Annotated in this window: 54 protein-coding genes, 1 pseudogene and 1 riboswitch (1 of these 56 only partly in view); of the genes and pseudogenes, 18 read left to right on the top strand and 37 right to left on the bottom strand. The window is 64.7% G+C overall.

Going from position 1 to position 54624, the window contains the following annotated elements:
- Positions 1-1206: the 5' portion of a pyoverdine-tailoring dipeptidase-like protein PvdM gene (gene pvdM, locus ACNFG0_RS13725; RefSeq protein ID WP_416765226.1), read on the bottom strand. It extends 144 nt beyond the left edge of the window; the window shows 1206 of its 1350 coding nt (coding positions 1-1206); it begins with the start codon at positions 1204-1206; the stop codon falls past the left edge of the window.
- Positions 1207-1387: 181 nt separating this feature from the next.
- On the opposite strand from pvdM, the gene ACNFG0_RS13720 reads away from it, so the two are divergent.
- Entirely contained in the window at positions 1388-1813 is a 426-nt protein-coding gene (locus ACNFG0_RS13720) for a hypothetical protein (RefSeq protein ID WP_196146477.1), read from the top strand.
- 467 nt (positions 1814-2280) lie between these two features.
- Here ACNFG0_RS13720 and pbpG read toward each other — a convergent pair whose 3' ends face one another.
- Positions 2281-3207, bottom strand: a complete 927-nt coding sequence (pbpG, locus tag ACNFG0_RS13715) for a D-alanyl-D-alanine endopeptidase (RefSeq protein WP_416765224.1) — start codon at positions 3205-3207, stop codon at positions 2281-2283.
- A gap of 282 nt (positions 3208-3489) precedes the next feature.
- Positions 3490-3672: a hypothetical protein gene (locus ACNFG0_RS13710; RefSeq protein ID WP_416765223.1), complete on the bottom strand. Its 183-nt coding sequence runs from the start codon at positions 3670-3672 to the stop codon at positions 3490-3492.
- A gap of 174 nt (positions 3673-3846) precedes the next feature.
- Here ACNFG0_RS13710 and ACNFG0_RS13705 point away from each other — a divergent pair, with 174 nt between their 5' ends.
- Complete coding sequence (locus ACNFG0_RS13705) at positions 3847-4668, top strand: shikimate 5-dehydrogenase (RefSeq protein WP_196156048.1); 822 nt, start codon at positions 3847-3849, stop codon at positions 4666-4668.
- A gap of 206 nt (positions 4669-4874) precedes the next feature.
- Here the strand turns inward: ACNFG0_RS13705 and ACNFG0_RS13700 are convergent, their stop codons facing one another.
- The 3 genes from ACNFG0_RS13700 to ACNFG0_RS13690 form a co-directional block, all read right to left on the bottom strand.
- Positions 4875-5123: a hypothetical protein gene (locus tag ACNFG0_RS13700; RefSeq protein ID WP_196146473.1), complete on the bottom strand. Its 249-nt coding sequence runs from the start codon at positions 5121-5123 to the stop codon at positions 4875-4877.
- A 97-nt stretch (positions 5124-5220) separates the two neighbouring features.
- On the bottom strand, positions 5221-5742 hold the full coding sequence (gene gloA, locus ACNFG0_RS13695; protein ID WP_196146472.1) for a lactoylglutathione lyase: 522 nt from the start codon (positions 5740-5742) through the stop codon (positions 5221-5223).
- Positions 5743-5966: 224 nt separating this feature from the next.
- Positions 5967-6329 (bottom strand): histone-like nucleoid-structuring protein, MvaT/MvaU family, encoded by a 363-nt coding sequence (locus ACNFG0_RS13690; protein WP_196146487.1) that lies wholly within the window; start codon positions 6327-6329, stop codon positions 5967-5969.
- A gap of 358 nt (positions 6330-6687) precedes the next feature.
- Here ACNFG0_RS13690 and ACNFG0_RS13685 point away from each other — a divergent pair, with 358 nt between their 5' ends.
- The gene (locus ACNFG0_RS13685; RefSeq protein WP_416765220.1) at positions 6688-7977 is read left to right on the top strand and encodes an OprD family porin; all 1290 of its coding nucleotides are present in this window, start codon (positions 6688-6690) and stop codon (positions 7975-7977) included.
- A 63-nt stretch (positions 7978-8040) separates the two neighbouring features.
- Complete coding sequence (cobF, locus tag ACNFG0_RS13680; protein ID WP_416765219.1) at positions 8041-8790, top strand: precorrin-6A synthase (deacetylating); 750 nt, start codon at positions 8041-8043, stop codon at positions 8788-8790.
- Between the two features lie 203 nt (positions 8791-8993).
- Here cobF and ACNFG0_RS13675 read toward each other — a convergent pair whose 3' ends face one another.
- From ACNFG0_RS13675 to lpxO, 4 genes are all read right to left on the bottom strand, one after another.
- The gene (locus ACNFG0_RS13675; protein ID WP_416765217.1) at positions 8994-11120 is read right to left on the bottom strand and encodes a TonB-dependent receptor; all 2127 of its coding nucleotides are present in this window, start codon (positions 11118-11120) and stop codon (positions 8994-8996) included.
- Positions 11121-11230: 110 nt separating this feature from the next.
- Positions 11231-11438, bottom strand: a riboswitch (cobalamin riboswitch).
- A gap of 42 nt (positions 11439-11480) precedes the next feature.
- On the bottom strand, positions 11481-12050 hold the full coding sequence (locus ACNFG0_RS13670; RefSeq protein WP_416765216.1) for a GNAT family N-acetyltransferase: 570 nt from the start codon (positions 12048-12050) through the stop codon (positions 11481-11483).
- A 74-nt stretch (positions 12051-12124) separates the two neighbouring features.
- A complete protein-coding gene (locus ACNFG0_RS13665; RefSeq protein WP_416765215.1) occupies positions 12125-12469 on the bottom strand; it encodes a carboxymuconolactone decarboxylase family protein in 345 nt (114 codons plus the stop codon).
- Positions 12470-12701: 232 nt separating this feature from the next.
- The gene (lpxO, locus tag ACNFG0_RS13660) at positions 12702-13601 is read right to left on the bottom strand and encodes a lipid A hydroxylase LpxO (RefSeq protein ID WP_196146466.1); all 900 of its coding nucleotides are present in this window, start codon (positions 13599-13601) and stop codon (positions 12702-12704) included.
- A 195-nt stretch (positions 13602-13796) separates the two neighbouring features.
- On the opposite strand from lpxO, the gene thpR reads away from it, so the two are divergent.
- Positions 13797-14342: an RNA 2',3'-cyclic phosphodiesterase gene (gene thpR, locus ACNFG0_RS13655; protein WP_196167126.1), complete on the top strand. Its 546-nt coding sequence runs from the start codon at positions 13797-13799 to the stop codon at positions 14340-14342.
- 3 nt (positions 14343-14345) lie between these two features.
- Here the strand turns inward: thpR and ACNFG0_RS13650 are convergent, their stop codons facing one another.
- Positions 14346-14948, bottom strand: coding sequence for an NAD(P)H-dependent oxidoreductase (locus ACNFG0_RS13650; protein ID WP_196146464.1), 603 nt, complete (start codon positions 14946-14948; stop codon positions 14346-14348).
- Positions 14949-15040: 92 nt separating this feature from the next.
- Here ACNFG0_RS13650 and ACNFG0_RS13645 point away from each other — a divergent pair, with 92 nt between their 5' ends.
- Positions 15041-15637 carry a TetR/AcrR family transcriptional regulator gene (locus ACNFG0_RS13645; protein WP_196146463.1) on the top strand — a complete coding sequence of 199 codons (597 nt, stop codon included), beginning with the start codon at positions 15041-15043 and terminating at the stop codon, positions 15635-15637.
- Positions 15638-15785: 148 nt separating this feature from the next.
- Entirely contained in the window at positions 15786-16994 is a 1209-nt protein-coding gene (locus ACNFG0_RS13640) for a sugar transporter (protein WP_196156041.1), read from the top strand.
- A gap of 17 nt (positions 16995-17011) precedes the next feature.
- Here the strand turns inward: ACNFG0_RS13640 and ACNFG0_RS13635 are convergent, their stop codons facing one another.
- Positions 17012-17911, bottom strand: coding sequence for a LysR family transcriptional regulator (locus ACNFG0_RS13635; RefSeq protein ID WP_196156040.1), 900 nt, complete (start codon positions 17909-17911; stop codon positions 17012-17014).
- Between the two features lie 102 nt (positions 17912-18013).
- Between ACNFG0_RS13635 and nfsB the strand changes: the two genes are divergently transcribed.
- On the top strand, positions 18014-18664 hold the full coding sequence (gene nfsB, locus ACNFG0_RS13630) for an oxygen-insensitive NAD(P)H nitroreductase (protein WP_196146460.1): 651 nt from the start codon (positions 18014-18016) through the stop codon (positions 18662-18664).
- A 54-nt stretch (positions 18665-18718) separates the two neighbouring features.
- Here nfsB and ACNFG0_RS13625 read toward each other — a convergent pair whose 3' ends face one another.
- The 3 genes from ACNFG0_RS13625 to ACNFG0_RS13615 all read right to left on the bottom strand — a co-directional run bounded on the left by ACNFG0_RS13625 (position 18719) and on the right by ACNFG0_RS13615 (position 22600).
- Positions 18719-20167 (bottom strand): MFS transporter, encoded by a 1449-nt coding sequence (locus ACNFG0_RS13625; protein WP_416765211.1) that lies wholly within the window; start codon positions 20165-20167, stop codon positions 18719-18721.
- Positions 20168-20332: 165 nt separating this feature from the next.
- Complete coding sequence (locus ACNFG0_RS13620) at positions 20333-21487, bottom strand: aminotransferase class V-fold PLP-dependent enzyme (RefSeq protein WP_416765210.1); 1155 nt, start codon at positions 21485-21487, stop codon at positions 20333-20335.
- Positions 21488-21673: 186 nt separating this feature from the next.
- Complete coding sequence (locus ACNFG0_RS13615) at positions 21674-22600, bottom strand: LysR family transcriptional regulator (RefSeq protein ID WP_196146457.1); 927 nt, start codon at positions 22598-22600, stop codon at positions 21674-21676.
- A gap of 139 nt (positions 22601-22739) precedes the next feature.
- Between ACNFG0_RS13615 and ACNFG0_RS13610 the strand changes: the two genes are divergently transcribed.
- Positions 22740-23969 (top strand): acyl-CoA dehydrogenase, encoded by a 1230-nt coding sequence (locus tag ACNFG0_RS13610; RefSeq protein WP_196167129.1) that lies wholly within the window; start codon positions 22740-22742, stop codon positions 23967-23969.
- Between the two features lie 257 nt (positions 23970-24226).
- On the opposite strand, the gene ACNFG0_RS13605 is transcribed toward ACNFG0_RS13610, so the two are convergent.
- The 4 genes from ACNFG0_RS13605 to ACNFG0_RS13590 all read right to left on the bottom strand — a co-directional run bounded on the left by ACNFG0_RS13605 (position 24227) and on the right by ACNFG0_RS13590 (position 29538).
- Positions 24227-25300 carry a TerC family protein gene (locus ACNFG0_RS13605; RefSeq protein ID WP_416765207.1) on the bottom strand — a complete coding sequence of 358 codons (1074 nt, stop codon included), beginning with the start codon at positions 25298-25300 and terminating at the stop codon, positions 24227-24229.
- A gap of 163 nt (positions 25301-25463) precedes the next feature.
- Entirely contained in the window at positions 25464-26771 is a 1308-nt protein-coding gene (locus ACNFG0_RS13600; RefSeq protein WP_416765206.1) for a substrate-binding domain-containing protein, read from the bottom strand.
- 168 nt (positions 26772-26939) lie between these two features.
- Positions 26940-27545, bottom strand: a complete 606-nt coding sequence (locus ACNFG0_RS13595; protein WP_196146454.1) for a cupin domain-containing protein — start codon at positions 27543-27545, stop codon at positions 26940-26942.
- A gap of 40 nt (positions 27546-27585) precedes the next feature.
- Positions 27586-29538 (bottom strand): FAD-dependent oxidoreductase, encoded by a 1953-nt coding sequence (locus ACNFG0_RS13590; protein ID WP_196156036.1) that lies wholly within the window; start codon positions 29536-29538, stop codon positions 27586-27588.
- A 183-nt stretch (positions 29539-29721) separates the two neighbouring features.
- Here ACNFG0_RS13590 and ACNFG0_RS13585 point away from each other — a divergent pair, with 183 nt between their 5' ends.
- Positions 29722-30765 (top strand): ABC transporter substrate-binding protein, encoded by a 1044-nt coding sequence (locus ACNFG0_RS13585; RefSeq protein WP_196146452.1) that lies wholly within the window; start codon positions 29722-29724, stop codon positions 30763-30765.
- Positions 30766-30836: 71 nt separating this feature from the next.
- Complete coding sequence (locus ACNFG0_RS13580) at positions 30837-31598, top strand: class II aldolase/adducin family protein (protein WP_268867022.1); 762 nt, start codon at positions 30837-30839, stop codon at positions 31596-31598.
- A 371-nt stretch (positions 31599-31969) separates the two neighbouring features.
- On the opposite strand, the gene ACNFG0_RS13575 is transcribed toward ACNFG0_RS13580, so the two are convergent.
- The gene (locus tag ACNFG0_RS13575) at positions 31970-33367 is read right to left on the bottom strand and encodes a purine-cytosine permease family protein (protein ID WP_416765204.1); all 1398 of its coding nucleotides are present in this window, start codon (positions 33365-33367) and stop codon (positions 31970-31972) included.
- 260 nt (positions 33368-33627) lie between these two features.
- Between ACNFG0_RS13575 and ACNFG0_RS13570 the strand changes: the two genes are divergently transcribed.
- Both ACNFG0_RS13570 and ACNFG0_RS13565 read left to right on the top strand, forming a co-directional pair.
- The gene (locus ACNFG0_RS13570; protein ID WP_416765203.1) at positions 33628-34515 is read left to right on the top strand and encodes an EamA family transporter; all 888 of its coding nucleotides are present in this window, start codon (positions 33628-33630) and stop codon (positions 34513-34515) included.
- A 165-nt stretch (positions 34516-34680) separates the two neighbouring features.
- A complete protein-coding gene (locus ACNFG0_RS13565; RefSeq protein WP_416765202.1) occupies positions 34681-35553 on the top strand; it encodes a pirin family protein in 873 nt (290 codons plus the stop codon).
- 67 nt (positions 35554-35620) lie between these two features.
- Here ACNFG0_RS13565 and ACNFG0_RS13560 read toward each other — a convergent pair whose 3' ends face one another.
- Positions 35621-35848, bottom strand: coding sequence for a DUF6555 family protein (locus ACNFG0_RS13560; protein WP_084857528.1), 228 nt, complete (start codon positions 35846-35848; stop codon positions 35621-35623).
- Between the two features lie 336 nt (positions 35849-36184).
- On the opposite strand from ACNFG0_RS13560, the gene ACNFG0_RS13555 reads away from it, so the two are divergent.
- Complete coding sequence (locus ACNFG0_RS13555; RefSeq protein ID WP_196145300.1) at positions 36185-36448, top strand: DUF1652 domain-containing protein; 264 nt, start codon at positions 36185-36187, stop codon at positions 36446-36448.
- A 17-nt stretch (positions 36449-36465) separates the two neighbouring features.
- On the opposite strand, the gene ACNFG0_RS13550 is transcribed toward ACNFG0_RS13555, so the two are convergent.
- The 5 genes from ACNFG0_RS13550 to ACNFG0_RS13530 form a co-directional block, all read right to left on the bottom strand.
- Entirely contained in the window at positions 36466-37080 is a 615-nt protein-coding gene (locus ACNFG0_RS13550; RefSeq protein ID WP_416765200.1) for a Yip1 family protein, read from the bottom strand.
- Between the two features lie 88 nt (positions 37081-37168).
- The gene (locus tag ACNFG0_RS13545; RefSeq protein WP_084857532.1) at positions 37169-37456 is read right to left on the bottom strand and encodes a hypothetical protein; all 288 of its coding nucleotides are present in this window, start codon (positions 37454-37456) and stop codon (positions 37169-37171) included.
- Positions 37457-38241: 785 nt separating this feature from the next.
- Positions 38242-38841 (bottom strand): START domain-containing protein, encoded by a 600-nt coding sequence (locus tag ACNFG0_RS13540; RefSeq protein WP_416765242.1) that lies wholly within the window; start codon positions 38839-38841, stop codon positions 38242-38244.
- A 100-nt stretch (positions 38842-38941) separates the two neighbouring features.
- Complete coding sequence (locus ACNFG0_RS13535) at positions 38942-39778, bottom strand: bifunctional allantoicase/(S)-ureidoglycine aminohydrolase (protein WP_084857535.1); 837 nt, start codon at positions 39776-39778, stop codon at positions 38942-38944.
- 390 nt (positions 39779-40168) lie between these two features.
- Complete coding sequence (locus ACNFG0_RS13530; RefSeq protein ID WP_416765198.1) at positions 40169-40834, bottom strand: class I SAM-dependent methyltransferase; 666 nt, start codon at positions 40832-40834, stop codon at positions 40169-40171.
- Positions 40835-40948: 114 nt separating this feature from the next.
- Here ACNFG0_RS13530 and ACNFG0_RS13525 point away from each other — a divergent pair, with 114 nt between their 5' ends.
- Both ACNFG0_RS13525 and ACNFG0_RS13520 read left to right on the top strand, forming a co-directional pair.
- Entirely contained in the window at positions 40949-41869 is a 921-nt protein-coding gene (locus ACNFG0_RS13525) for a LysR family transcriptional regulator (RefSeq protein ID WP_416765197.1), read from the top strand.
- 109 nt (positions 41870-41978) lie between these two features.
- Positions 41979-43193, top strand: coding sequence for a YeeE/YedE family protein (locus ACNFG0_RS13520; protein ID WP_196145932.1), 1215 nt, complete (start codon positions 41979-41981; stop codon positions 43191-43193).
- Between the two features lie 95 nt (positions 43194-43288).
- On the opposite strand, the gene ACNFG0_RS13515 is transcribed toward ACNFG0_RS13520, so the two are convergent.
- The 8 genes from ACNFG0_RS13515 to ACNFG0_RS13480 all read right to left on the bottom strand — a co-directional run bounded on the left by ACNFG0_RS13515 (position 43289) and on the right by ACNFG0_RS13480 (position 50345).
- Positions 43289-43618: a hypothetical protein gene (locus ACNFG0_RS13515; protein ID WP_196145931.1), complete on the bottom strand. Its 330-nt coding sequence runs from the start codon at positions 43616-43618 to the stop codon at positions 43289-43291.
- A gap of 227 nt (positions 43619-43845) precedes the next feature.
- Complete coding sequence (locus ACNFG0_RS13510; protein ID WP_196145930.1) at positions 43846-44655, bottom strand: gamma-glutamyl-gamma-aminobutyrate hydrolase family protein; 810 nt, start codon at positions 44653-44655, stop codon at positions 43846-43848.
- A gap of 380 nt (positions 44656-45035) precedes the next feature.
- Positions 45036-45821 (bottom strand): amino acid ABC transporter ATP-binding protein, encoded by a 786-nt coding sequence (locus ACNFG0_RS13505; RefSeq protein ID WP_196155111.1) that lies wholly within the window; start codon positions 45819-45821, stop codon positions 45036-45038.
- A 21-nt stretch (positions 45822-45842) separates the two neighbouring features.
- Entirely contained in the window at positions 45843-47087 is a 1245-nt protein-coding gene (locus ACNFG0_RS13500; RefSeq protein WP_416765195.1) for an NAD(P)/FAD-dependent oxidoreductase, read from the bottom strand.
- A 16-nt stretch (positions 47088-47103) separates the two neighbouring features.
- On the bottom strand, positions 47104-47814 hold the full coding sequence (locus ACNFG0_RS13495; RefSeq protein ID WP_196145927.1) for an ABC transporter permease: 711 nt from the start codon (positions 47812-47814) through the stop codon (positions 47104-47106).
- Complete coding sequence (locus ACNFG0_RS13490) at positions 47811-48530, bottom strand: ABC transporter permease (protein ID WP_196145926.1); 720 nt, start codon at positions 48528-48530, stop codon at positions 47811-47813. Before ACNFG0_RS13490 ends, ACNFG0_RS13495 begins: the two co-directional genes overlap by 4 nt.
- A gap of 163 nt (positions 48531-48693) precedes the next feature.
- A complete protein-coding gene (locus ACNFG0_RS13485) occupies positions 48694-49446 on the bottom strand; it encodes a transporter substrate-binding domain-containing protein (RefSeq protein ID WP_416765193.1) in 753 nt (250 codons plus the stop codon).
- A gap of 26 nt (positions 49447-49472) precedes the next feature.
- A complete protein-coding gene (locus tag ACNFG0_RS13480) occupies positions 49473-50345 on the bottom strand; it encodes a MurR/RpiR family transcriptional regulator (protein ID WP_196145924.1) in 873 nt (290 codons plus the stop codon).
- Between the two features lie 145 nt (positions 50346-50490).
- Between ACNFG0_RS13480 and ACNFG0_RS13475 the strand changes: the two genes are divergently transcribed.
- Positions 50491-51516, top strand: coding sequence for an Ldh family oxidoreductase (locus ACNFG0_RS13475; protein ID WP_196145923.1), 1026 nt, complete (start codon positions 50491-50493; stop codon positions 51514-51516).
- Between the two features lie 207 nt (positions 51517-51723).
- Positions 51724-52923 carry an aromatic amino acid transaminase gene (locus ACNFG0_RS13470; RefSeq protein WP_196145922.1) on the top strand — a complete coding sequence of 400 codons (1200 nt, stop codon included), beginning with the start codon at positions 51724-51726 and terminating at the stop codon, positions 52921-52923.
- A 75-nt stretch (positions 52924-52998) separates the two neighbouring features.
- Here the strand turns inward: ACNFG0_RS13470 and ACNFG0_RS13465 are convergent, their stop codons facing one another.
- From ACNFG0_RS13465 to ACNFG0_RS13455, 3 genes and pseudogenes are all read right to left on the bottom strand, one after another.
- Positions 52999-53727 carry a DUF899 domain-containing protein gene (locus ACNFG0_RS13465; protein WP_196155116.1) on the bottom strand — a complete coding sequence of 243 codons (729 nt, stop codon included), beginning with the start codon at positions 53725-53727 and terminating at the stop codon, positions 52999-53001.
- Positions 53728-53887: 160 nt separating this feature from the next.
- Positions 53888-54172 carry a helix-turn-helix domain-containing protein gene (locus ACNFG0_RS13460; RefSeq protein ID WP_416765192.1) on the bottom strand — a complete coding sequence of 95 codons (285 nt, stop codon included), beginning with the start codon at positions 54170-54172 and terminating at the stop codon, positions 53888-53890.
- Positions 54169-54624 (bottom strand): annotated as a pseudogene (locus ACNFG0_RS13455) (hypothetical protein); the annotation flags it as partial. The pseudogene ACNFG0_RS13455 and the gene ACNFG0_RS13460, both read right to left, overlap by 4 nt.

Here is a 54624-nt window from a genome sequence, read left to right as displayed (position 1 = left end):
ATCCTTCCAGCCGTCCAGGCCGCCGCCTTCGTTGAAGTCCGAACTGATGCCGACGTGGTCGATACCGACTTTCTTCACCGTGTAGTCGATGGCGTCCACATAGGCCTTGAGGCTGGCCTTGGGTTCTTGCTCGAGGATGCCGTAGAGCCCGCTGGCGTATTCGCCGAAGCGTTTCTCCGGCCAGATGGTGATCGCCGGGTCACCCGGCATCAGGGCGTAGTTCAGGTCCTTGAGCGGGCCAAGGTCGAAGCGCGCGCGCAAGGCGTCGAGCTTGTCCAGGGTCGATTGGCTCGGGGGTTGCAGATAACCTGAGAAACCGACCACCTGGACCAGGCCACCGGTGCCTTTGATCAGTTGCAGTTCCTTGTCGCTGAGGTTGCGGCGGATGTCCACCAGCGCACGGGGCGCCGAGTGCGAAGCGACCAGCGGCGCACGGGTCAGGCGCGCGACGTCCGCCAGGGCCTGGCTGGACATCTGCGACACGTCGATGATCACGCCCAAGTCGTTCAAGCGCCCGACCGCCTGCTCGCCTGTCGGCGACAGGCCGTCCAGTGCATCGGCGGTGTCGTTGAAGAACGGCATCGGCCGGGAGGAATCGGCCCAGCTGTTATTGCCGATGTAGCTGAAGCCGAACATGCGCACGCCGCGCTTGGCCCAGAGGTCGAGTTGCGAGAGGTCGTCGCCGAACGGGTAGGCATTGAGCATGCTGATGAACACGGCGAACTTGCCTTCGCCGTTGAGCCGGCGGAAATCGTCCGGGGTATAGGCGATGCCGACCTGCTCGGGATGGTCGCGGACCATGTTGTGGATCACTTGGTAGCGCACCTGCTGCTGGTGGCGGGCTTCGTCGACGAAGCCGGGCGTGGGCTTGTGCGGGGCATTGGGGCCGTTCCACATTTCCGGCCAGGCCAGGATGGTCAGTGCTGCGCCCGATAGCCGCCCTTTGCCGGCCTTGACCAGGTCGAAGGGGTGCGGGCCGTCCTTGTCCACTTCCTGGCCGTGGCTGCCGAAGGTCAGCGGCACGGTGATGTGGCCGTCGAACGAGAGCATGTGTTCGTGCATGTCCTTGGCCTGTTCGACGATCTTGCGTGGGTAGCCGGCGTTGGCCTTCCAATAGAAGTAGCCGGCGGCCGCGCCTCCCATGGCGAGTGCCAGGGCCAGGGGCAGGCCGATGTAAAGGGCTTTGCGGGAACGGGTCTTGGTCATTGCCATCTCGTTGCAGGGCTGATCGGGCGGCCTGGTGGCGCTGCGCTGCGCCGAGCCAGGCGTGGGTATCAGGTGGACGAGTGGCGGTGTGGCAAATTTATTGGCCGCGCGCGATTCAAGAAGTGCGCCCGGTCGCCGATAGCGAGGTCAACGCGAAGACTTATTGCAAGGAAGGTATGACATGGTCGCAATCACCGCCGCCACCCTCAATATTCACGCCGCAGCTAGCGCTGCCGCGAAGGTCCCCGAAGATGAGGGCACGGAAAAGCACGACTCGACCGTACAGGTCGATCTCTCTGGTTTGAAAGCCAACGACCAGGCGAAGTCGACCCAAAGCAGCCAGGAGAGTAACGAACCGCCACATATCAAGCAGTTGCGCGAGATGATCCGGCAGTTGCAGAAGCAACTGGCCGAGGAGCAAAAGCAATTGGCCGAACTGATGCAGCGCGACATGGACGAAACCTTGAAACTGGCTGCCGTGACGGGGAAGCAGGCCAGTATCGCGACCCTTTCCGGTGAGATCCAGGCGGCCATGGCCTTGTTGCTCGAGGCCCTGAGCAAGAGCGGCGGCAGCAGCGCAGGAGGAATGGTCAGCGCCAAGGCCTGACTAAAAGGCGGCTTGGCTGTCCTGTGGGAGATTACCCAGCCCTTCGGCTGCATTGTCACGCAGAGAACAAGCGGCTAGCGCCGCCCCGCCTGTGGGAGATTCTATGGTTGTGGGCAAGCCGGCTCCCACTGGTGCAGCGCCAACCACACCCTGTGGGAGCCGGCTTGCCGGCGATGAAGACAACCCTTTACCCAAAGCCAGATCGCATCCCGGTGTGGGTAATCACCATGCACTCAACCAGCCCTGCTCGCTCAGGATTCATGATGCTGTTGCCCGTTCTGGCCAATCGCCGGCAAGCCGGCTCCCACCGGTACTTCGCCAACCACACCCTGTGGGAGCGGGCTTGCCCCGCGATCAGGGGCGAAGCCCTTGCCTGGCGACGGTGATATCCGGCCCGGCCCAATCGCGGGGCAAGCTCGCTCCTACAGGATCGTGCGATAGCTAAAGGTTCTGTAGGAGCGGTGCACTCAGTCCGACGCCAGACGAGCGCGGTTCTGGCGTTCGGCCTTGTACTGCATGGCCACTGCCGGTGCCGGCTTGGCTGTGCCGGTTTCCAGCCATTGGCGCATGCGGCTGGCGTCGGCGAAGTGGGTGTACTTGCCGAAGGCATCCAGGATCACCATGGCCACCGGGCGGTTGTCCATCTTCGTCAGCAGCACCAGACAATGGCCGGCCTCGTTGGTGAAGCCGGTCTTGGTCAGCTTGATGTCCCAGTTGCTCTTGTTCACCAAGTGGTCGGTGTTGCGAAAGCCCAAGGTGTAGTTGGGCTTGCGGAACGCCACGGTCTTCTCGCGAGTGGTGGAAAGGTCGCTGAGCATCGGGTATTTGCGCGATGCCAACAGCAACTTGGCCAGGTCTCGGGCAGTGGACACGTTCTGGGTCGACAGGCCTGTGGGTTCGACATAGCGGGTATGTGCCATGCCCAGGCTGCGGGCTTTGGCGTTCATGGCCTTGATGAAGGCGCTGTAGCCGCCAGGGTAGTGGTTGGCCAACGAGTTGGCGGCGCGGTTTTCCGAGGACATCAAGGTGATCAGCAGGGTCTCGTGCCGGTTCAGCTGGCTGCCGAGCCGTACCCGGGAATAGACGCCTTTCATTTCCGGATTGTTGGCGATGGTCATGGTGAGCATTTCGTCCATGGGCAGCTTGGCGTCAAGCACCACCATCGCGGTCATCAACTTGGTCACCGAGGCGATCGGCACCACGCGGTCGGCGTGGCTGGCATACAGCTCCCGGTTGGTGTTCAGGTCGACCAGCAGGGCGCTGCCGGAGGCCAGGTGCAGCTTGGCGGGATCGCGTTGGGCCTGGGCCGGGGGTTGTGCAGCAGCGGTCGACGGAAGGGTCGCGGTTCCTGTGAGCAACAGCAGCAGGCTGAGGATGGACAGGGAAGTTTTCACGTTGAGGCTCACTAAAAGTTGGTATGTCGTTGGCTGTGCAAGGGTTTCCCCCAAAAAACCGTTGCATTGTGGAGTATGGCCGAAGTGCTGTCGAATGCTCGTTGATGGCGGGCCGGGAAATGAAAAAAGCTTCATGCTGGAACGGTTCCGCGGCCACCATTTGTCGGTTGGCGCGCGGGGCGGACACGCTCCGCACACGATGAGGCGGCTGGAATAAAAAAAGCCCGCCTGAAAAGGCGGGCAAGGAGAGCGTCAAGGGAGCAAACGCACAACGAAATTCGGTCAGGCGAGCAGGCTGCCGGCCTGCAGGCGGTCGGCCAGGGCTTGTGCCGTGGCACGGGAGGTCAGCGGCCCGCTGACGGTCTCGCCATTGCGGGTCAGGTACCAACAGGCCAACAGCCCTTGTTCGCGCAGAGTGGCGGGTACGGCGCTGCCGATGACGGACATGATCTCAATAGTGGCCATGGGTGCCTCCTGTGTGACATGGCGCTACCTTAATCGGCACGCCATGGCTAGGTGAAATCAACTGCTTCGATAGTGGTCATTAGCTTTATCAACTTTCATGTGCGGGCCCTGGTGATCCCTGGAGGTTGCGTCTGCTACGCTGCGCAATCGATTCAGCCCAATGAGGAGCAGGCAATGGCGATTCCACCGAGCAGAGATACCGTGCTGTGCATGTCCCTGGCCGGGCGGCCCGGTACGTTCGGGGTGCGCTTTCACAACCACCTGTATGGGCAGTTGGGCCTGGACTACTACTACAAGGCCATGACCACCCAGGACCTGCCGGCGGCAGTGGCGGGTATCCGTGCGTTGGGCATCCGTGGTTGCGGTGTCTCCATGCCCTACAAGGAGGCCTGCATGGCCTTGGTCGATGAAGTCGATCCGTCCGCAGCGGCCATCGACTCGGTCAATACACTGGTCAATACCGACGGCCATCTGAAGGCCTACAACACCGATTACCTGGCGGTGCGCCAGTTGCTGGAGCGGCACCAGGTGGACCCGAAGACGGCATTCGCCTTGCGTGGCAGCGGTGGCATGGCCAAGGCGGTGGCCAGCGCCTTGCGCGATGCGGGGCTGCGTGAAGGGATCATCGTGGCCCGTAACGAGCAGGCGGGTCGGCAACTGGCCGATATGTGCGGGTACCGTTGGCAGGCCGAGCTGGGCGACCTGTGCCCGCCAATGCTGGTGAACGTGACGCCGATCGGCATGGCTGGCGGGCCCGAGGCGGATCAACTGGCCTTTGCCGAGCATGCCATTGCCGCGGCCGAGCGTGTGTTCGACGTGGTGGCGATGCCGGCGCGCACGCCGTTGATCCGCCGTGCCGAGGCGTTGGGCAAGCCGGTGATCACCGGGCTGGATGTGATCGCCTTGCAGGCGCTGGAGCAGTTCGTGCTCTACACCGGGGTGCGGCCAACCGACGCCCAGGTGGCGCAGGCGGTTGCTTATGCGCGGCAGCCTTGAGCCTTTGGGGCTTCTGTGGAAGATCACCTAGCCGTTCTCGCGCAGAGAACAAGCGGCCAGTACTATCCCGCCTGTGGGAGCGGGCTTGTCCCGCGATCAAGGGCAAAGCCCTTGCCAAGCGACGGTGATATCGAGCCCGGCCTAATCGCGGGACAAGTCGAAGCGCCGCTGCCATCAAAGATCGCGCTACTGCCTCGATAGCCGGATTAGAACACCTGGTGATCGCCGTCCAGCTGCTGGTCCACCAGCCATCGGCCATGGGCCAGGGCGGCGTGCTGGGCGTTTTCAAGATCGGACAAGAACGCCATCTTCATCGGCAGAGACAGGCGCCTGCTGGTGTGACCTTCCGGGTCGGTGATCCGGCAACCGGCGGCAAACGGCAGGGGCGACCCTGGGTGGGTCATCACGCTGGCGGTGATGGTGTGGTCGCGGTATTCACAGTGAAGGGTTTGCATCGTCCTTACCTCGCTGTGGCTTGGAACAGGTCTATTCCATATACCACAGCGAGGGGCCGGAGGTTCCCGGCCCGACGAGCGTGCCTTGTCGGCGGGCTCAGAGTTCGGTCGGCTGGATGACTTCCACCCAGTAACCGTCGGGGTCCTTGATGAAGGCCAGGTGCTTCATGCGGCCATCGCTCAGGCGCTTCTGGAAGGGCACCTGGAGGGCTTCGAAGCGCTCGCACGCGGCGCGTACGTCCGGTACCGAAATGCAGATGTGGCCGAAACCGCGCGGGTCGGTGTTGCCGTCGTGGTAGGCGAATTCCGGGTCGTGCTCGGTGCCATGGTTATGGGTCAGTTCGAGGATACCGGGGATCGACTTCATCCACTGGTGGCGCTGGGCGTCGTCGGCCGGAATCTGTGCGGGGTCCACCAGGGCCAGGAAGTACAGGCTGAAGGCCGCTTCCGGGAAGTCGCGCTTGTCCACCAGGCTGAAGCCCAGGACGCGGGTGTAGAAGTCCAGGGACTTTTCGATGTCCTTGACCCGCAGCATGGTGTGGTTGAAGACGAAACGGTGGGTAGCGGCGTCCGGCTTGGCGGTCACGCCTGGCAGGGTTTGCAGATCGTGCAGACTCATGGGTGCTCCAGGAACGAGGCCAGGGCACAGGGCCCCGGCGGTAAAGACAGGTGGGCCATGATACGGCAGTGAGGCGTGAGCGCAAATGAAAGCGCCCTGCACGAGTGCAGGGCGCTGGAATTAGAGGCCCGCATGTGCGGGCGCGTGATGGGGTCGCTAGTCCTTTAGCTGGTTCGATACTGCGCGTGTCGATGTGAAAAAAGTGTGAAGTACGCGTTGATGTTTCATGTGCGTACCCAGCTTTCCACCGTCTTGGCGCCGTATTGCTCTTTCCAGGCCTTCAGCCCGCGGTGGTTGCCGCCTTTGGTCTCGATCAGCTCACCGGTGTGCGGGTTCTCGTACACCTTCACCACGCGGGGGCGGCGCTGCTGTTTGGGCGCCGTGGCCGGGGCCCGGGTGGCCGCCTTCGGATCGAGGATGGCGATGATGTCGCGCAGGCTCTTGTCATAGCTTTTCATCAGGCCGACTAGTTTCTGCTCGAATTCGATTTCGCGTTTTAGGCCGGCGTCCTTTTTCATCGCCTCCAGTTGCGCCATTTGTTCCTGGAGAGCTTTTTCGGCAGCACGAAACTCTGCAAGTCTGGACACTGTCATCACTCCTGTAAGTGCCGTGGCGGGGCGTGACGAACATACAAGAAAGCGATAAACGCCGGCCACGAGGATGGGTACAGCTGTTCGCTGATATCGAGTGTAGTCTTCGAACTCACGAGGGTAAACCGCAAACTTTTTATAAGTAATCACGGAACTTTGCTAGTTTTTCGTGCGGTATTCGCGGCGGTCTTCATAGTGCTCTTGAGGCCTGCCTAGACCATGGTCCTATGGCTTGGGCTAGAGCGGTTGGGCGATCATCCAAGATGCTGGCCGGGGTATTTGCCAACGGTCTTGTAGTGCCAGGGTGGTGTGCTGCCCTGGGTCGTTTTCGCTTTGTTCTGGATGTTCCTTTCGCATGTTTCCCCCGTTTCCCCTTGCCCCCGGGCGCCGTGTTGCCGGCCTGTTCTTCCTGTGCGTCGGTGCCCAGGCCCAGGCGGGTGGTTTTCTTGAAGACACGACCGCCAAGGTCGAGGCGCGTAATGTTTATTTCAACCGGGATTTCCGTGACGGCCACAGCAGTTCCAGCCAAGGCGCGTCCAAGCGCGAAGAGTGGGCGCAGGGCTTTATCCTGAATGTGCAGTCCGGTTATACCCAGGGCCCGGTGGGCTTTGGCGTGGATGCCCTGGGCATGGTTGGCTTCAAGCTCGACTCGAGCCCGGCCGACAGCAACAGCGGCCTGTTGCCGGCGTCCGGCCATGACCCGCGCCGCTCGACCGACCAGTACGCCAAGCTGGGCGTGGCCGGCAAGGTCAAGGTGTCCCGCACGGTGCTGCGCTATGGCTCGATGATGCCGGACATGCCCCTGCTCAAGTACAACGATGGTCGCCTGCTGCCGACGATGTTCCATGGTGCCATGCTCACCTCCGAGGAGGTGAGCGACCTGAAGTTCACCCTGGCGCGCCTGAACCAGTACACCGCGCGAGACTCGACCGACCGCCAGGACATTCGCGTGCATTGCAAGAACAAGCGCTACGCCTGCGACACCGAAGCCGATCACTTCGACCTGGCCGGTGTCGACTACCGTTTCAACGATCGCCTCAGCGGCCAGTACCAGGTATCGCGCTTGGAGAACATCTACCGCCAGCAGTTCCTGGGCCTGGTGGGTACCCAGCCGCTGGCGCTGGGCAGCGTGTCGGTGGACCTGCGCCTGATCAAGAGCGACGACATCGGCAATGCCCATGCCGGCGAGATCGACCACCGCGCCTTCAGCGGCATGCTCGGCTACAGCCTGGGCGGGCACAAGATCAGTGCCGGCTGGCAGCGCATGTATGGCGAGAACGCCATGCCGTACCTCGACGGCAGCAACCCGTACCTGGTCAACTACGCCCAGGTCAACGACTTCGCCGCCGCCCAGGAGCGCTCCTGGCAGGTACGCTATGACTACGACTTCAAGGCACTCGGCGTGCCCGGCCTGACCTTCTTCACCCGCTACATCAACGGCGACCATATCAAGGTCCCCGGCAGCAACGCCGAAGGCAAGGAATGGGAGCGCGATACCGAGCTCAAGTACCAGGTGCAGAGCGGCACCTTCAAGGACCTGAGCGTGCGCCTGCGCAACTCCACCTACCGCAGCAACTACGAGAAGTGGGCACGGGACATGGACGAGACGCGGGTCATCGTCAGCTACAACTTCTCGATCCTGTAGGGTGCTTTGCCAAACGCCGGCGGCCGGCTGACAATGGCCGCTGGCATCCGCACGAGCAGGGCGATGAAACACCTTCTGCTGATTGGCATCGGGCCTGGCGACCCCCGCCAGGTCACCTTCGAGGCCGTGGAGGCGCTGCGGCGCGCCACGGTGTTCTTCATCCTGGACAAGGGCCCCGACAAGGACGAACTGGCACGCCTGCGCACGATGATCCTGGAGCGCTATGTGCCGGACGGTGGCTACCGCCTGGTGCAGGTGGCGGACCCGAAGCGTGATGGCCAGGCGGCGGACTATGTGGGGTCGGTGCAGCACTGGCACCGGCAGCGGGCGGCCTTGTATGGCCGTCTGCTCGAGGATGAACTGAGGCCTGGCGACGTGGGTGCCTTCCTGCTCTGGGGGGAGCCTGGTCTGTACGACAGCACTTTGCGTGTGCTTGATCTGGTCCGAGAGCGCGGCATGGCGCTGGCATTGGAGGTGATTCCGGGCATCAGCAGCGTGCAGGCCCTGGCTGCTCGTCATCAGGTACCGTTGAACCGCATCGGCGAGCCGCTGACCGTGCTGCCGGGCAGACGCTTGGCCGAGCAGGCGCGGATCGACAATGTGGTGGTGATGCTGGACGGGCAGTGCGCCTTTGCTGATTTGGACGACCCGGCATTGACGATCTACTGGGGAGCGTATCTGGGTACCGAGGATGAAGTGCTGGTCGCCGGGCCGCTGCTGCAGGTCAAGGCGAAGATCCTCGAAGTGCGGGAGCGGCTGCGGCAGCGTAAGGGGTGGATCATGGATACCTACCTGTTGCGGCGTGGGCAGTGATCCGGTGTTTCATTTCCATGTCTCGTCTCCGGCACCCCCTGTAGGAGAGGGCTTGTCCCGCGAACATCGGCGAAGCCGGTGCCATGCCGCGCGTTGAATGATGTGCGAGTGAACCCGTTCTTGCAGGGTTTGAGGGGTGGGGCTGCGATGCAGCCCATCGCGGCACAAGGCCGCTCCTACAAGGGCGGCGCTGGCTTCAGGGATCAGAAGGTGTAGTCCACCGTGGCGAAGTATGACCGGGGCGCGCCCAGCAGCCATTGGTCACTGGTGTAGAGGTAGGAAGCGGCATATTCGCGGTCGAACAGGTTGTTCACCTGCAGCCCCAGGCGCACAGCTGGCAAGACCTGCCAGCCGATAGAACCATCGACCACCGTATAGCCCGGGACGCTGCTCTGGTTTGCTGCGCTGTCGTAGCGTTTGTCCACGTAACGCAACCCTAGGCCGGCCTCGACATCCTGGCCGAAACCTTTGCTGACCCATAGGTTGGCCGTGCGCCGCGGCACGTTGGCCGGGCGGTTGCCGGCACGGTCCATCACGCCGGTGGCGGTTCGTTCGAGATAGTCGTCGAACCTTGCGCGTACCACCGAGGCGTTGGCCGAGACCTGCCACTGGTTGGCCAAGGCCAGCCCCACGGACGCTTCCAGGCCGTCGGAGGTCTGTTGGCCTGCTTGCTGTACACCGTGGTTCACAGGGTCGGCGACCAGCAGTTTGTTCTTGACGATGTGGTAGGCCGCCAGGGTCCATTCACCGCGCCCGCCCCAGAACCGTTGCTTGAGGCCCAATTCGGTCTGCTTGGCTTCGGTCAGGTCGTAGCGTTGCTCCGGACGCAGCGTCAGCAGGTCGCCCACGCCGTCTTCGCTGGTCGAATACTGCCCATACAGGGACAGATCCGGCGTGACCGCCAACACCAGGCCGGCACGCCAGTTGCCACCGCGCAGGCTGCGGTCGCTGCGGGTGTCGTTGACCAAATCGTCGCGGTCGATATGGTTCTGGTCGCGGCGTACCCCGGTCACCAGCGACAGGCGCTCGCTCAGCGCCGTGCGATTCTCGGCGAACAGCGAGAAGGTGTGGGTGGTGGACAAGGTTTGCGGGCGTGTCGGCGATAAGCTGTGGAACCGGCCAGGCGCCGGGTTCCAGGGGTCCAACACGTCCTGGCTGCCATCGTCGTACGGTGCGTTGCTGTCGACGTTGAAGCGGATCTTGTTGTACTCGGCACCGACGACGGTCTTGCTGGCCAGGCCGAACAGGCTGTGGTCGAACGTGAAGCTCTGGCGGTCGCCGAGCTGTTCCTGGTTGTGCTTGATCTGCAGGAAGCTGCCGCGCTCGAGGTCGCCGGCATCGGCGTTCCATGCGTAGGTCTCGGCGTTGCGCCAATGCCGACGGCTCTTGATGGAGTACAGCTGGTTGCTGGCGGTGATGCGGTCGCTGATGGCCCAGTCGGTGTTCAGGCGGGTCCACTCGTCGTGGTAGCGCTGCACGTCGTTCTGGATGTTGTAATTCTTCTTGCGCAGGCTGCTGCGGTAATGGCCGTCGATCAATGGGGTGCCGTAATAGTTGGCGGGCTCGGCATCGCCACGCTCGTGGGCGAGGGTGAAGCTCAGGTCGTCGGTGGCGTCGAAGCGCAGGGCGGCGCTCAGGGCCAGGCTGCGCGAGTCGGTACGATCGACCCAGCCATTGCCGGCTTGCTGGTTCAGGGTCATGCGGTAGCTGAGGCGTTCGCTGAGGCTACCGCCGCTGTCCAGGCCGAGCTGCTGGCGATCCCATGAACCATAGCCCAGGCGCAGATGATTGCGGATCTCGCCGGCGAAGGGCTTCTTGGGTATGGCGTTGACCACGGCGCCGGTGGCGCCTTCGCCATAGAGCACCGACGCCGGCCCGCGGATCACCTCGATGCGCTCGATCATCCATGGGTCGACCGGAAAGGTCAGTGTGCCGGCGCCGCTGTACAGGCGCGAGCCGTCGAACAGCGTCATCACCGAACTCTGGCCTTCGAAGCCACGGGCAGAGAGCCCGGTGCCGCCATCGCCCGGGCTGCCGGTGAAGGTGATGCCCGGTGAGCGGGTCACGGCATCCTGGACGGTGAGGTTGTTGCGCTGCTGGATCTGCTCGGCGCTGATGCTGCTGGTGCTGGCCGGCGTTTCCAGGGCGCTCAGGCCCAGGCGCGAGCCGGCCTGGGTCGGGGTGGCCAGGTCGACGGACGCTGCGTCGCGGGTGTCGGTGATGGCGGTCGAGGGCAAGGTCAGGGCCTGGCTGTCGAACTCATCGGACCATGCCGGCATGGAGACGGCCAGGCAGGCCGCCAGGGTGTGAAGCGTGTAGGTACGGGACATGTCGTTCCACTGCTGCAGGAATGAATGGATCCCGGTGGAAACAACGCATAGACGAGCAAGCACGCACGCAGGGGCGCACGCGAAACCGGCCTGCGCCCGCCCACCGCGGGTTTGCCAACGAAGCTCCAGGCCGGTCTCCGGGCTTGCGAGGGTCATGAACGCCTTCACCTTCCCATGCACGAGGCACAGTGGTGTGTCGAAGGGTTCGCTCGCTTACCGTTGCGGGGGCAGCGCCGGACTTGTCCTGCAAAGGACGCACCGGCTTCCCGTTTCACCCTGCGCGCGGCGGCGCAGGACACCTGAAACAGGTGCGCATCTGACCATCGTTCGGCGCGGGAGTCAAATGCGCAAGGGGAGGGTTCAGCGACCGCGACGGCGCGACACGCGGGCCTCGATGTTCTTGCGCCCGATCAACAGCGGCGGCTTTTCCACCACCGGTTCATCGGCCAGCCACTTGTACATCACCAGGCAGTCCACCAGCCCCAGCTCGGCATGGCGATAGGCTTTGGGCAGGCGGCCCACGGTCTCGAAACCGAGCTTGTGCCACAGCGCCACGGCCACTTCGTTAGTGGTCACCACCGAGTTGAACTGCAGGGCCAGGAAGCCTTCCTGGCGTGCCAGTTTCTGTGAGTGTTCGCACATCAGCCGCGCCACGCCACGGCCACGGGCGGCTTCGGCGACCATGTAGCCACAATTGCCCACGTGGCTGCCGGGGCCTGCTGCGTTGGCCTTGAGGTAGTACGAGCCCAGCAGTTGGCCGTCGGCTTCGGCCACCAGGGTGCGCAGCGGCAGCGAAAGCCACAGGTGGCGGGCTTGCTCGAAGCTGAGGTCGGGGTCGAAGGCGTAGGTCTGGCGGGCCTGGACGATGGCCTGGAAGGTCGGCCAGAAGCGCTCGAAGTCTTCCGGGGTCATGGGGCGGATCTGGATCATGGCGGCTCCTGCGGGCTGAACCGCCAAGTCTGGGTGGCGTGGCGCCGTCGCGCAAGAGCGGCGGCGTCGTTCGCTCAACTGCCGGCCTTGCCCACCGCATCCATGACGCGGGCCGAGTACACCAGCGCGGCGCCCGCATTCATCGCCACGGCCACACCGAGGGCCTCGGCGATTTCCTCACGGGTGGCGCCTTGCTTGACCGCTTGCTGGGAGTGCACGGCGATGCAGCCATCGCAGCGGGTGGTCACAGCCACGGCCAGGGAGATCAGTTCGCGGGTTTTGGCATCCAGGTGATTGGTCTTGGCCCCGGCACCGCTGGCTGCCATGTAGCCGGCCACGGTGTCGGGGGACAATTGCTTGAGATCGCCGATGCCGGCCATCAACTGCTTACGGTAGGCGTCCCAGTCCATCATGCTCATCGCGTTCACCTCAAGAGGTTGGCAACAGGAGCTTTCAGGCTAGTCGAAGATCGTGATGGGGGATTACGCAGCCCGATGGGCTGCGGTGCTGTGCGGGCTTGCCCGGCGATCACGCGCGAAGCCCTTGCCAGGCGACGGTGATATCCGGCCCGGCCCAATCGCGGGACAAGCCCGCTCCTACAGGGGGGCGCCACTCCCACGCCGATCGCGCTGGATCCAGGGCCCCGCGATCTCAGATGTAGATGAAGAACAGTACCAGTGCCGCGACGACAGCCCACTTCTCCAGGTAGTAGCGGGTACGGTTGCGCTTCTTCATCGCCTTGCCGCGCTCGCGAATCTTGTAGATGCGGGTGAACAGACGGTTGATGCCGCCGGTCTTGTCGTTGGCATCGTTGGGCGCGGCGGCGGCGGCCATGACGTTGCGGCTGAACCAGCGGTTGAAGGCGGTCGCCCAGCGGTACTTGAGCGGGCGCTCCACGTCGCAGAACAGGATGATGCGGTTGTGCTCGGTGGTGTTGGCGGCGTAGTGGATGTAGGTCTCGTCGAACACTACTGCCTCGCCGTCGCGCCAGGAGTACTTCTGGCCGTCGACATCGATGTAGCAGCCGTCGTCGTTGGGTGTGTCCAGGCCCAGGTGGTAGCGGTAGGAGCCGGCATAGGGGTCACGATGGCGCACCAGCTTGGCGCCCGGCGGCAGGGTGGCGAACATGGCCGCCTTGACCGTGCCGATGCCCTGCAGCAGCTCGGTGGTGCGCGGGCACAGCTTCATGGCCGAAGGGTGGCTCTCGCCGTACCACTTCAGGTAGAAGCGCTTCCAGCCGGTCTTGAAGAACGAGTTGAAACCAACGTCGTCATAGTTGTCGGATTTCTTGATTTCACCCACGTGCAGCAATTGCTGGGCTTCCTCGCGGATTTCCTGCCAGTGATCCTTCAGCGGCTGCAGTTCCGGGAACGCCTCCACCGGCAGGTAGGGCTTGGCCGGGTGCCTGGAGAACAGGTACAGGAAGGCGTTGACCGGGGCGAGGAAGCTGGAGTGGTCGCCCAGCTGGCGGGTCAATTTATGGCGAACCCGACCGCGCAGGTGAACATAGGCGATCGAGAGGGCGAAGATCAGTACGAGTGCGATTTTCATGGACGGATGCTTGTCGAAATGGCCACGCGTCATGGCTTGAGCCCGCCAGCATAAACAATCATGGTGGCGCTTTGTAGGATTAATCTCAGATTGCCAGGCAGACATTGGTACGAGGTGGTGCCTGTCATGAGGGGTGAGGGTCAGGCGTGCCTGTGCGATGATGCAGCCATGCCCATCGCAACAGGACGCCTGCCAATGCCAGTGGATGAACGGGAAACCGGGCAACCCTTCAAGCGGTTGTTCTTCGCCTTGCCGGTGGCCGACGCCCAGCGCCGGGCGATGGCGCTGTGGCGTCGAGGGCTGGGCTTGCGCAACGGCAAGCCGGTGCCGGCGGAAAACTTTCACCTGACCTTGCTGTTCCTGGGGGACGTGGACGCCGCCCAGGTGCCGGCGCTGTGCGCGGCCGTCAACAGCCTCAAGGGCCCCGAAACACCGTTGCGCCTGGCCTTGGACCGCCTGCAGGTATGGCCAAGGGCCAATGTGCTGGTGCTGGAGCCGCAGCACACGCCACCGGCCTTGCGCCGGCTGGTCTATGCCCTGGAACAGGCCATGCTGCCGTTGGGCATCGCCCCGCAGGCCCGTGAATACCGGCCGCACCTGACCCTGTCTCGCGACTATCGCGCCCAGGTGCCGGAAGCTGCGGCGGCGCCGGAATTTTTCCTCACCGCCCGGCATTTCACCCTCTACGAATCGCGCAAGGGGCGCTACTGGCCGTTGGCCGAGTGGCCCCTGGCAAATTGACCGTCAGGCCGGCAGCGCCTCGGCGGTAACGAACAGCTGGGCACCCAATGCACGGGCCTGGCGCAGATACGGCGCAGGGTCCACCCCCTCGCTGTCAGCTAGCAGGGTCGAACTCAATACCTGTGCGCCGCAGTAGTCGAAGATGCCGTGCTCGATTTGCACGCGCATCGCTTCGCCGTAGCCGTGGCGCTCGAAGGTAGCTGCGTCGGCACCGGCAACGCCCACCAGGTGCACGGTAAGGCCGCGCAGTTTCTTGGTCATGGGGCCGTTTACCTGGTAGTCGAATGCCCAGCCATTGCTGAACACCCGCTCCACCCAGCCCTTGAGCAGGGCCGGCATGGACCACCAGTAGATCGGGTAGACCAGCACCAGCGTATCGGCCCGCTCGATGCGCGCCTGCTCGGCCAGCACATCGGCAGGTGGCCTGGCCTGGCGGCGGTGTACTGCATGGTCGGCCAGACCGAAGCGGGGGTCAAAGCCTTCCCGGGCGAGGTCAGCGAATTCGCTGCTGTGCCCAGCGCTGGCCAGGCCCTCGGCGACTTGATGGGCAAGGGCGTGAGTGAGAGATTCGGGGTCGTGATGACCGATGACGATCAAGGCATGCATGGCGACGCTCCAGATGGGGGATGCGCAGTTGGGGCGAGCGCTATATACTCGCAGTAAGTTACGATTGGTAAGTTACTTTTAGTAGGTAGTCGATGTCAAGCACCGAAAAACACCCACCGCGCAAACGCCTGTCCCGGGAAGATCGCCGCCGTCAATTGCTCGACATGGCCTGGCAGCTGGTGCGCGAGGAGGGCACCGATGCCCTGAGCCTGGGCCGCCTGGCCGAGCAGGCTGGTGTGACCAAGCCGGTGGTCTATGACCATTTCGAAACCCGTACCGGGCTGCTCGCGGCTTTGTACGAGGAGTACGACGCACGCCAGACCGCCATGCTAGAGGCCGCCCTGACTGCCGGCGAGGCGACCCTCGAGGGGCGTGCCGGGGTGATCGCCGCGGCCTATGTGGATTGCGTGATGAGCCAGGGACGGGAGATCCCTGGGGTCAGCGCCGCACTGGCCGGCTCGCCTGAGCTGGAGTCGCTCAAGCGGGCCTATGAAGGGCCCTTCCTGGAAAAATGCCGCCAGGCGCTGGCGCCGTTTGCGCCGACGGGCACGGTTGGCACAGCTGGGCTGAGGGTACTGGTGGGGGCGGCGGATGCGTTGTCCCTGGCAGCTGCGGCCGGCGAACTGGAGCCTGGGGCGGCAAAACGGGAATTACAGGCCACTATCATTGCCATGGTCGCACGGCAGTGATCCTCCCCCGTCACGGGTTGTGAGGCCCAGGCGCGATGCGTACCATGCGGGCATTCCTTCCAATAAAAAAACCGTGCGTCACCGGCCTTGAACCTGGGCAGGTGGTGGGCGGCCTATCGCCTTGTCTTCGGAGATCAACAACCCTTCCATGAACGGACCTACCCCTAATGTTCTGCCGCCAACCGCCGGTACCGGCAGCTGGCTGAGTGTCGTCGCCCTGGCCCTGGCGGCCTTCATCTTCAATACCACCGAGTTCGTCCCGGTGGCCCTGCTGAGCGATATCGGCCGCAGCTTCGACATGACCACCGCCCAGGTCGGCCTGATGCTGACCATCTACGCCTGGGTAGTGGCCCTGGCGTCGTTGCCGATGATGCTGCTGACCCGCAACATCGAGCGCCGTCGGCTGCTGCTGTTCGTGTTCCTGGTGTTCATTGTCAGCCACCTGCTGTCATGGCTGTCCCAGAGTTTCGCCATGCTGCTGGTCAGCCGTATCGGCATTGCCCTGTCCCATGCGGTGTTCTGGGCCATCACTGCCTCGTTGGCGGTGCGCGTGGCGCCACCCGGGCAACAGGCCAAGGCCCTGGGTTTGCTGGCCACCGGCACGACCTTGGCGATGGTCATGGGCATCCCCCTGGGGCGGGTGGTGGGCGAGGCTCTGGGCTGGCGCGTGACGTTCCTGAGCATCGCCGGTGTGGCGCTGGCGACCATGCTCTGCCTGATGAAATCGCTGCCGCTGTTGCCCAGCCAGAATTCCGGCTCCCTGCGCAGCTTGCCGATCCTGTTCAAGCGCCCGGCGCTGGTCATCACCTACCTGCTGGTGACCTTGGTGATCACCGCGCAATTCACCGCCTACAGCTACATCGAACCGTTCGCCCTGCACGTGGCGCAGATCGGTGGCGAGCGCACCACGTTGCTGCTGTTGCTGTTCGGTGGCGCGGGTGTATTCGGCTCGCTGCTGTTCAGCCGCTACAGCGATCGCTTCCCCCATGGCTTCCTGGTAGCAGCGATCGCAGCGCTGGCGTCTTGCTTGCTGCTGCTGTTGCCGTTGTCGGGCAACTTCTATGTGTTCGCCGCCTTGAGCATGGTCTGGGGGGTGGCGATCCTGAGCTTCAGTCTGTCGCTGCAATCGAAGACCCTCAAGCTCGCCTCGGATGCCACCGATGTGGCGATGGCGCTGTTCTCGGGGATCTACAACATCGGCATCGGCGGCGGTGCGCTGTTGGGCAGTATCGTCAGCAGCCAGCTGGAGGTGGCCTATATCGGCCTGGTGGGCGGCGCTGTCGCGGTGGTCGGCCTGGTGCTGGCGGCGGCCAGCACTGCGCGCTTCCGTGAAGCCCTGGGCAAGCAGCAGGCCTGAAACTTCATCGTCGCAGGCTATGGCGCACCGGGTGGCTGCAGCGCGGCGAAGCGCTCGCGCAGCCACAGGTGCAGCTGCGACACGGCAGGTGACAGCTGCTTGCGGTGTGGGCACACCAGCGTCACCGGCGTCGGTTCGCCAAGGTGCTCGGGCAGCAGCACTTCCAGCTCGCCCGCGGCCACGTTGCCACTGACATCCAGCCACGACTTGTAGACGATCCCTTCGCCTTCCAGGGCCCAGCGCCGCACCACATCGGCGTCATCGCTGAACAAAGGGCCGCGCACCTGCACGCTGCGGTTGCCCAGGCGCCACCTGTCGTACACCCGGCCCATCTGCAGGTACAGAAGGCATGCGTGCTCTTGCAGTTCATCGAGTGTGCGCGGCCGGCCGTGGCGCGCCAGGTAGCCGGGCGAAGCCACCAGGACCCGGCGGTTCCACGGTGCCAGGGGCAGGGCGATGTAGTTGGCATCCTGGTTCAGGCCATAGCGAATGGCCACGTCCACCGGGTCGCGGGCGAAGTCGGCGATCTGGTCGGAGAGAAAGAAGCGCAGGCTCAGGTCCGGGTGCTCGCGGCGAAAGGCGCTGAGCCAGGGCAGCAGGATATTGCGCCCCAAGTCCGAGGGGGCCGACACCTGCAGCACACCGCGCAGGGTGCTATGGGCACCGTGCAGGTTGTCTCGGCCCTGGCGCAGGGTGTCGAGCACGCTGTGGGCCGTGGGCAGGTACAGTTCGCCTTCGGCGGTCAGGCGCAGGCTGCGGGTGGTGCGGGCGAACAGGCGTACGTCCAGCTCGCGTTCCAGGCGCTTGATCGCCGCGGCCACTTGGCCAGGCAACACGCCTGCCTCCAGGGCCGCAGCGGTGAAACTGCCCAGCGCGCTGCTGCGCACGAACAGTTCGAGATCGGTGATGCGCAGCATTTTCACTCCAGGGATGAAAGTGTTGCTGCATTGTGCCGCTTTTTCTTTTTCCCAGGAAAGATAAGATGCCCGCACATTCCGTTCCCCTGAGGAGTTTCCCTGATGGATACCGTTGCCCTGGCCAAGCGCCGTTACACCACCAAAGCCTACGATGCCAGCCGTCGCATTCCCCAGGCGACCATCGATGCGCTGCTCGAGCAGCTGCGCCACAGCCCGTCCTCGGTCAACTCCCAGCCTTGGCACTTCGTGGTGGCCGACAGCGCTGAAGGCAAGGCACGTATCGCCAAGGCCACCGAGGCCTTTGCCTACAACACGCCGAAAATCCTCAACGCATCCCACGTGATCGTCTTCGCCGCCCGTACCGACATGACCGAAGCGCACCTGGAGGCGGTACTGGCCCAGGAAGCCGCCGATGGGCGTTTCCCGACCGAGCAGGCCAAGGCCGGCCAGGACCAGACCCGTCGCGGCTACGTCAATCTGCACCGCTTCGACCAGAAGGACCTGCAGCACTGGATGGAGAAGCAGACCTACCTGGCGTTCGGCACCGCGCTGCTCGGCGCCGCTGCCCATGGCCTGGACGCCACTCCCATCGAAGGCTTCGACAGCAAGGCGCTGGACGCCGAGCTGGGCCTGCGTGAGCAAGGCTTCACCAGCGTGGTGGTGCTGAGCCTGGGCTACCGCAGCGAGGACGACTTCAACGCTGGGCTCAGCAAATCGCGCCTGCCGGCGTCGCAGGTGTTCACCTTCCTCTGAGGGCGCCGCCGATCGTTGCATGAAGACCGGCCAGTTGCCGTTGCACCTGGCCGGTTACTCTTCCTGCGCCTGGGACAGCGGGCGCGCCACATGTTCCAGCGACTTGCGCTCCGCCGCCGTCCCCCATCGTGCCTGCACCAGTGCGGCCAGGACCATCAAGCCGGCACCGATCAGGTAGCCATACAGCACGTTCGTGCGTTCACCCGTCTCGATCAGAGCACCGAACAACGTCGGCCCGACCAGCCCGCCCAAGCCCGTGCCGAAGGCGTAGAACACCGCGATGGCCAGGGCGCGGATCTCCAGCGGGAAGGTTTCGGCCACGGTCAGGTAGGCGGAACTTGCCGCGGCAGAGGCGAAGAAAAAGATCACCATCCAGGCCAGCGTCTGCTGGGTGACGTCGAGCAGCTGTTGCTGGAACAGGTACCCGCTGATGCCCAGAAGCACGCCGGACACCAGGTATGTGGCACTGATCATCAGCCGCCGCCCCCACACATCGAACAGCCTGCCCAGCAGCAAAGGCCCGCAGAAATTGCCCAGGGCGAAGGGCAGCACGTACCAGCCGATGCGCTCGGATGGGACCCCATAGAAGTCGGTGAGCACCAGCGCATAGGTGAAGAAGATGGCGTTGTAGAAGAACGCCTGGGCGCTGAGCAGGGTCAGGCCGACCAGCGCACGGCGCCGATGAATGCCGAACAGGCAGCGCCACACCTCGCCCAGCGGTGTATGGCCGCGGGCATGCAGGCGTATGGGTGGGCCATCGACGGCGGGCAGTGCGATGCCCCGCAGGCGGTACTGGCGCTCGATGGCGGCGACGATACGTTCGGCCTGTTCCGGCTGGTTATGGATCAGCAGCCAGCGTGGGCTCTCCGGGATCCACAGGCGCATCAGCAGGATCGCCAGGCCCAGCACCGCACCGATGCCGAAGCACAGGCGCCAGCCCAGCTCGCCGCCCACCAGCGCCGGGTCGAGCAAAACCACCGATCCCACCGCGCCAAGGGCGGCGCCCAGCCAGAAGGTGCCGTTGATGGTCAGGTCCACCCAGCCGCGACAGCGGGCCGGGGTGAATTCCTGGAGGGTCGAATTGATCGCGGTGTATTCGCCGCCAATGCCGGCGCCGGTGAGAAAGCGAAATAGCAGGAAGCTCCACAGGTTCCATGAAAACGCCGTCGCCGCCGTGGCGCCTATGTACAGGAACAGGGTGACGAAGAACAGCCTGCGCCGGCCCAGGCGGTCGGTCAGCCAGCCGAAGAGCAGGGCACCGAGCACCGCGCCGGCGATGTAGCTGGCACCGGCCAGGCCGATTTCGGTGTTGCTCATCTGCAGCGCCGGGCTGTCCTTGAGCGCGCCGGACACCGAGCCTGCCAGGGTCACCTCCAGGCCATCGAGCAGCCAGGTGATGCCAAGGGCCAGGACCAGCAAGGTGTGGAAGCGGGTCCAGGGCAGGCGGTCGAGGCGGGCGGGGATATCGGTATGGTAGGTGCGTCCGGTCTGGAGGTGGGGCACCAGGGGCTCCTGTCTGCTGGCGAGTGTGCGCATGGCAGTTGAGCCACTGGAGGGCGGAAGAGTTCAAGGCGTTCGGCATACTGGCTTTGGTGCCTGTGAGACCGAGCGCCGCCCGCGCGGCGCTCGGTCTCGCAACCACCACCCACCTCAAGGCCTGCCCCAATCTCACCACAACGCAGCCGAAGCCGCTGTGACCGCACGGCCAACTACCTCGATGGCCTTGTCGACCTCGTCCTCGCGGGTAAAGCGCCCCAGGCTGATCCGCACGCACTTGCGCGCCCGCGCCTGGTCCAGCCCCAGGGCCAGCAGCACATGGGAGGCGGCGTTGGCCGCCGAGTTGCAGGCCGAGGTCGAGGACACGGCCAACTCGCTTGCCAGCGAGGCGCTGTTGAAGCCCTTGGCGTCGATGCACAGGTTCAAGGTGTGGGGAATGCGTTGCTCAGCGCAGCCATTGAGGCTGACCCCCGGCAGGGCCAGAAGCCCTTGGCGCAGGCGCTCGCTGAGCCGCTGGATACGCTGGTGCTCGCTGTCGCCAGGCGCACCGGCCAGGGCGAAGGCGCTGCCCATGCCGACGATCTGGTGGGTGGCCAGGGTGCCGGAGCGCAGGCCACGCTCATGGCCACCGCCATGCATCTGCGCGTGCAGCAGCGCGCGGGCCCGAGGGCCGACATACAGCGCGCCGATGCCTTTGGGGCCGTAGGCCTTGTGCGCCGAAAACGACATCAGGTCCACCGCTTGGCGAGCCAGGTCGATCGTCACCTTGCCCACGGCTTGGGCGGCGTCGACATGCAGCAGCGCGCCATGGGCCCGCACCCGTTCGCCGATGGCAGCGAAGTCGGTGACCGTGCCCAGTTCATTGTTGACCGCCATCAGCGACACCAGGCGGGTGTCGGGGCGCAATGCCGCCTGCACCGCCTCTGGCTGGATCAGCCCGGCGTTGTCCGGCGCCAGGCGCGTGACCGCCCAGCCCAGGCGCTCCAGTTCGGTCGCGGTATCGAGCACCGCCTTGTGCTCGAGCTGGCTGGTGATTAGATGGCCCGGCTGCTCGGCACCCTGTGCGATGCCCTTGAGCGCCAGGTTGTTGGATTCGGTGGCACCAGAGGTCCAGACCAGCTCGGCCGGGTCCGCGCCCACCCGTTCGGCTACCTGGCGACGGGCCTGCTCCACCAGCTCGCGGGCGGCCTGGCCATAGGCGTGGCCGCTGGAGGCCGGGTTGCCGAACTGGCCGTCCTGCCCGAGGCAGGTGACCATGGCCTCGATGACCCGGGCGTCGACGGGGGTAGTGGCGGCGTAATCGAAGTAGAGCGGGGCGCTGGGCATGTTGGCGAATCCGTGCTTGTCGCCTGAAAGTGGCGATCGATGGAACCATCGTAGCCAGCACGGCGGAAACGTTTTTTGCCTTGTGAATGCCTTGCGTTGCCCATCGCAGAAAAATTTTCTACTTGATTTGGATTATGCAGAACGTTTTTACAGCTGGCATGGCAAGAACCTCAACCGTCGGCTGGATCAAGCGGGTTCGGGGGCGGCTTCTTCCTCCGCCAGTACCCGGTCGCACAGCTCGGTGATCTGCTCGCGCATCCAGCGGTTGGCCGGGTCCTGGTCGGTGCTCTCGTGCCAATACAGATGGGTTTCCAGCGGCGGTACTTCCACCGGCAGTGGCAGGTGACGCAACTGGTGCCGGCGGGCGAAGCGCTCAGGCACGGTCATCACCATGTCGGTCTGCTGCAATACCTGCGAGGCCATCAGGTAGTGCTGTGAGCGCAGGGCGATCTTGCGTTGCACGCCCATCTTGCCCAGGGCCAGATCGACGTAGCCCAGGCCGTTGCGGCGGCTGGAGATATGGATGTGGGTCATGGCCAGGTAGTGGTCCAGGGTCAGCTTGCCTTCGGCCAAGGGATGGCCCGGGCGCAAGGCGCAGACGAAGCGGTCCTGCATGAGCTTGACGTGGCGCACCTGTGGGTCGGTGTTCAGCGGCGCGTCCACGGCGAAATCCAGGCGACCGGCGGCCAGTTCCTTGGTGGTCTCGCGGCGCTTGCACAGGAAGCTTTCGATCATCAGGGCAGGGGCGAGGCGACGCAGGCGCTGGAACAAGGGGGGCAGGATCACCGCCTCGGTGAGGTCGGTCATGCTGATGCGGAAGGTCTTGGTGGCCTGCTGAGGGTTGAACACGCGGCTTTCCTGCACCGAGGTGCGCAGTAGGGCGAGGGCGTTACGCACCGGGCCGATGATGTTCTGGGCCATGGGCGTAGGCACCATGCCCTGGGCGGTGCGCACGAACAGCGGGTCGTTGAAGGTCTCGCGCAGGCGCGACAGGGCATTGGACACCGCCGGCTGGGTGATGCCGACGATTTGCCCGGCGCGGGTCAGGTTGGCTTCGGTGTAGATGGCATCGAAAACGATGAACAGGTTGAGGTCGACCTTGCTGAGGTTCATGGCGGCGCTCTTTGTTGGCGTTATGGGGCGATCATATATTGGTTATGAATGTTTATACACGCGGAAAATAGACTAGGTGGATGGCAGGCTGTTGCTCTAGGCTCAGGCCCATGTTCTCCAGCCCGTGAAGGTAGCCCCGATGGATTTCGCCTATTCGCCCAAGGTCCAGGCATTGCGCGAGCGTGTCACTGCGTTCATGGACGCTCATGTCTACCCCGCCGAGCCGGTGTTCGAGCGCCAGGTCGCCGAGGGCGACCGCTGGCAGCCCACCGCGATCATGGAGCAGCTCAAGGCCAAGGCCCGCGCCGAGGGGCTGTGGAACTTGTTCCTGCCTGAGTCGGCGTACGGTGCGGGCCTGTCGAACCTGGAATATGCGCCGCTGGCTGAGATCATGGGCCGTTCGTTGCTGGGGCCCGAACCGTTCAATTGTTCAGCACCGGACACCGGCAACATGGAAGTGCTGGTGCGCTACGGCAGCGAGGCGCAGAAGCGCCAGTGGCTGGAGCCGCTGCTGCGCGGCGAGATCCGCTCGGCGTTCGCCATGACCGAGCCGGACGTGGCTTCCTCGGATGCCACCAATATGGCGGCCACCGCGGTGCGTGATGGCGACGAGTGGGTCATCAATGGGCGCAAGTGGTGGACCTCCGGTGCCTGCGACCCACGTTGCAAGGTGATGATCTTCATGGGCCTGTCCAACCCGGACGGGCCACGCCACCAGCAGCACTCCATGATCCTGGTGCCCACCGATGCCCCCGGGGTGAAGATCGTCCGCCCGCTGCCGGTGTTCGGCTATGACGATGCGCCCCATGGCCACGCCGAGGTCCTGTTCGAGCAGGTGCGGGTGCCTTACGAGAATGTGATCCTAGGCGAAGGCCGTGGTTTCGAGATCGCCCAGGGACGGCTTGGGCCTGGCCGCATTCACCACTGCATGCGCTCGATCGGCATGGCCGAGCGGGCCCTGGAGCTGATGTGCAAGCGCTCGGTGGCGCGCACCGCCTTCGGCCGGCCGTTGGCGCGGCTGGGCGGCAACATCGACAAGATCGCCGATTCGCGCATGGAGATCGACATGGCGCGGCTGCTCACGCTCAAGGCCGCCTACATGATGGACACTGTCGGCAACAAGGTGGCCCGCAGCGAGATCGCGCAGATCAAGGTGGTGGCACCGAACGTGGCGTTGAAGGTAATCGACCGGGCGATTCAGATGCATGGTGGGGCAGGGGTCAGCGGCGATTTCCCGCTGGCGTACATGTACGCCATGCAGCGCACCCTGCGCCTGGCTGATGGGCCGGACGAAGTGCACCGGGCGGCTGTCGGCAAGTACGAGATCGGCAAGTATGTGCCCAGGGAGATGCTGCGGGGCGGGGAGTGAGTTGCCTGCTCGACCGCGGAGCTTGTTTGCTGTGGCTGCGCAGTCGGGATCCTCGGCGCGACAACGCAGCCCGAAGGGCCAATGCCTGTCAGTCAAAGACAGCGGGTCGGCGCATGCCCCATCGCCGGCAAGCCGGCTCCCACCTGTCCTGTGCTGTTTCCAGAGCACCGCCGTAGCTGTGGGGGCCGGCTTGCCGGCGATGGGCTGCGTAGCAGCCCCATGCGCGACTATTGCGCAAAGGGGGTTCCAAGGCCGCCTCAGGGCGCGCTGGTTTTTTCTTTGCGCGGCGCCTGGGTATCGGACTGTCTTGGCGGCTTCGCGTCGCCGCCTTGTGCCGACGGCGCTGGCTGATCGTCATGAGCGCTGCGGGTCTTGAACAGCGACAGCAACACCCCGCCGAGCAGCAACCCGAACGTCACGCCCAGCGACAGCAACGCCGGTACCTTGCCCACCATGCCGTGGTAGAAGATCTTGCAGCCGATGAAGATCAGTACCAACGCCAGGGCGTACTTGAGGTAGACGAAGCGATGCATCAGCGCCGCGAGGGCGAAGTACAGCGAACGCAGCCCGAGGATGGCGAAGATGTTCGAGGTGTAGACGATGAACGGATCCTGGGTGATGGCGAAGATGGCCGGCACGCTGTCCACGGCGAACACCAGGTCCGCCAGCTCGATCAGTACCAGGGCCAGGAACAGGGGCGTGGCATGGCGCAGGGCGGTGCTGTGGCCGGGCGGGGTGAGGCGCACGAAGAAATGCGGGCCGTGGATTTGCTCGGTCACCCGCATGTGCCGGCGCACGAAGCGCAGCACCGGGTTGTTGGCAAGGTCGGGGTGGCTTTCCTCCTTCGACAGGGCCATCTTCACCCCCGTGAACAGCAGGAAGGCGCCGAACAGATACAGTACCCAGGCGAAGTGTTGCACCAGCGCCGCGCCCACGCCGATCATGATCGCCCGCAGGAAGACCACGCCGAGGATGCCCCAGAACAGCACCCGGTGCTGGTAGCGGCGGGGAATGGCGAAGAAGCCGAAGATCATCGCCATGACGAACACGTTGTCCATCGACAGCGACTGCTCTACCAGGAACCCGGTGTAGAACTCCAGCGCCGACTGAGCACCGAGCTCGTACCAGACCCACACCCCGAACAATACGCCCACGCTGAAATAGCCCGCATAGAGCAGCAGGCTTTCGCGCATTTCGATTTCCCGGTCTTTGCGGTGCAGCACGCCAAGGTCCAGCACCAGCAAGGCGATGACGATGGCGACGAACACCAGCCACAACCAGGCGCTGGTACCGAGGAACGGGGTGGTGAGGAATGTGTGCAGAGCCGTCATGAGCCCCTCCTTGAATGTCGACGTTGCATGGCAACAGTGATCCGACATGGCGGCTCGGCAGCCGTCAGAGGGGCCCGGTATCACATGGGTTTGAGCCTAGTCCGGTTTTCCGGTGCTGCCGAATGGCAGGCTGTTACATTTTTTTGCGCCGCAAGCCCAGGCTTCAATACACCCATACTTCGACCCGCTGGTTTCGCAAACGTCCCTTTTGCTGATCGTTGTCGGCCACCGGCAACTCGTCACCCAGGCCAGTCACCTCCTTCACCTCGACGCTATGGCGGGCCAGCGCGCGGCGCACGGCCATGGCCCGCAGGCGCGAGAGCAGGGCGGCGCGCCCGGGCGTTGCCTTGGGGTCGCCAAAGCCGACCAGCACGACCTTGCGCTCGAGCTTGCCGGTCTGGCGCAGGTAGTCGGCGACCCGCTGGACATCGCGCAGGGCCTTGTTGTCGAGGTTGGCGCTGCCGGCCTGGAAACGGAAGCTGACGGTCAGGCGCTGGGCCTGGCTGGCCAGGGTGCGGTAGCGCGCGGGCATGTCCGCCTGGGCGGGAACCGGCAGGGCCTTGACCTGCTGAGAGACGAAGCCCTGCCGGGCGACGATCGCCTGGCCCGCCGGGCTCTGGGTGAACTCGGCCAGGGCCCGTGCCAGCGGGGCAGGGTGGGCGGGCAGGTAGAAGAACAGACGCCGCGACAGCGGGTAGTCTTCGCTGGCTACCCGGGCACGGGTCGGCAGCAGCGCCGGGGCGTCACCCTCGGCAATGGCCAGGACCTTGGCGCCATGCACGGCGGTCAAGGTGCTGAAGCCTATGGCCTGGCGGTCGGCCTTGACCCGCTCGGCCAGTGCTTCGCTGGATTCGAAACGCTGGGCCTGGGGCGCCAGGCCGTGGTGGCCTGGCTCCAGCACCAGGGCCTTGAAGGTTTCGAAGGTGCCGGAGCGGTCATCGCGGGTATACAGGCGGATCGCGCCGCCGGCCACGCCCAACTGCTCCCAGCGCTGTACCTGGCCGGAAAACACCTGCGCCAGTTGGGTAATGGTCAATTGCGACAGGGGGTTGCCAGGGTGGACGATCACCGCCACGCCATCCAGGCCGATGACCTGCTCCGAGGCCTTGTCACGCAGGTCGCCCAACGCCTGCAGGCGCTGGGCCTCGCTGTCGGTGATGGGGCGCGAGGCGGCAGCCAGGTCGGCCTCGGCGTTGCCCAGGGCGGCGAAACCGGTGCTGGAGCCGTGGGCGGCGATGTCGATGAGCAGGGGCTGGCCTTGGGCGTTGATGGCGCGGATCCGGGTTTCGTTGGCCTGATCGCCCGGTGCCCGCTCGATGGCGGTGGCGCCTTGGGCCTCGAGCAGACCCAGGACCAGGGCCGGGGCCAGGGTGGCGCCGATGGTGTTGGAGCCCTGAATGCGCAGCTGCAGGGGTTCGGCCAGGGCCAGCAGGGGCAGCAGGCAGCAGAGCAAGGCAAGGAGGCGGGGCATCCTGGGAACCTGTGGCATGACGTTGGGCCGCAGATTACGACAGGGCGGTGACTGGAAGATGACAGACAGGCCGCCTGTGCGGCCCCATCACGGGGCAACCCGGCTTCTATAGGGGACGCATATAGTTATGCGTTGTTCTATGAGAGTGGGCTTGTCCCGCGATTGGGTTTAGAACGTAGGTGGCGTGATCACCCAGATCACCACGGCATCCTCGTCCCCGGGGTTGCCATAGCGGTGCGGTTCCTGGCTGGAGAAGCTGAAGCTGTCGCCCTCGTTCAGCTGGAAATACCGCTCTCCCACCCATAATTCGAAACGGCCCGACAGCAGGTACCCGGCTTCCTCGCCTTCATGGCTGTAGCTCTCCTGGCTGTAGGTACCAGGTGGAAAGCGCGAGTGGAGGATTTCCAGCTGGCGGTTGGGCTGGGGCGTGAGCAACTGGTCGACGATGCCGTCCTCGTAATGCACGCTCAGGCGGCTGTTGCGGCGCACCACATAGCCTTGATCTTCAGGGGCGGTGCTGGCTTCGCTGGCGAAGAACCACTGGATGGTCACGCCCAGGCTGCGGGCGATGTTGAACAGCGCTGGGATCGACGGGTAGGAGAGGTTGCGCTCCAGCTGGCTGATGTAGCCGGCGGTCAGTTCGCTCTGCTTGGCCAGCTCTGCCAGGGTCATGCCGCGGCGTTTGCGCAGGCCGCGGATGCGTGTGCCGAGAAAATGCGGGGCCGCGCCACCTGCTTCGGCGGCGGGCGTCGGCGTCAAGGGTTGCTCGCTCATTGCGCGTCGATCCATCGGGAAAGCGGCAGTATGACCAGCCTCAGAGCGCCCAGGCAACCGTCAGCCCGTCATGGATCGCCTCCTCGACGGTACGGGGCGCCAGGCAGTCGCCGACGCGCCTGACCTCGACCAGCCCGGCCAGCTCTTCGGCCAGGGTGTCCTGGGGCTGGTGGCCCAGGCACAGCACCAGGGTGTCGATGCCTTCGAAGATCATCGGCTCGCCGCTGGCGGTGTGCAGCAAGTAGACGGTGTTGTCGTCGCAGCCGTAGAGGCGGGCATACGGCGTGATGGCAATGCCCAGGCGGTGCAGCTCGCCGGCCATTTGGTCGCGCACGTACAGCGGCAGGCTTTCGCCGCAGTGGGTGCCGTTGACCGCCAGCTGCACCTGGTGCCCCTCGCGCACCAGGCGCTCGGCGATGCCCGGGCCGATCCAGTCGCTGCGCCAGTCCACCACCAGCACCGAACGGCCCAGGGTGGCCTGGTTGCGCAGCACCTGCCAGGCGTCCACCACCTGCATCTGGCCGTCGCGCTCGAATGTAGGCCAGTAGGGCGTCGCTCCAGTGGCGGCGATCACCAGGTCCGGGCGCTCGCGTTCGACCAGGGCGCGGTCGACCCGGGTGTTGCGCACCACGCGCACACCAGCCAGTTCCATCTCCCGTTGCAGGTTGGTGCTGGCGCCTCCGAATTCGCTGCGCCGGGGCAGCAGTTGAGCCAACAGCACCTGGCCGCCCAACTGCGGGCCGGCCTCGTACAAGGTCACCTCATGGCCGCGTGCGGCCGCTACTGCGGCGGCCTTCATGCCGGCCGGGCCACCGCCGGCGACCATCACCCGTTTGGGCGCGGTGGTGCGTTGCAGCGTGCCGTATTGCAATTCCCGGCCAGTTTCCGGGCGCTGGATGCAGGAGATCGGCAGGCCGCGGTGGAAGTGGCCGATGCAGGCCTGGTTGCAGGCGATGCAGGCACGCACGTCCTCGACTTGGCCACGCTCGGTCTTGACTGGCATCTGCGGGTCGCAGATCAATGCTCGGGTCATGCCGCAGACATCGGCCTGGCCGCGGGCAAGGATCAGTTCGGCCTCCTGGGGCTGGTTGATGCGGCCGGTGACGAACAGCGGGATGTCCAGGCGCGCCTTGAAGGTGCCGGCCTCGCGGGCCAGGTAGGCCGGCTCGATGGCCATGGGTGGGACGATATGCACGGCGCCGCCGAGCGATGCGGAGGTGCCGGCGACGATATGCAGGTAGTCGATCTCGCCTTGCAGGGCCTGGGCGGCCAGCAACGACTCGTCCTCGGTCAGGCCCTCGGGGTCACGTTCGTCGGCACTGATGCGCAGGCCGACGATGAAGTCCTCGCCGGTCGCCGCGCGTACCGCCGCCAGCACCTCGCGCACGAAGCGCAGGCGCTGCTCGAGGTCACCGTTGTAGCCGTCGGTACGGCGATTGACTCGCGGGTTGAGGAACTGCGCCGGTAAGTAACCGTGGCTGGCCACCACCTCAACGCCATCCAGGCCGGCCTGGTGCAGGCGGCGGGCCGCGTCGGCATAGCCCTGGACGATCTCATCGATCATCGCTTGGTCCAACGCCCTGGGCATCACTCGGAAGCGTTCGTTGGGCACTGCCGAGGCCGAATAGGCCACCGCCAACAGGCCATCGGCGGTTTCCATGATCTCCCGCCCGGGGTGGAACAGCTGCGACAGCACCACGGTGCCGTGCGCATGGCAGGCTTCTGCCAGGCGCCGGTAGCCCTCGATGCAGGCATCGTCGGTGGCCATCAGCACATGGGAGGTATAGCGCGCGCTGTCGTGTACGCCGGCCACTTGCAACACGATCAGGCCGGCCCCGCCCTCGGCGCGGGCGAGGTGGTAGGCGACCAGCTTGTCGTTGACCAGGTTGTCGGTGGGCAGGCAAGTGTCATGCCCGGTGGACATGATGCGGTTCTTCAGGCGTTTGCCACGGATCTGCAGCGGCTCGAACAGGTGGGCGAAGGCGGTCGACATGCGCGCAGCTCCGGTGAGTTGTTGTTTTTATCCATGAAAGTGTAGCTCCAGTAAAAAATCAACTTGTTTTTTTACTGGCGCGCGACTAGCGTTCCCATCGACCCCTCATGCAGGGGCGCCTCACAACAACAAGAAAGCGGGGCCTTGGCTGCACCGGCCAGGCACCGGCAGGAGGAACCAGCGATGAATGCATTTCCCCGCAGGACCGGCGTTTGCGCACTGCTGTTGGCCCTAGGCCTGGGTAGCGCGCAGGCGGCGCCGCAGATGGTCGTGGTCGGCTATGGTGGCGCAGGCCAGAAAGCCCAGGATGTGGCGATCTTCCAGCCTTTCAGTGCCCAGGACGGCAGCCAGCTGATCCAGAGCGAATACAACGGCGAGATGGCCCGCATCCAGGTGATGGCCGATACCGGGAATGTCGATTGGGATGTGGTGCAGATCGAAGGCCCGGACCTGATGCGCGGGTGCGACGAGGGTATCTACGAGCGCCTGGACTGGCAGCAGTTGGGCGGTACCTCGCAGCTGTTACCCGATGCGGCCCAGGATTGCGGTTCGGCGGCGCTGGTGTGGAGCGTGGCGATTGCCTACGACCGTGACAAGCTGGCCCAGGCGCCGACCTCCTGGGCGGACTTCTGGGACGTGAAGAAGTACCCCGGCAAGCGCGGCCTGCGCAAACGCGCGGTGTACAACCTGGAGTTCGCCTTGCTGGCCGATGGCGTCAAGGTCGAGGATGTGTACAAGGTATTGGCCACCCCGGCGGGTGTCGAGCGCGCCTTCGCCAAGCTGACCGAGCTCAAGCCGTACATCCAGTGGTGGGATGCCGGCGCCCAGCCGCCCCAGTGGCTGGCCGCGGGCGATGTGGTGATGACGTCCACCTACAGTGGCCGCATCGCCGTGGCCGCCCAGCAGGGCAGCCCGCTGGCGGTGGTCTGGCCGGGCAGCCTGTATGGCATGGACTACTGGGCGATCATCAAGGGTTCCCGGCATGTCGATCAGGCGCGGCGGCTGATCGCCTATGCCAACCAACCCGATACCCAGGTGCGTTACGTCGAGCAGATCCCTTATGGCCCGACCAACACCCAGGCCGCGGCCAAGCTCGACCCGGGGCTGGCCAGCTGGGTGCCGACCTCGCCGGAGAACCTCAAGGGCGCGCTGGCCATGGACGTGGCGTTCTGGGTCGACCATGGCGAAGAGCTGGAGCAGCGGTTCAACGCCTGGGCCAGCAAGTGATGGTTTGATATCCGGGGGCGCTGTGCGCCCCTCTCGCGACGCAGCGACTCCATCGATCGCACATCAGGACAATGCCAATGACCCCTACCGAACGGACCCTGCGCCAGGAGCTGGCGGCCTGCTACCGGCTGATCGCGCATTTTCGCATGACCGACCTGATCTTCACCCATATCTCCGTACGCCTGCCTGGCCCGGACCACCACTTCCTGATCAATCCCTACGGCTTGCTGTTCGATGAGATCACCGCTTCGAAGCTGGTGAAGATCGACCTGCAGGGCAACCCGGTCGAGCCTTCGCCCTATCCGGTCAACCCGGCCGGTTTCGTCATTCATGGTGCGATCCATGGCGCCCGCGAGGACGCGCAATGCGTGCTGCACACCCATACACGTGCTGGCTGCGCAGTCGCTGCGCTGGAGTGCGGGCTACTGCCGCTCAACCAGATCGCCATGGAGTTCTACGGCCGCGTCGGCTACCACGCCTACGAGGGGATCGCGCTGGACCTGGACGAGCAGCAGCGGCTGGTGGCGGACCTGGGGCAACACACGGTGATGATCTTGCGCAACCACGGCCTGTTGACCGTCGGCAGCACCGTGGCCGAGGCCTTCCTGCGCATGTACTACCTGGAGAAGGCCTGCGAAATCCAGTTGGCGGCGTTGCAGGCCGGGCAGGTGATCGTGCCGCCGCATGCGGTATGTGCGCACACCGAGCGGCAGTTCAACGAGCCGGCGCGACCGTTGAAGGCAGGTGAACTGGCGGATCCTGATGGCAATACCCTGGCGTGGCAGGCGCTGTTGCGGTTGCTGGAACGAGTGGCGCCTGATTATCGCGATTGAGCGAGATGCTTGGTTGCCGGTGCTGTCCCAATCGCGGGCAAGCCCACAGAGGGTCAGCACTGGCCGTTTGTTCTTTGCTCGACAGCGCAGCCCAAAGGGCTGGGTGACCTCCCGCAACAAGCGTACACAGGGCCTGTGGGAGCGGGCTTGCCCCGCGATTGGGCCGGGCCCGCTATCACCGCCGCCAAGCAAGGGCTTCGCCCTTGATCGCGGGACAAGCCCGCTCCCACAGGCTCATCGCTGCCCTCGAGGCTGCCGCTCATGCTGTGTGCGGGCGGCGGTTCCCACAGGCAGGTACCGGGGGCGTTTGCGGTAGGAGCGAGATCAGGCGCAGGTAGCGAACGGGCGTCCGCTACCTGGAGGGCGGGAAATCAGCGGGCGTCGGGAACGATGATATGGGCCGGTGCCTGTGCGGCGCGGCCACGGGCGACCCAATAGTACAGCAGGCTAGGCACCACCAGGCCGATCAGCCAGGACACGTCGACGCCGCCCAGGTGGGCGACCATGGGGCCGGTGTACAGCTTGGTATCGATGAATGGCATTTGCACCAGCACGCCAATGGTGTAGACGATGATCCCTGGCCAGTTCCAGCGCCCGTAGCGGCCTTCGGGGTCGGCCAGGGCCGGAATGTCGTAGCGCTCCTTGGTGATGAAGTAGTAGTCCACCAGGTTCACCGCGCTCCAAGGCACGAAGAAGGTCAGCAGGAACAGGATGAACGACTTGAACGCACTGAGGAACGAGTGCTGGCCGAGCAGGGCGACGAGGGTGGCGGCGCCGACGATGCCGAGCACGAACACCAGGCGTTGCAGGCGGCTGATCTCGAGGTGGCCGCGGAACCCGCTGATGATGGTGGCGATGCACATGAAGCTGCCGTAGGAGTTCAGCGTCGAGATGGTCACTTTGCCGAAGGCGATGCTCAAGTACAGCAGCGCGGCCGTGGTACCAGCGCCTCCCAGGCCGACGATGTACGCCACCTCGTGGCCGGAGAATTGCCCACCGGCGATAGCGGCGGCGAACACGCCGAGGATCATCGAGGCCTGGGCACCGATCACCGACCCCAGCCCGGCGGCGAGGAAGGTCTTGACCGGTGACGTGGTGCTGGGCAAGTAGCGCGAATAGTCGGCGACATAGGGGCCGAAAGCGATCTGCCAAGAAGCGGCCAGCGATACCGCGAGCAAGAACGAGGCCCAGGTGAAGTGGCGGTTGTCGAGCAACTGGCCGATGTCGGCCAGCATCAGGATGCGGCTGAACAGGTACACGAAGGCGATGATGCCGAGCACGCTGGCCACGCGGCCGATCCAGTGGATCACCCGGTAGCCGGCGAGGGTGGCGAGCACGATCACCCCGGCGAAGATCAGGATGCCGGTGCTGTCGCTCACGCTCAACAACTGGCCGATGGCCTGGCCGGACAGTACCGTGCCGGTTGCAGTGAAGCCCAGGTACATCAGGCACACCAGGGCCATGGGAATGGCCGCGCCGTAGACCCCGAACTGTACCCGGCTGGAGATCATCTGCGGCAGGCCCAGGCGCGGCCCCTGGGCGGCGTGCAGGGCCATGACGGCGCCGCCGATCAGTTGGCCGAGCAACAGGCCGAGCAGCGACCAGAACACATCGCCGCCGAGCACCACGGCCAAGGCGCCGGTGACGATCGCAGTGATCTGCAGGTTGGCTCCCAGCCACAAGGTGAATTGGCTGTACACGCGTCCATGGCGTTCAGCTTCGGGGATGTAGTCGATCGAGCGCCGTTCGATCACGGGTTTGCTGGGCATGGGGCACTCCGCTTGTTTGTTCTTGTGGGGGCGGGCAGCCATCTGCAAGGAAAGGATGGCTGTGTGCGATATGAGCATGTATAGACAAGTAAGGTCAAGTGAGGCTTGACACGGTCCGTCTGGCCGCAGTTCGTTGTACCAGACGCCTCGCCGGCACGACTGTTGCGCAAGGCTGATGGCCAACTGTGCTGGTCCGTGGGAAAACAAAGGCCTTATGCTGTTACGAAATATGTCTAGAAAGCCTGAAGAAGGAAACCGCAATGCCAGTCAAGGACCTGCTGATCGCCCTGGTGGTGATCATCGCCTGGGGCGTCAACTTCGTGGTCATCAAGGTTGGCCTCGATGGCCTGCCGCCCATGCTGCTCGGTGCCTTGCGCTTTGCCTTGGTGGCCTTTCCGGCGGTGCTCCTGGTCAGGCGCCCGAAACTGCCCTGGCGCTGGCTGATCGCCTACGGCATGACCATTTCCCTGGGCCAGTTCGCCTTCCTGTTCCAGGCCATGTACAGCGGCATGCCGCCAGGGCTGGCGTCATTGGTGCTGCAGTCCCAGGCGTTCTTCACCCTCGGGTTCGCCGCGCTGTTTCTCGGCGAGCGCCTGCGCCTGGCCAGCCTGCTGGGCCTGCTGGTGGCCGCGGGCGGGCTGGTGCTGATCGGCAGCGAGAACAGCAGCCATGTGCCGCTGGTGGCGCTGCTGCTGACCCTGTGCGCCGGCGCCATGTGGGGCATGGGCAATATCATCACCCGCCGGTTCGGCTCGGTGGACCTGGTGGCCCTGGTGATCTGGGGCGGTTTGATACCGCCGCTGCCGTTCCTGGCGCTGTCCTGGTGGCTGGAGGGGCCAGAGCGGATCGGCCATGCCCTGGCCAACATTGGTTGGAGCTCGGTACTGGCCCTGGTCTACCTGGCATTCGTGGCCACCATGCTTGGCTACAGTCTGTGGAGCACATTGCTGTCGCGGCATCCGGCAGGCAAGGTGGCGCCGTTTTCGCTGCTGGTGCCGGTGGTCGGCCTGAGCTCCTCGGCTTGGCTGCTCGATGAACGTTTGAGTGCGGTGCAGGGTTGGGGCGCGATACTGGTCATGCTGGGGTTGCTGATCAATGTGTTCGGGCCACGGGTAGGGCAGCGGTTGCGGGCGATCAGCGTTCAGTAGACGGCTTGAGAGCGGGTTGCGAGATCTCACAGCCGCCGAACCTGCTACGGCGAACACGCTATGATTGTTCCGCTAGTGAGACGAACAATGCCAATTTTGCCGTCTACCGCAACATTGGTTCCATAGGTAGTGTTATACCCAGCCATCTGAGAGAGGAGACTTCTCATGAAAAAGATTCTGGGTATCCACCGCAGCCCCCACGGCCATTGGGTCGGGGACGGCTTCCCGGTTCGTAGCCTGTTCACCTACGACAACCTGGCGCGCCATATCAGCCCATTCCTGCTGCTCGACTATGCAGGCCCGCACGACTTCACCCCGACCACCGCGCGGCGTGGGGTCGGCCAGCACCCGCACCGGGGCTTCGAGACCGTGACCATCGTCTACCAGGGCGAGCTGGAGCACCGCGACTCCACCGGCGCCGGTGGCCTGATCGGCCCTGGCGATGTGCAGTGGATGACCGCCGCCAACGGCATCCTCCACGAGGAGTTCCACTCGCCGGCCTTCGCCCGCACTGGCGGCACCCTGGAGATGGTGCAACTGTGGGTCAACCTGCCGGCCCGTGACAAGCGCGCGGCAGCGGGGTACCAGACCCTGTTGTCCACGGATATCCCCGTGGTGTCGCTGGAAGGTGAGGCCGGTAGCCTGCGGGTGATCGCCGGGGCCTACCAGGGCCATCAAGGTCCGGCGCGGACCTTCACCGCCATGGACGTCTGGGACCTGCGCCTGAGAGCGGGTGCCACCCTGCAGTTGCCGATCGCCGCAGGGCGCAACGCAGCCTTGGTGGTACTGCGCGGTAACGTGCGGGTCAATGGCGAGCGTGAGGCTGGCCCGGCCAGCCTGGTGTTGCTGGCGCGTGATGGCGAGCATGTGCAGGTCGAGGCGTTGGAAGAAGTCAGCCTGCTGTTGCTCAGCGGCGAGCCGATCGACGAGCCCATCGTTGGCTATGGCCCGTTCGTGATGAACAGCCAGGCAGAAATCGCCGAGTCGTTCGCCGATTTCCAGGCGGGGCGGTTTGGGCAGATGGTGGGGGGGCAGTAAAGGGGCCGCTTTGCGGCCCATCGCGGGGCGAGCCCGCTCAGGTCTCTGTGAGAGATCACCCAGCCCATTATCCTGACTGGCGCCAATGCACCTCAGTGATCCCGTAGCGCTCCGCCACGGGCTTGCTGACTTTCTTGATCTTCTCCCGCCCATATCGCCCGATACGGGCCACCCCCGCATCGCAACTGGCCCAGTGCCAGGCCTCGGCGTTGTCCATCCGCTCGGCCCGGATCACGAAGGACTTGTGCTGGCCGTGCAGTTCATAGTCGATCACGAAGAGTTTTGCATCGATCATCGGGTATCCACATCCCTTGCGCAGCATCGAGGGCTGGCCAGGTGCAAGACATTCCATGGCCTATCCGTGGGAATCAAACCGAGGCGCAAAAGTTTGAAAAAAGTTCGTTTCCAACGACGAACGGTGAAGACCCGACCGCCCGTCGCCTCTGGCCCACAGCCGATCGAACAGCCGGAGCCTTGCGGCGTTCTTCCTCTAAGGTGCTAAGGGATTTGCGCGGCTGCATTGTTCACGCGAATGGACCGCCGCTTGAGCATGCGCAATATCAATTGGCACTTCGCCAACATAGGGCGTACTCACACACAACAGGCCATCCAGTATAGAGAGGGTCGAACCATGTCGTTGATAGGTGTTTCGCTACTAGAGATGCGTCAGCTGATCGAACAGGCCTGCCTGCCGGACCGCTGCGAGGTGACCTGCCCGGACGGTGTCAGCCTGACCATCCGCCTGGGGCAAGGGGAGAGCCTGGACGATTGCCTCACGGTCAGCGGTATTCCCCTCGACAGCCTGAACAGCTGCCGGGACCTGCACGAGCTGGTGACCCAGTTGCGCAAGGCGCAACGCCTGGGCCACACAGCCGCGCTCAAGGCCATCGCCTGACGGTCGTCGCGACCCGGTCAGCCGAGGCTGGCCGGGCGCACATATTCGGGCATCAGGCCGTTGAACCAGAACAGGATCATCGCCACCAGGATGGTCACCAGCAGCAACAGGCCCACCCCCCAGGCGCAGGTTGCGAACAGCATCGCCTGTTCCTTGCGCAGGCGCAGGAAGGTCTGCAAACCGCCATACAACAGCACCGTGGCATAGGCCGAGGCCGCCAGCAGCGCCGCCACCGCCAGCCAGCGCATGGGCACCAAACCCACCACTCCGGCGACGAACCAGGGCGTGGCGCAGTAGGCGGCGAAGCCGATGCATTGGTTCAGGGTCGGCTGGGTGTCGAAACCGCGAGACATCCAGCGGATCATCACGCCCATCAGCATCACCCCGACCACGGTGGTGGCATACAGCAGGCCTGCCAGTTGCGCGGCGCTGCCCATGCTCAGGCGTACCCGTTCCTCCGCGGCCAGGCTCCAGCCGAAGGTGGTGGTGCCGACGAACAGGCACAGCGCGGGGATCAGGGCCAGGGCCAACAGGCGTGGCAAGTACTGTTGCGGATGGGCTTCCTCGGCGCGGCGGATGTCCAGCCAGGCGGCACCGGGGTGGGTGAAGAGCTTGAGCAACGGACTGTTCATGGCATTCTCCTCGAGGGCAGGCGTGTCCTCTTGTTATGGAGAAGCGCAAAGGGCCCAGGGTTCAGGCGAACTGTGGGCCGTTGATCGCTTATTGCAGCTCCAGCACCAGGTTCATGCCGCCGTCCCCGCACTTTGCATGGTCGCGCACCACACCGTGATAGCTGCGGCCATCCCACTCGAAGGCCACGCTATGGGCACGGTCGAGCTTGTCCGGCAGGGGTGGGTCGATGTGCAGGCGCAGGGCCGGGGAACCTTGCAGGTTGAGGGCGGCGAGCTGAACATGGCACTCCACGCGTTGGGCCACGGGGCCGAACAGGGTGTCACGCACGAAATCCAGCTCCAGGCAGGCGCAGGGGGCACGGTAATAGGGCTTCATGGCAGGTATGGCTGCAGCAGGAAAGTCATGACTGGCTCCTTGGGCAAGGATCGTGGGGTATCGATCTTTCGAAGCCTATCGGAGGATGGCGTTCAAATTTATTTCACGGGTGGTCGTGCTTTTGGTTTCACGGACCGTTTTTGGGAGATTCTATGGTTGTGGGCAAGCCGGCTCTCATAGAACAACGCATAACTATTTGATTGTGCAGGCCCTTGTGGGGCTTGTCCCGCGATTGGGCCGGGCCCGATATCACCGTCGCGTGGCAAGGGCTTCGCCCTTGATCGCGGGACAAGGCGGCGCTAGCCGCTTGTTCTTTAGTTCGACAGCGCAGCCCGGGAGGGATGGGTTATCTCCCACTGGTGCAGCGCCAACCACACCCTGTGGGAGCCGGCTTGCCGGCGATGAAGACAACCCTTTACTCAAAGCCAGATCGCATCCCAATGTGGGTAATCACCAATGCGCTCAACCAGCCTTGCTCGCTCAGGATTCATGATGCTGTTGCCCGTTCCGGCCAATCGCCGGCAAGCCGGCTCTCATAGAACAACGCATAACTATTTGATTTTGCGAGCCTTGTGGGAGCGGGCTTGTCCCGCGATTGGGCCGGGCCGGATATCACCGTCGCCTGGCAAGGGCTGCGCCCTTAATCGCGGGACAAGCCCGCTCCCACAAGGGGCCGCGCTAGCCGCTTGTTCTCTGCGCGACAGCGCAGCCCGAAGGGCTGGGTAATCTCCCACCGGTACTTCGCCAACCACACCCTGTGGGAGCGCCCTGCCACGAATGCGCCGTCATGGCTGGCGCTCGGCCACCGCCTTGAGCGTTCGCAACGTCACCAGCGGCGCATCCACCACGAACCGGTTGGCCAGCCAGCCCGGTACATCGCCGGCGGGGTCGGCCTGCAGTTGGTAGGTCACTTCGGTCTCCTTCTCGGCCACCGGATGCATCGTCCATTCGCCACGCAACCGCCGCACCCGGATCAACCCCGGCACGGCCGGCACCTTGCCTGGCTCCGCGCTCAGGTGGCGCACCAGGGTGCCGTCGTCCAGGCGCTCGGTACGCACCCGCAGCACCATGTCCCGCGGCTGTGCCGGCCAGGGCAGGTCGGTGACCAGGTACACCCAGGTACTGTCGCCTTCGACCTTCAGCAAGCGCATCTCGGCGCAGGCATACAGCCACTTGCAGGCCACCCGCAGGTTTTCCTGCAGGTCAGTGAGCGTGCGCACACTCGCCTTGATCCGCGCGACGCCGCGAAACGCCTTATAGGACGAACCTTCGACACGGCTCAGGTACACATCGACGCCGTCCTGCCGTTGCGCCAGGTGCCAGTCGTCGGCCAGCGACACGGGGGCCGGCAGCAGGACCAGCAAGGCAAGCAGTAGGCGGGGCAGGGGCATGGCAGTGGCCGGAACGAAACGGAGCGGGTTCCTGAAGTATGGCCAGAAACACGAAGCCCGCCATGAAGGCGGGCTCGTGGACATCAGCCTGGGCTCAACGCTGCGGGTTGAGGGTCAGGTGCGCGTGGCGGTTGACGTCCTTGTACAGCAGGTAGCTGAACGGGCCTGGGCCGCCGGAGTAGCAGGCTTGCGGGCAGAAGGCGCGCAGCCACATGAAGTCGCCGGCCTCGACCTCGACCCAGTCCTGGTTCAGGCGGTATACCGCCTTGCCTTCCAGGACGTACAGGCCGTGTTCCATGACGTGGGTTTCAGCGAACGGAATCACGCCGCCCGGCTGGAAGGTCACGATGTTGACGTGCATGTCGTGGCGCATGTCGGCCATGTCGACGAAGCGGGTGGTGACCCAGCGGCCTTCGGTGCCCGGCATCTCGATGACGGTGGCATCCTTGCGGTGGGTGACGAAGGATTCCGGAACCGGCAGGCCTTCGACCTTCTGGTAGTGCTTGCGCAGCCAGTGGAAGGTGACGTTGGCCTTGCTGTTGTTGCGCAAGCTCCAGTCGGCACCCGGGGCCAGGAAGGCATAACCGCCAGGCACCAGGGTGTGGTGCTTGCCTTCGACGGTGATGTCGATCTCGCCTTCGACCACGAACAGTACCGCTTCGGCGTTCGGGTCCAGCTCAGGGCGCTCGCTGCCGCCTTCGGGGGCGACTTCGACGATGTACTGCGAGAAGGTCTCGGCGAAGCCGGTCAGCGGGCGGGCGATGACCCACATGCGCATCTTGTCCCAGAACGGCAGGTGGCTGGTGACGATGTCACGCATCACGCCCTTGGGGATGACGGCATAGGCTTCGGTGAACATGGCACGGTCAGTCAGCAGCTCGGTTTGAGCTGGGTGCCCACCGTGGGGGGCGAAGTAGGAATGATTCGACATGGACAGTCTCGACTTGTTGTTCTTTCCCCGTGCCGTGTGCCGCACCGGCCGGTGCGCCGCAGGGGAGGCCTGGGACAGAATATGGGCCTTTGCCAGGCATCCACAAATTAAATGTTGAAATGTCCGGTATTTATTCCGTGAATGTCGACCCCTCGTACCGAAAGTCGACAGAATGAAGGCTGATCAGCTCGGCAGGCGCGGGCGTCGGCCTGGCAGCAGGCCCAGCACCCGCATGCACCCGAGCAGGATTACCAGCACGCCAACACTCGTCCCCCTGTGGGGTGCGGCGGTCCGACTTGTCCCGCGATCAAGGGCGAAGCCCTTGCCAGGAAACAACGGGGTGTTGGTTTCGCGGGCAAGCCCAACAGGGAAGGTGCTGCGTTACCAAGCCTAGCTGCGTGCCACCAGCAGCAACGACTGCGGCACCGGGCTTTGCGGATGCTGCGGCTCCTGCAGGCTGGCAAGGTGCAACCCAGCCATGTCCAGGGCGTTCAGCCAGCTGGAGAGGGTACGGAAGTACCAGGGCATGGGTGCCCACTGGCCGGCGAAACCGGCGAAGGTCTCTTCGCGCCAGCCATCTTGATAGTCACCGTTGGCCATCGACCATGGGTGCAGCGTCTGGATCACCAGGGCGCCGCCGGGAGTGAGTAGATTGCGCATGGTGACCAGCAAGGGAATGATGTCCTGATGCAGCAGGGCGAAGTTGGCGCACACCAGGTCATAGCCCTGGCCCACATCGACCTGGGTCTGGATCAGTTGCTCGTAGGTCGCCTGGTACACGTTGCTCGAGCCTGCCGCCCGTGCGGCCTCGACCAGCGTCGCATCGCCATCTACGCCTGTCGCCTCGATGCCGCGTTCGGCCAGGGCGCGCAGCAGCCAGCCCTCGCCACAGCCCAGGTCCAGCACTCGCTGTGGCTGGCGGCTCATCAGCGCCAGGAGGATGGCCTGGTCGGTGACCTGGCGGCGGCTTTCGATGGCGCCGCTGCGTACGGCCTGGATCCAGGCCTGGGCATTGTGCTGCCAGCTGCCTTGTAGCGTGGTGTCGGGCGTGGACATTGAGGCAGGTCCGAACGTTAGCGTGTGGAAAGGATAGGCCAGGTGAAGTAACCCTGTGCAACGGGTTCTGGCATGATGCAAGCAGCCCATCTATTCGAAAGTCAGATTCTGCTTATGACTGAAAGTGTGAAATCCAATAGATCGATCTACGACCTCGACCTGCTCCGGGCCGTGGTGATGGTCGCTGACTGCGGCAGTTTCACCACGGCGGCCACCCGGCTGCATTCGACGCAGTCGACGGTCAGCCAGAAGATCCGGCGGCTCGAGGAGATGGTCGGGCACCAACTGCTCGACCGCAGCAACCGCGAAGTGCACCCCACCGATGCCGGCGAAACGCTGCTGCGCTATGCGCGCCACCTGCTCGCGGTGAGCAACCAACTGAGCGAGGCAATGTCGGGCGGGGTCACGGTTACCGTGCGCATCGGCCTGCCGGACGACTTCGTCGCCAGCAAGACCGTCCCGGCGCTCGCGGCCTTCAACCGCAAGCATCCGAAGGTCAAGCTGGAGATCACCGGCGGCCTGAGCCGCGACCTGATGAGCAGCTATGACCGCGGTGAGCTCGACCTGGTGCTGGTCAAGCAGCGGCGGCACAGCCGCGAGGCCAATGCCTGCCAGCCCGAACGCATCGAGTGGGTCGACAGTGCGCAGTACCCTTGCTTCGCGCAAGACCCGATTCCCCTGGTGACCTTTCCGCCGCGCGGGCTCTACCGCGACGACATGATTAGCGCCATCGAAGCGATGGGCCGCAACTGGTGCATCGGTTTCACCAGCTCCAGCCTTGCCGGTATCCAGGAAGCCGTGGCCAACGGTCTGGGCGTGAGCCTGCTGCCCTCGCGGGTGGTCACGCCGGGGCACCGGGTGTTGGGTGTCGAGGACGGTTTCAAACCGATCAAGGTATTCGAAGCGGCGATCTTCCATCGCCCCACGGCCGACCCGATGGTCAAGGAGCTGGCGGATATCCTGATCGGCATCCTGCGCGCCGAGGCCAGCGAAGGGGGTGAGCGACCGGTTTGGGGGCAAGGGGTTCGCCCTTGATCGCGGGACACACCTGCTCCTACAGAGGGAGGGATTGCCAGCCCCGGGTACGTACTGGCTGGCTGGGACGTTATACTCGCGGGTCGTTCCACTGTATCCGAGTACTACCATGGGTCTTTCCACAACCGCCACACCCGAACCGCGCCGGCTGGGCGCGCCGTTGATCGCCCTGGGCCTGCTGCTGGCAGGTGCCTGGTTCCTCAATCTCAATGCCGGCTTTAACCAGGTACTGCTGCTGATCGTCGGCGCGGCCCTGGGTCTGACGCTCTACCATGCTGCCTTTGGTTTCACCTCGGCTTGGCGGGTGTTCATCACCGAGCGTCGTGGTGCCGGCCTGCGTGCGCAGATGGTCATGCTGGCCCTGGCCGTGTTGCTGTTCTTCCCGGCCCTGTCGTCCGGCAGCCTGTTCGGCACGCCGATCAAGGGGCTGGTGGCGCCGGCAGGCGTCTCAGTCGTGTTCGGTGCATTCATCTTCGGCATCGGCATGCAGCTCGGTGGCGGCTGCGCCTCGGGCACGTTGTTCACCGTCGGCGGTGGCAATGCGCGAATGCTGGTGACCTTGCTGTTCTTCATCATCGGTTCGGTCACCGCCACTCACCACGTCGACTGGTGGTTCGCCTTGCCGTCGTTCCCGGCCACCTCCATCGTCCAGGCCTGGGGTGTGGTGCCGGCGCTGTTGGCCAGCCTGGCCCTGTTCGGGCTGATCGCGTGGGCCACGCGGGTGCTGGAAATGCGTCGCCATGGCGGGTTGGAAGTACCCGCGCCCAGCGAGCACCAGGGCCTGCGTCGCTTCCTGCGAGGCCCCTGGCCGCTGGTATGGGGCGCCATCGCACTGGCGCTGCTGAACTACGCCACCCTGGCCCTGGCCGGTCGCCCCTGGGGGATCACCTCGGCGTTCGCTCTGTGGGGGGCCAAGACCTTGGGTGGCCTGGGTGTTGACGTCGGCAGTTGGGCATTCTGGCAGGTGCCTGCCAACGCCAAGGCCCTGGCCGCACCCTTATGGCAGGACGTCACCACGGTGATGGACCTGGGGATCGTGCTCGGTGCGCTGTTGGCTGCAGGCCTGGCCGGGCGTTTCGCGCCGAGCTTGAACATTCCGTTGCCGTCGCTGATCGCCGCAATCATTGGTGGCCTGTTGCTGGGCTATGGCTCGCGCCTGGCCTATGGCTGCAATATCGGCGCCTACTTCAGCGGCATCGCATCGGGCAGCGTGCATGGTTGGCTGTGGCTGGTGGCGGCCTATACCGGCAATCTGGTAGGTGTACGCTTGCGCCCGCTGTTCTTCGCCGGCGAGCGTCGTGCGCCGGCCTTGAGCGGCTGTTGAGACTCACCGCCCCAACATATAAGTGGCTGGGGCGGGTGTTCGAATTCTAACAATGCACCTTAAATAGTTTCGCTATCTATTTGAAAATAAAGAATTTATCTTCTAGCAACGGCATGTTGCACACACTGTTCATAGTACGTCTGCTTGATCGCGGTCGGCTTGAGCCGCGAGCGGCTGTTGTAGGTCTGTTCGGTGATGCCGAATGCCGTCATGCGCATCCAGGGCTTGGGAAACCGCCGTGTTTGCAGTTTCTTGCGCGTGGCATACAACGTCACGCCGGAAAGCTTGGCCTGTTGCGCTTCGGCGGCGATCTGCGAGCCCCAGTTACAGACGTGGCGATCGTTCTGGTTCAAGGCTCTGGCCTGGGCGCCGAAGGCGACCGTGGCCATTACGCAGCCAGCGATCGTTGCTAGAAATGCCCGCATGTTGCTGTCCTAAGCTTATGAAGGGGAAGGAAGTTTGCCTTCACCTTGCACGGCTAGGGGCCAGCAATTTGCCGTCAGATTTTTTACCAGGCTGAAAAAGCGATCGCGAGGCAGGCACACGCCAGCCGCCCGCTTCCACGGGAAGTGTTCTGGGACCAGCAGAGGGTGACCGAGGAAGCGGGGGGCGGCATTGCACCGCCCCGCGATCGAAACCTAACGAAGAGGAATCAGGCAGCCTGGGTGCGCTTGCCCTGGGACTTGCGCACCTGGGTACGGCAGGCTTCGCCGAAGGCTTCGAAGATCCGGATCGAGTCAGGGTTCTTCGCAGCTTGCCATTCAGGGTGCCACTGCACAGCGAACAGGAACGGCGAAATGCTTGGCGCGTGGATGGCTTCGACCAGGCCGTCCTCGGCGTGGGCGATCGGCTCGATGCCTTTGCCCAGTTTGTGCAGGCCCTGGCCATGCAGCGAGTTGACGCGGATCTCGTCGGTGCCGAGCTTCTCGCGCAGCCAGCTGCCTGGCTTGATCTTCACGCTGTGCACGGCCTGGTACTGGACATCGACCGGGTCTTCGGGGTTTTCCCGGTGGTCGTTGAAGCCAGGTTCGGCGTAGACCTTCTGATAGATATCGCCGCCCAGGGCGACGTTGATTTCCTGCATGCCACGGCAGATGCCGAAGATCGGCAGGCCACGGGCGATGGCCATCTTCACCAGCGGGATGTCGAACAGGTCGCGATCCTTGTCCTGGGCCTTGCCTGGAGTCTGGTTTTCCTGGCCATAGAGGGCCGGGTCGATGTTGCTGCCCGCGCCGGTCAGGTAGACACCGTCGGCCATGTCCAGGTAGGTCTCGAGGTCTTCGATACCGCAGCAGGTGGGCACCAGGACCGGGACGCAACCGGCGAACTCGACCAGCGGGGTGATGTATTTGTGGGTCATGACCTGATAGTCATGGCCTTTGCGCTCTTGGGTACCCATGGTCATCAGGACGACGGGTTTGCGCAGGGAGGGTTGCTTGTTGCCAATGTTGCTGTTGGACATATGTCACCTTGGGACAGGTTCTACCTGTCGTTGTTGTGCAGGCGCACGGCCTGGGCCTTGTGTGCGGCCTGGAGCCCCGAGCACTGCCGGCTCGCCAGGCAGGCGATTCCGGTCGGGGCTTGATTCATAGCTTGCCAGAGCCGTTCGATATGTCAAACGAGTGGCGGTGGGCGCAGGCGCCGTTTTTCGGGGTTTGCAAGGCCTGGAGGCCTGAGGTGACAAGGGTTTGGCGGGGGTTTTGGTCAATAATATTTAACGATGCAGTTGGCTCTTTGCGTTGGTGCAATGAAATGTGAAAAAGGGGCTGCTTCGCAGCCCATCGAGGCGCCAGGCCGCTTGCGCAACGGCATGCTGCGCAGCGGCCTGGCACCGCGAAAGGGTCAGTGCAGGATCTGCTTGAGAAACGCCTGCGCCCGCGCCGTCCGTGGGTGGTTGAAGAACACCTCGGGCGGGCTGTCCTCGATGATGTGCCCGCCTTCGAGGAACAGCACGCGCTCGGCCACTTGCCGGGCGAAGCCCATCTCATGGGTTACGCAGAGCATGGTCATGCCGGTGCCGGCCAGTTGCACCAGCACGTCCAGCACCTCGGCGACCATTTCCGGGTCGAGCGCCGAGGTGGGCTCGTCGAACAGCATGATCCGGGGCTTCATGCACAGTGCCCGGGCGATGGCCACGCGCTGCTGTTGGCCGCCGGACAGCTGGCTGGGGTACTTGTGTGCCTGGTTCTCGATGCCCACCTTGCTCAGGTACATGCGCGCGCGCTCCTCGGCGTCCTTGCGCGACAGCCCGCGCACGCTGGTGGGCGCCAGCAGGCAATTGTCCAGCACGCTCATGTGCGGGAACAGGTTGAAATGCTGGAACACCATGCCGATCTCGCTGCGTACCTGGGCCGCCTGGCGGCTGGTGGCGGCAAGATCGGTGCCGGCCACCTGGATGCTGCCTTGCTCGGCGACCTCCAGGCGGTTGATGCAGCGGATCAAGGTCGACTTGCCGGAGCCCGAGGGGCCGCACAGGACGATGCGTTCGCCTTCGCGGACCTGCAGGTCGATGTCATGCAGCACATGGAAGGCACCATAGTGCTTGTTCAGGCCTTCGATGCGGATCAGCACCGGGCGCGGGTCGGGTTCGGGGGCGAGGCTGGCAAGGCTCAGGGGGGCTGCGGTCATTTTATTGTTCTCCTCGCAGGTTCAGTCGAAGCGTGCGGCGCTGTAGGGCGCCGGGTCGGTGAAGGGCGCCTGGCCTGTGACCAGCTCGGCCAGCAGGCGGCCGGTGACCGGGCCCAGCGTCAGGCCGTGATGGGCGTGGCCGAAGTTGAACCAGAGGTTCTTGTGGCGCGGTGCCGGGCCGATCACCGGGCGCATGTCTGGCAGGCAGGGGCGTCGGCCCAGCCAGGGGCGGTCGTCCAAGCGCTCGCCCAAGGCCGGGAACAGCTTGCGCGCCAGGGCTTCGCAGCGGCCCAGCTGGATTTCGTTGCCGGGCGCATCGTGAGCGGCGAACTCGATGCCGGTGGTCAGGCGTACGCCCCGTGCCATGGGCGCCAGCACGTAGCCGCCCTGGGTGTCGCAGATCGAGTGCACCAGCTCGGCGCCGTCACGGGTGCTGTAGTGCATGTGGTAGCCGCGCTTGATCGCCAGCGGGAAGCGATAGCCCAGTGGTTCGAACAGCTCGGCCGACTGCGGGCCGAGGCAGGCCACCACCTCGTCGGCGGTCACCGCCCCCCGGCGGCTGTCCACCTGCCACTGCTCGCCCACTTGGCGCAGGCTGCGCGCATCGCCATGCAGGAACTGCCCGCCACGCTGGACGAACAGCGCGGCGTAGCCGCGGGTCAGGCCGCCGGGGTTGGTCACGGTCTTGGGGTCCAACCAGTGGATGCCCCCGACCACATCGCCGTCGAGCTGCTGCTCCCGGGCCTGCAACTGGTCGCGTTCGAGGATTTGGTAGCGCAGGCCATAGCGCGCCAGGGCCTGCAGGTCTGCCTTGGCCTGGGCGAACAGGCCAGGGTCGCGGTATACCTCGATCCAGCCCTTGGCCTGGACCAGCGCACCGAGGCCGGCGGCGTCGATCAGCGCGTCGTGCTCCTCGACACAGCGTTGCACCAGCGGCAGCATGTCGGCCGCCGCGCCGGCCAGGCGCCCGGGGGCCGACTGCTGCCAGTAGCGCAGCAGCCAGGGTGCGGCCTTGGGCAGGTGCAGGAGGCTGTAGCGCACGTCGGGCTGGCGGTTCAGGCCATAGCGCAGCAGCGCGCCCAGGCTGCGCGGGAAGGCGTAGGGGATCACGCTGGAGCGCTCGATCAGGCCGGCGTTGCCGTGGCTGGTGCCGCTGCCCGGTTCGTCGCGGTCGATCAGGACCACCTGGCGGCCACGGGCCTGCAGGTGCAGGGCGGTGCTGACGCCGACGATGCCGGCGCCCAGGACGATGGTTTGGCAATGCATGGAGCGTATCCTTCGGTCAGTTCAGGTGGCGGCCCAGGCGGGCCTCCAGGTGTTTCAGGGCGCGCCTGACGATTTCCACGATCACCAGATAGAGCACGGCGGCCCACAGGTAGATCTGGAAGTCGAAGCTGCGCGAGAAGGCCAGCTTGGTCACCCCCATCAGGTCGTACAGGGTCACCAGCGAGGCGATGGCGCTGGCCTTGATCATCAGGATCAACTCGTTGCCCAGTGGACCCACGGCCACCAGCAGCGACTGCGGCAGGACCACCTTGAAGAAGGTGGTCGAGCGCTTGAGGCTCAGGGCCCGGGCTGCTTCGTACTGGCCTGGCGCCACGGCCATGAGGCTGCCGCGGAAGATTTCCGCCTGGTAGGCGGCGGTGTTCAGGGTGAAGGCCAGCAGGGCGCAGTACCAGGCTTCGCGGAAAAACCACCACAGGCCCATGTCCTGCCAGAAACCCTTGAGCGAGCCGAGGCCGTAGTACAGTAGGAACAGCTGGGCCAGCAGGGGCGAGCCACGGAAGAAGTACACGTAGCTGGCGGACAAGTGCTGCAGCACTCGGCTACGCGACAGGCGTGCCAGGGCCAGCAGCAGGCCCAGGACAGCGCCAAGGGTGAAGGAGATCGCCACCAGCTTGGCGGTCACCAGCAAGCCGTCGACAAAGCGCGGCCCGTAGCGCTCCAGCAGGTCAGGGTCGAGCACCATGGCCAGCAATTGTTCGAAACTCATGCCCGAGCTCCTTGCAGGTGACGGTTGCAACGTCGTTCGATGAAGGCGAAGACCCGGCCCGAGAGCGCCGAGAACAGCAGGTAGCCCAGGCAGGCGACGCCATAGAAGAACATCGGTTCCTTGGTCACGCTGACGGCCAGGTTGGTCTGGCGCATCAGGTCGACCAGGGAGATGGTCGAGACCAGCGAGGTGTCCTTGAGCAGCGACAACCAGTTGTTGGACAAGCCCGGCAGGGCGATGCGGGTCAGTTGCGGCAGTACCACCTTGAAAAAGCCGGTGCGTCGGCTCAGGCCCAGGGCCGAACAGGCTTCCACCTGGCCCTTGGGTAGCGTCTTGAACGCCGCCAACCAAATCTCGCTGGAAAAGGCCGCGAACACCAGGCTGAAGGCGATCATCGCCGCCAGGAAGGTATTGATCAGCACTTCCCCTTCATAGCCCATGGCCGCCAGCAGTTTTTGCGCGGCGATCTGGCAGCCGTAGTAGATGATCAGTAGGGTCAGCAGCTCTGGCAGGCCGCGGAACACGGTTGAGAAACTGGTTGCCCAGGCGCGAGCCGCGCGGTTGCGCGAGCGGGCGGCGAGGGCGACCAGCAGGCCCAGGGGCAGGCCGATGGGCAGGCAGGCCAGGGCCAGCGATAGGGTCACCAGGGCGCCGGCCAGCAGCGCCTGGCCCCAGCCGCCGCTGGCGAAGGACAGCAAGGACAAATGTTCGAGCATGCAAAGGTGCTCCTTTTCCGTCAGCCTCGATATCCGATGGCAACGCGAACCCTGTGGGAGCGGGCTTGCCCCGCGATTGCGTCGGGCCAGTCAGCACTGACCGGCGTGCCGACGCCATCGCGGGACACGCCCGCTCCCACAGACCAGCGGCGAGGCTTGGGGGTCAGTTGTAGATGTCGAAGTCGAAGTACTTGCTGGCGATCTTCTGGTAGGTGCCGTTGGCGACGATTTCGTCCAAGGCCTTGTTCAGACGCTGGCGCAGGGCCTCGTCGTCCTTGCGCACGGCGATGGCAGCATCGGCCTTGGTACCGTTGACGTCGCCGAGGACCTTGCAGCACTCCTGGCCGTTCTTGTTGACCCACTCGTGCAGCGGAAACTTGTCGGCGATCACCCCGTCCAGGCGGCCGGCGGCGAGGTCGGCGTTGGCCTCGTCCATGGTCGGGTAGAGCTTCACGTCGGCGCCGGCCTTGGCATACACGTCTTCGGCGTAGATGGCCTGGGTGGAGGAGGACTGGGCGCCGACGGTGTAGCCCTTGAAGTCGCTTTGGGCATCGCTGATCGGGCTGTCCTTGGCCACCGCCACGGTCAGCGGGGTGCGGTAGTAGTGGTTGGTGAAGGCGATCTTCTTGCGCCGCTCCTCGGTGTCGATCATCGACGCGACCACGGCGTCATACTTGCGTGCCATCAAGGCCGGGATGATGCCCTCCCAGTCCTGGGCCACCAGGGTGCATTCGACCTTCATCTGCGCGCACAGGGCATGGGTAATGTCGATATCGAAGCCGTGTAGCTTGTTGTCGGCGTCGACATAGTTGAAGGGCGGGTAGGCACCTTCGGTGGCGAATCGCAGGGTCTCGGCGCTGGCCGCGCCCGCCAGGAACAGGGCACACGCACCCACCACAGCCATGGTCTTTCTCATCTTGCACCTCTGGACTTTCACTCTTGCTATTGTTGTTTGCTCGCGGGCCACGAGGTGTAGCCGACGAACTCGTTATGTAGAGCGGCAGTTGCTTCCAAGCGTCTTTCAACATCAGGCCCCAGCTTCCTGCAGACCTCGTTGACCATCAGGTGCACCCACGACAGCATCGCCGAGGTGGATTCCCAGAAGAGATTGAATTCGGTGGGGATGCGGAACACCTCGCAGGCGTTGGCGTCGGCCCAGTCGCAGAAGGTGTCGGTCACCAATGTGACCGGTATGCCGGCCTGGCGCGCCTTCTGGCACAGCTGCAGGGCATGGCGGGAATAACGGCGCGCCTCGAACACCACCAGTGCGCTGTCCTCGGCGCGGCCGAGCAGCACTTCGCCGAAGTGCCCGGCGCTGCCGTCGACCAGTTGTACGCCGTCGCGCAGGTATTGCAGCAGGTGGCTCATGCACATGGCCACGCCGCGTTCGGTCTGGAAACCGGCGATGAACACCCGCGGCTTGCTTGCCAGGCGCTGGGCGACCTGTTGCCAGGCCTGGCCACGGCTGTACTCATGCACCCGGACCAGTGCCGCGATTTCGAGCTCCAGGCTGCCGGAGCTCTCGCTGTCGTCATGGCCCTGGCGGTATTCTTGCAGGCGATCCCCCACCAGCCAGGGGCCATCGCCCAGGTCGCTTTGCAGGTCCTGCTTGAGTGCCTTGAGGTGGGCATAGCCCAGGGCGCGGCAGAAGCGGCCGACGCTCGACTCGCTGACGCCCAGCTTGGCGGCGATGCTCGCGGAGGTCTGGAACGGCAGTTCATGCAGGTTGGCGAGCATGTAGCTGGCGATCTTGCGGCCCGAGGCTGCGGCACTGTGCAGGCTGTTCTCGAGGCGTTGCTTGATCGGTTGGCTCATGGTCGGCTCCGGGTGGGTGAGGCGTGGGATAGAAAATGGATGTTTTCTGTCATCAAGTCAACAATTGACAGATAGCTGTCATTCGCGGGACAGTTTTGCCATTGCTTACGCTGTAGCCATTCCAATTCCAAGAAAGGAGCTCCAGATGTCCGCACCTTCCGCCAGCCCTGTCGTGCGCGTGCCTTTCGCCGAGCTGCAGGCGCTGCTGCAACGGATCTTCCTGCGTCACGGTTGCGCCGAGTCGGTCGCTGCCGCGCTGGCCTTCAACTGCGCCAGCGCACAGCGCGATGGTGCCCACAGCCATGGAGTGTTTCGTATCCCTGGCTATGTTTCGACCCTGGCCAGCGGCTGGGTCGATGGCCAGGCCGTACCCCAGGTGAGCGATGTGGCACCGGGTTACGTGCGAGTCGATGCCCAGGGTGGGTTTGCTCAGCCGGCCCTGGCTGCGGCCCGGCCTTTGCTGGTCGAGAAAGCCCGCAGCGCCGGGATCGCGGTATTGGCGATCCACAATTCGCACCATTTCGCGGCGCTCTGGCCGGACGTCGAGCCGTTCGCCGACGAAGGGCTGGTGGCCCTGAGCGTGGTCAACAGCATGACCTGCGTGGTGCCGCATGGGGCGCGCAAGCCGCTGTTCGGCACCAACCCCATCGCCTTCGCTGCACCCTGTGCCGGGCATGACCCGATCGTCTTCGACATGGCCACCAGCGCCATGGCCCATGGCGATGTGCAGATCGCCGCGCGTGCGGGCGAGCAGCTGCCGCCAGGCATGGGCGTGGATGCCCAGGGCCAGCCCACCTGCGACCCCAAGGCGATTCTCGAAGGCGGCGCCTTGCTGCCGTTTGGTGGGCACAAAGGTTCGGCGTTGTCGATGATGGTCGAGCTGCTGGCCGCGGCGCTGACCGGCGGGCATTTCTCCTGGGAGTTCGACTGGTCCGGGCACCCGGGGGCGAAAACGCCGTGGACCGGGCAGCTGATCATTGTCATCGACCCGAGCAAGGCCGAAGGCGAGCGCTTCGCCCAGCGCAGCCGGGAACTGGTGGAGCACATGCAGGCGGTGGGGTTGAGCCGTATGCCAGGGGAGCGCCGCTACCGCGAGCGGGAGATGGCGCAGCGTGAAGGTGTAGCGTTGACCGAGCAGGAGTTGCAAGGGCTCAAGTCGTTGGTTGAATGATTCGGGGTAGGGTTTGAGGGGAGTGGTGGCTGTGAAATCGAGCGCCGCCCGCGCGGCGCTCGGTTCGACAGGCAGCAGATCTTCTGGCACCGAACATGCAATGCTGCATTGACATCCTTGCACATCAGTGATGTTCCTCCAGCGCCACTGCAGGTATCCTCGCAGGCAGCATTCCCCGAACTGTCCTGATCCAAGGAGCTGTGCGCTGTGTTCAAACATGTCGATGCCTATGCCGGCGACCCGATTCTCTCGCTGATGGAGACCTTCAAGGCCGACCCCCGTGCCGACAAGGTCAACCTGAGTATCGGCCTGTATTACGACGAAGCTGGCGTGGTGCCGCAACTGGCGGCGGTGGGCGAGGTGGAAAAGCGCCTGGCCGATCAGCCCCACGAAGCCTCGCTGTACCTGCCCATGGAAGGCCTGGCCAGCTACCGCCAGGCGATCCAGGCGCTGCTATTCGGGGCCGACCACCCGGCCGTGACCGGTGGTCGCGTGGCCACCGTGCAGACCGTCGGCGGTTCCGGTGCGCTGAAGGTCGGTGCCGACTTCCTCAAGCGCTACTTCCCGCAGTCGCAGGTCTGGGTCAGCAACCCGACCTGGGACAACCACCGCGCCATCTTCGAAGGCGCAGGCTTCAAGGTCCACACCTATCCATATTTCGACGCAGCGAGCCGTGGCCTGGACTTCGCCGGCATGCTCGGCGCGTTGCAGGCGCTGGAGCCGAACAGCATCGTCCTGCTGCACCCGTGCTGCCACAACCCCACCGGCGTCGACCTGGACCAGGTTCAATGGCAGCAGGTGGTCGAGGTGGTCAAGGCGCGCCAGCTGATCCCGTTCCTCGACATCGCCTACCAGGGCTTCGGCGAAGGCCTGGTGGAAGACGCCTACGCCATTCGCGAAATGGCCCGTGCCGGTGTGCCATGCCTGGTGAGCAATTCGTTCTCGAAGATCTTCTCGCTGTACGGCGAGCGGGTAGGCGGCTTGTCGGTGGTCTGCGACGACGACGCCACTGCCCAGAGCGTGCTCGGCCAGCTCAAGGCCACCGTGCGCCGCAACTATTCCAGCCCACCCTGCCACGGCGCCCAGCTGGTGGCCGGCGTGCTGGGTGATGCCGGCCTCAACGCCCAATGGGTGGCGGAAGTCGAAGTGATGCGCAAGCGTATCCTCGACATGCGTCAGGGGCTGGTGGACCTGCTCGGCGAGCTGCTGCCCGGCCAGGACTTCCAATTCTTCCTGCGTCAGCGCGGCATGTTCAGCTACACAGGCTTCAGCGTCGCCCAGGTGCGCCGCCTGCGTGACGAGTTCGGTGTGTACCTGATCGACAGCGGCCGGGTGTGCATGTCCGGGCTGCGCCCGGCCAACCTGCGCCGCGTGGCCGAGGCCTTCGCGGCCGTGCAGCAGGGCTGAACCCGCCGAGGCACCTTCATGGTGCCCGGCAGGTTGTTCGCCGGGAACACGGGGCCTGCATGTCAGGCCCCTTGTTCATTCATGACAGCAATGCCCCGCCTGGGCGCCCGCCGCATAGCGGTCATGGTGGCGCACCCAGTCCATGGTTCCCTCCTCGTTACGCCCCAGCGGCGCGATATCGAGGAAGTTGTAGGCCCCCACCAGGATGTCCAGCCCCCGGGCATAGGTGGAATAGGTGTGGTACACCTCGCCGTCGCTATCCCGATAGAACGCGCTCAGCCCGGGCAGCTCCCGCTCGTTGCCGGTATAGGGCTCGTAGTTGTACTGCGCCGAACCGTCGGTAGCCATGCGCACGCCGAAGTCCTCGTTGAAACAGCTGCCGTTGGACGAAAACCAGGGGAAGCGCCAGCCCATGCGCCGACGAAAATCCTGGAACTGCGCATAAGGTGCCTGCGATACCGCCACCAGCGACACATCGTGGTGCGCCAGGTGCAGGTTGGCACCGTCGAAATGGTCGGCCAGGAACGAACAGCCCGGGCAGCCTTCGCTCCAGCCCTCGGCGAACATGAAGTGATAGACCAGCAGCTGGCTGCGCCCGGCGAACAGGTCGGCCAACCCCAGTTCACCCTCGGGCCCCTGGAAACGGTAGGCCTGTTCGACCTTGACCCAAGGCAACGCCCGCCGGGCTGCGGCGAGCTCGTCACGCAGGTGGGTGAAGGCTTTCTCGTGCAACCACAGCTGGCGCCGTGCGGCGAGCCACTGGCTACGGGTGACCACCTCGTGGTCTGTATCGGAACTGCTCATGATGGCTGACTCCAATAGAGGGATTCAGCTACTGGTCGAGTGGGGAGGGGGGGGATCGACAGGCTAAACCTGCTGGGCGACGAACGGGCGTCAGCCCAACTAGGCGCACCTCACAGCAGAATCGCTCGCAACCAGAACGTCATGGATAAGCATGTGGCACTCAATGGGCCGATCGCAAGCGCCGCCACAAAGTGGTCCGGCTGATGCCGAGGCGACGAGCGGCTTCGTCGAGGTTGCCATGGCAACTTTCCAGCGTTTCCTTTACATGACGCAGTTGCGCAGCCTTGCCGATGGTGTGCAGGTCCGTTTCGCGTGGGGACTTTTTACGGGCGGTTGAAAGGGCAGGGCCTTCGCACAGTTCGGGCAGCACGCGAGCCAGGTACTGCTCGTCTACGCGATGCGCCTTGAGCAGCTCGCGCGTCGAGAGCATCGCCCGCTCGATCACGTTCTCCAATTCCCGGACGTTCCCGGGCCAGGCATAGCGTTCAAGGTACGGCAGCAATGCGGCGGGTATATCGGCAGCGCCCGCGGGCTGGCCCTGTACGAGCAGGCGCTGGCTGATGCTTGCACAGATCTGAGCGATGTCTTCAGGTCTTTCACGCAGCGGTGTGGTTTGCAGACGCAGGATATTGAGCCGGGGCGGCGGGTGGATCGGATGCGCTGGTCGGCACGTTGCACAACAGTGATGTCCTGGCAGGTCAGGGCCAGGCCGGTACGTTCGCCGTTCTCCAGGATAGGCAGTAAATTGCTCACCACGACGTGCGAGCCGAGCCGCATCACGCGGTCTTCTTCACCCGTGCCTTCCTGCAGCGCCTGCTGCATGTCCAGTTCCGGGCACAGCTGCTGCAGCGGCCGGCCCAACGCTGCGCTAACCGGCAGGTCCAGCAGCTGCGCAAG

This window comes from Pseudomonas sp. NY15372, from assembly GCF_048068215.1.
Lineage (GTDB): Bacteria > Pseudomonadota > Gammaproteobacteria > Pseudomonadales > Pseudomonadaceae > Aquipseudomonas > Aquipseudomonas guariconensis_A.
This window is presented reverse-complemented; position numbering and strand designations above follow the sequence as displayed.

Coding starts and splice junctions, on each gene's coding strand:
- ACNFG0_RS13585 (WP_196146452.1), top strand. CDS start 29,722: ATGAATGCATTTCCCCGCAGGACCGGCGTTTGCGCACTGCTGTTGGCC.
- nfsB (WP_196146460.1), top strand. CDS start 18,014: ATGGATACCGTTGCCCTGGCCAAGCGCCGTTACACCACCAAAGCCTAC.
- ACNFG0_RS13610 (WP_196167129.1), top strand. CDS start 22,740: ATGGATTTCGCCTATTCGCCCAAGGTCCAGGCATTGCGCGAGCGTGTC.
- ACNFG0_RS13495 (WP_196145927.1), bottom strand. CDS start 47,814: ATGAGTTTCGAACAATTGCTGGCCATGGTGCTCGACCCTGACCTGCTG.
- cobF (WP_416765219.1), top strand. CDS start 8,041: ATGAAACACCTTCTGCTGATTGGCATCGGGCCTGGCGACCCCCGCCAG.
- ACNFG0_RS13515 (WP_196145931.1), bottom strand. CDS start 43,618: ATGCGGGCATTTCTAGCAACGATCGCTGGCTGCGTAATGGCCACGGTC.
- ACNFG0_RS13560 (WP_084857528.1), bottom strand. CDS start 35,848: ATGATCGATGCAAAACTCTTCGTGATCGACTATGAACTGCACGGCCAG.
- ACNFG0_RS13570 (WP_416765203.1), top strand. CDS start 33,628: ATGCCAGTCAAGGACCTGCTGATCGCCCTGGTGGTGATCATCGCCTGG.
- ACNFG0_RS13555 (WP_196145300.1), top strand. CDS start 36,185: ATGTCGTTGATAGGTGTTTCGCTACTAGAGATGCGTCAGCTGATCGAA.
- ACNFG0_RS13645 (WP_196146463.1), top strand. CDS start 15,041: ATGTCAAGCACCGAAAAACACCCACCGCGCAAACGCCTGTCCCGGGAA.
- ACNFG0_RS13650 (WP_196146464.1), bottom strand. CDS start 14,948: ATGCATGCCTTGATCGTCATCGGTCATCACGACCCCGAATCTCTCACT.
- ACNFG0_RS13465 (WP_196155116.1), bottom strand. CDS start 53,727: ATGAGCAGTTCCGATACAGACCACGAGGTGGTCACCCGTAGCCAGTGG.
- ACNFG0_RS13605 (WP_416765207.1), bottom strand. CDS start 25,300: ATGACGGCTCTGCACACATTCCTCACCACCCCGTTCCTCGGTACCAGC.
- ACNFG0_RS13490 (WP_196145926.1), bottom strand. CDS start 48,530: ATGCTCGAACATTTGTCCTTGCTGTCCTTCGCCAGCGGCGGCTGGGGC.
- ACNFG0_RS13530 (WP_416765198.1), bottom strand. CDS start 40,834: ATGTCCACGCCCGACACCACGCTACAAGGCAGCTGGCAGCACAATGCC.
- ACNFG0_RS13545 (WP_084857532.1), bottom strand. CDS start 37,456: ATGAAGCCCTATTACCGTGCCCCCTGCGCCTGCCTGGAGCTGGATTTC.
- ACNFG0_RS13485 (WP_416765193.1), bottom strand. CDS start 49,446: ATGAGAAAGACCATGGCTGTGGTGGGTGCGTGTGCCCTGTTCCTGGCG.
- ACNFG0_RS13505 (WP_196155111.1), bottom strand. CDS start 45,821: ATGACCGCAGCCCCCCTGAGCCTTGCCAGCCTCGCCCCCGAACCCGAC.
- ACNFG0_RS13500 (WP_416765195.1), bottom strand. CDS start 47,087: ATGCATTGCCAAACCATCGTCCTGGGCGCCGGCATCGTCGGCGTCAGC.
- ACNFG0_RS13640 (WP_196156041.1), top strand. CDS start 15,786: ATGAACGGACCTACCCCTAATGTTCTGCCGCCAACCGCCGGTACCGGC.
- ACNFG0_RS13475 (WP_196145923.1), top strand. CDS start 50,491: ATGTCCGCACCTTCCGCCAGCCCTGTCGTGCGCGTGCCTTTCGCCGAG.
- ACNFG0_RS13590 (WP_196156036.1), bottom strand. CDS start 29,538: ATGTCGACCGCCTTCGCCCACCTGTTCGAGCCGCTGCAGATCCGTGGC.
- ACNFG0_RS13510 (WP_196145930.1), bottom strand. CDS start 44,655: ATGTCCAACAGCAACATTGGCAACAAGCAACCCTCCCTGCGCAAACCC.
- ACNFG0_RS13565 (WP_416765202.1), top strand. CDS start 34,681: ATGAAAAAGATTCTGGGTATCCACCGCAGCCCCCACGGCCATTGGGTC.
- ACNFG0_RS13525 (WP_416765197.1), top strand. CDS start 40,949: ATGACTGAAAGTGTGAAATCCAATAGATCGATCTACGACCTCGACCTG.
- ACNFG0_RS13520 (WP_196145932.1), top strand. CDS start 41,979: ATGGGTCTTTCCACAACCGCCACACCCGAACCGCGCCGGCTGGGCGCG.
- ACNFG0_RS13615 (WP_196146457.1), bottom strand. CDS start 22,600: ATGAACCTCAGCAAGGTCGACCTCAACCTGTTCATCGTTTTCGATGCC.
- ACNFG0_RS13535 (WP_084857535.1), bottom strand. CDS start 39,778: ATGTCGAATCATTCCTACTTCGCCCCCCACGGTGGGCACCCAGCTCAA.
- lpxO (WP_196146466.1), bottom strand. CDS start 13,601: ATGAAAATCGCACTCGTACTGATCTTCGCCCTCTCGATCGCCTATGTT.
- ACNFG0_RS13720 (WP_196146477.1), top strand. CDS start 1,388: ATGGTCGCAATCACCGCCGCCACCCTCAATATTCACGCCGCAGCTAGC.
- ACNFG0_RS13620 (WP_416765210.1), bottom strand. CDS start 21,487: ATGCCCAGCGCCCCGCTCTACTTCGATTACGCCGCCACTACCCCCGTC.
- ACNFG0_RS13705 (WP_196156048.1), top strand. CDS start 3,847: ATGGCGATTCCACCGAGCAGAGATACCGTGCTGTGCATGTCCCTGGCC.
- ACNFG0_RS13550 (WP_416765200.1), bottom strand. CDS start 37,080: ATGAACAGTCCGTTGCTCAAGCTCTTCACCCACCCCGGTGCCGCCTGG.
- ACNFG0_RS13600 (WP_416765206.1), bottom strand. CDS start 26,771: ATGCCCCGCCTCCTTGCCTTGCTCTGCTGCCTGCTGCCCCTGCTGGCC.
- ACNFG0_RS13480 (WP_196145924.1), bottom strand. CDS start 50,345: ATGAGCCAACCGATCAAGCAACGCCTCGAGAACAGCCTGCACAGTGCC.
- ACNFG0_RS13575 (WP_416765204.1), bottom strand. CDS start 33,367: ATGCCCAGCAAACCCGTGATCGAACGGCGCTCGATCGACTACATCCCC.
- ACNFG0_RS13670 (WP_416765216.1), bottom strand. CDS start 12,050: ATGATCCAGATCCGCCCCATGACCCCGGAAGACTTCGAGCGCTTCTGG.
- ACNFG0_RS13700 (WP_196146473.1), bottom strand. CDS start 5,123: ATGCAAACCCTTCACTGTGAATACCGCGACCACACCATCACCGCCAGC.
- ACNFG0_RS13685 (WP_416765220.1), top strand. CDS start 6,688: ATGTTTCCCCCGTTTCCCCTTGCCCCCGGGCGCCGTGTTGCCGGCCTG.
- thpR (WP_196167126.1), top strand. CDS start 13,797: ATGCCAGTGGATGAACGGGAAACCGGGCAACCCTTCAAGCGGTTGTTC.
- ACNFG0_RS13675 (WP_416765217.1), bottom strand. CDS start 11,120: ATGTCCCGTACCTACACGCTTCACACCCTGGCGGCCTGCCTGGCCGTC.
- ACNFG0_RS13665 (WP_416765215.1), bottom strand. CDS start 12,469: ATGAGCATGATGGACTGGGACGCCTACCGTAAGCAGTTGATGGCCGGC.
- ACNFG0_RS13580 (WP_268867022.1), top strand. CDS start 30,837: ATGCCAATGACCCCTACCGAACGGACCCTGCGCCAGGAGCTGGCGGCC.
- ACNFG0_RS13635 (WP_196156040.1), bottom strand. CDS start 17,911: ATGCTGCGCATCACCGATCTCGAACTGTTCGTGCGCAGCAGCGCGCTG.
- gloA (WP_196146472.1), bottom strand. CDS start 5,742: ATGAGTCTGCACGATCTGCAAACCCTGCCAGGCGTGACCGCCAAGCCG.
- ACNFG0_RS13710 (WP_416765223.1), bottom strand. CDS start 3,672: ATGGCCACTATTGAGATCATGTCCGTCATCGGCAGCGCCGTACCCGCC.
- ACNFG0_RS13595 (WP_196146454.1), bottom strand. CDS start 27,545: ATGAGCGAGCAACCCTTGACGCCGACGCCCGCCGCCGAAGCAGGTGGC.